The sequence below is a fragment of the Ochrovirga pacifica genome (assembly GCF_000220525.1).
In the GTDB taxonomy this organism is placed as follows: Bacteria; Bacteroidota; Bacteroidia; order Flavobacteriales; family Flavobacteriaceae; genus Ochrovirga; species Ochrovirga pacifica.
Genome location: NZ_AFPK01000014.1, coordinates 1 through 57,671, shown reverse-complemented (window position 1 = coordinate 57,671; position 57,671 = coordinate 1). Strand labels below are relative to the sequence as shown.

Here is a 57,671-nt window from a genome sequence, read left to right as displayed (position 1 = left end):
TGTAATTAGAAAACACAGATTGTGGGAAGTGTTTTTGGTTCGTCACTTAGGATTTCAATGGGACGAAGTTCACGAAGTAGCTGAACAGTTAGAGCATGTAAAGTCTGTGAAGTTGACCAATAGCTTGGATGCTTTTTTAGATTTTCCTAGATACGATCCGCATGGGGATCCCATTCCAGATAAAGAAGGGAATTTTGCCAAACGAGATGTCGCTGTACTGTCTTCCTTAAAAATTGGTCAGGAAAGTAAAATTGTGGGAATTAAAGATAGTTCTAGTGAGTTTTTAAAATATTTAGACAAAGTAGAAATCAAGCTTGGAGCGGCTATTAAAGTATTGCATAAAGAAAGTTTTGACAATTCTATGATGTTGTGGATAGATAAAAAACAAATTTCTATTTCTCAGCAAATAGCAAGCAATTTATATGTGAAACAACAAGATTAAAAAAAATGAAAAAAATAGTTCTATTAGGGTTGTTAAGTGTGATGTTTGTATCCTGTAATACTCCTAAAAAACAAAAACATAAAAAATTTACAATAGTTTGTACCACTACTATGATTACCGATTTGGTAAAAATATTAGGAGGTGATGCAGTGGAGGTACAAGGAATGATGGGGGCAGGAGTAGATCCTCATTTGTACAAAGCATCTGCAGGAGATTTAAAGAAATTGACAGATGCAGATGTAATTGTGTACAACGGATTGCATTTAGAAGGAAAGCTGGTAGATGTATTTGATAAAATGAATCAAATAGGTAAAAAAACGATTGCTGTTGGTAGCTTATTGCCTAAGGAAAAAATCATTCATTCTCAAATGTTTGCCAGTGCTCACGATCCGCATATTTGGTTTTCTATAGATAACTGGAAAATGATTGCAGAGCAATTGGTAAAAAAGTTAAGCGACATCAATCCTGAAAATTCAGACATCTATGAAAAAAATGGAAAGGAATATGTACAAGAGTTGCAGGCTTTAAAACAAGAAATTGCAAAAAGCATTGCAGTGTTGTCCAAAGAAAAAAGAATTTTAGTAACAGCTCATGATGCTTTTTCATATTTCGGTAAAGAATTTGATTTTGAAGTGGTAGGGTTGCAAGGTTTGTCAACAGCAACAGAGGCTGGAGTAAAAGATGTACAACGTATTTCTGATTTTATCATTAGGCATCAAATAAAAGCTGTTTTTATAGAAAGTTCGGTTCCTAAAAGAACGGTTAAAGCTTTGCAAGCAGCTGTCAAATCAAAAGGACAAGAAGTAAATATAGGAGGAGAGTTGTTTTCTGATGCTTTAGGAAATCCATCAGAAAAAACAGGAAGTTATGTGGGTATGTATCGCTACAATGTGGCTACTATCGTAAATGCTTTAAAATAAAAGCAAAATAGCAATAATATGAAACAGAAAATAGCTATAGCGGTAGATGATTTAACGGTAGCTTACAATTACAAACCTGTCTTGTGGGATATAGATTTACAGATTCCAGAAGGAGTGTTGATGGCTATTGTAGGGCCTAATGGTGCTGGTAAATCTACCTTGTTAAAATCTATATTAAACATAATAAAGCCTTTGGCTGGTTCGGTTTCTGTATACGGAAAGTCCTATAAAAAACAACGCTCTTTAGTGGCGTATGTGCCTCAAAAAGGAAGTGTAGATTGGGATTTTCCTACTACGGCTTTGGATGTGGTAATGATGGGAACGTATGGTGCTTTAGGATGGATGAAACGCCCAGGAATTAACGAAAAAAAACAAGCATTAGAAGCTTTAGAAAAAGTAGGAATGTTACCATTTCAAAACCGTCAAATTTCACAATTATCAGGTGGTCAACAACAACGTATTTTTTTAGCAAGAGCTTTGGTACAAAATGCTGCGATTTACTTTATGGATGAGCCTTTTCAAGGGGTAGATGCTACTACAGAAAAAGCGATTATTCAGATACTTAAAGAGTTAAGAAAAGCAGGAAAAACCGTAGTTGTAGTACATCACGATTTGCAAACAGTTCCTGAATATTTTGATTGGGTCACTTTTTTAAACGTTAAAAAAATTGCCACGGGTCCCGTTGCTGATATTTTTAATGACGATAACTTAACCAAGACTTACGGAATCAATTATAAAACCAGTATTGTTCAATAATTAAAAATAAAACAATGGAGCAATATTTAGAGTTGTTATTCAAAGACTATACTTTGCAAATTATTACAGTGGGTACAGCTGTACTAGGGGCACTGTGTGGTGTGTTAGGAAGTTTTGCTGTGTTGCGTAAGCAAAGCTTGTTAGGAGATGCTATTTCTCATGCTTCTTTGCCAGGAATTGCCTTGGTTTTTTTAATATTAGGAGTAAAAGACAACAATGGTTTGTTGTTAGGTGCTTTGGCTAGTGGTTTGATTAGTGCTGTATTTATTAAAGGAATTATATCTAAAACACATTTAAAATCAGATACCGCTTTGGGAATTGTTTTGTCTACTTTTTTTGGATTTGGAATGTTGTTGTTAACTTATATCCAAAAACTACCCAATGCCAATCAATCGGGACTAGAAAAATATCTTTTTGGACAAGCAGCTACACTCTTAGCTAGTGATGTTTGGTTGATGGTTGCAATTACCACAATATCTGTAGCCATAGTATTGTTGTTTTGGAAAGAATTTAAAATTGTATTGTTTGATGCCGATTATACACTAACGTTGGGTTTTAATGTAAAGTGGGTAGATACGCTAATTACATCGTTGATTGTAGTAGCCATTATTATGGGCTTGCAAACAGTAGGTGTAGTGTTAATGAGTGCCATGTTGTTAGCACCCGCTGCAGCTGCAAGACAGTGGACAAATAGTTTGGCTACAATGGTGTTTTTAGCAGGTCTTTTTGGAGCAATTTCTGGTGTGGTTGGAACCGCCATTAGTGCTAGTGCAAATCATCTAGCAACAGGTCCAGTAATTGTGTTAATTGCTACTGGCTTTGTGGTGTTTTCTTTTGTGTTTTCTCCTATTCGTGGTTTGTTGTTTAAGCAAATCAAACTATGGAAAAATAGAAATGACTTAAAGTTAATGAAAACGCTTTCTTTTATGTATGAAATTGTAAAGACACACGATAATATTTCACATCCGCATAAAATTCAATTGCTAAATAATTTTCAAGGATACACCAAAAAGAGTTTAAAAAAACTACAGTCAGAAGATTTAATTTTATTGAATAAAAGCAATTGGTCTTTAACAGAAAAGGGATATCAAGTTGCAAAAAATTTATACAGTCACCAAGAATCATGAATGCACAAATAGAAATACAAATTATTTTAAGTTTGGTGGCCATTGCTTGTGCTATTCCAGGTGTTTTTTTGGTACTTAGAAAAATGTCTTTAATTAGCGATGCTATCAGTCATTCTATTTTGCCAGGAATAGTTGTGGGGTTTTTTATAACCCAAGACTTAGCTTCCCCTTTACTAATTTTAATGGCTACTCTTACTGGGGTTGTTACTGTTGTTTTGGTGGAATATATACAAAAAACAGGTTTGGTAAAAGAGGATACTGCTATTGGTTTGGTTTTTCCATCATTGTTTAGTATTGGGGTAATTTTGATTTCTAGAAATGCAGGAGATGTGCATTTAGATGTAGATGCGGTTTTGTTAGGTGAAGTCGCTTTTGCACCTTTTGACCGATGGATGTGGAATGAGACAGACATGGGGCCTAAATCTTTATGGATGATGGGGACTGTACTCTTGCTAATCCTAACTCTATTGTTGCTATTTTACAAAGAACTAAAAGTAGCTACTTTTGATGCGGGTCTAGCAGCTTCTATGGGATTTGTCCCTATGGCAATCCACTATGGGTTAATGACGGTTGCATCCATAACCACAGTAGGAGCTTTTGATGCTATTGGTGCTGTTTTAGTTGTGGCTTTTATGATTGTACCTGCAGCTTGTATTTACTTGCTAACAGACAACTTAAAAAAACTATTGATATATTCATCCGTGCTTGCGGTTGTGTGTTCTTTGGTAGGGTATTGGTTTGCATCGGTTTGGGATACGTCTATTGCAGGAACCATTGCTAGTGTATTGGGTTTGGTATTTTTTATCATTTATTTAACAGCTCCAGGCAAAGGATATTTTTCTCAGTGGTACAAAGAAAAGCAACAAAAGACAGAAGTAGCTCTGTTGGTGTTTTTGTTACATTTAGCCAATCATGATGAAGAACAAGAGCGAAATATCAACCATTTGCAAGAGCATATTAATTGGGGTGCTCAGCGAGCAAAAAAGGTTTTAAAGCTAGCCAATCAAAATAATATGATTGCTATAGAAAACGATATCATCAGCCTAACAAATAAAGGATTAGATTTTACAAAACAAGCTATTGCGTATATTTCTGATAATAAAAATTCTGAGTTAGAAGGAGTAAAACAACGTTTCTTCTTGTTTAGGGGTTGATAATTTGGTATGTTTTTTGGGATTTATTTGCTAAAACCCTTATATTTAGGTAACATCTCAAAAAAATAACAGCTTATGTCAATCGTAAATCTTTTTTTGAGTGGTACTCAAAAGAAAAACAGAGGCCACTTAGCCAATATTGTTAAAATTGCTCGTTCTGATGGAAAATTGAATCGAGATGAAATAAGACTATTAAAAAAAATAAAAGCAGATTTAAATATTAACGACCTCGCTTTTAGAAAAATAATAAGAAATCCTGAATTATATCCTATCAATCCGCCCTCTAGCTACGAAGAGCGAATAGAGCGTTTGTATGCATTAACCTATATGTTGTTGGTAGATCAAGCTTCTTTTAACTTGTCTAAAAGACTGTTAAATAAATTGGCAGTTGGAATTGGTTTTCCGTTAGATACACATGAAAAAGTAGTAGATGTGGCAGTAGAGTTAGCTCAGCAAAAAGTGGATATGGATACGTTTGTAAAAGAGGTGAAAAAAGCAAATACCAAAGGTTAAATTAATTAGTTATTTGCAGTTAATAGTAGGAGAGAATGTTTAATTTAGACATTCTCTTTTTTTATGGTTTATGAATTCTGAAAGTTTTTTTAAAGTTTACAATGCATCTGCAGGAAGTGGAAAAACATACACTTTGGTAAAGGAATATTTAAAGGTTGCTTTGCTGCGTGGAGAGTTTGAATTTCAAAAAATATTAGCCATTACTTTTACCAATAAAGCGGCAGGAGAAATGAAAGAACGTGTCTTAAATACGTTAAAACAAGCTTCTAGAAATAAAGAGAATCTCATTATTAGCGATATTGCCAAAGAAGCAAAAATTCCAGTAGCAGAAATTCAAGAAAAATCAAAAAAAGTACTAACTGCCATTTTACAGAATTATGCAAGTTTTCATATTATTACCATAGACAGTTTTACACATAAGTTGATCCGGACTTTTTCTTTAGATTTAGGCCTTCCCTTAGATTTTGAAGTAGAAATGGATGTTGACCCTATGTTAAAAGAAACCATTGATTTATTGGTTTCTAGAATAGGAGAGGATAAAGAGTTAACAGAAGTCTTGGTAAGTTATGCATTGCATCAGGTAAATGACGATAAATCGTGGAACATTACCAATGCCTTAGTAGATGTAGCAAAATTGTTGCTAAACGAAGAAAATGAGCTAGAAGTATCTAAGTTGATTAACACTAGTTTGTCTGATTTTAAAGAGTTAGAAAAACGACTTAGAAACTACTTAGGAGAAATTGAAGAAGCTTTTAAAAGTGTAGGGAGTCAGGCTTTGGATTTGATAGCGATGCATAACATTGATCCTAAATCTTTTTCAGGAGGAGATTTACCTAACTATTTTAAAAAGTTTTTAGGTAGCTGCTTGGAAAAAGAAGAATGGCCTTTGGGAACACGTTTGAAAGCCAATATGGAAAAAGGAGTATTGTATGCAAAATCTAGAACACCAGAAGAAAAAGCAGCAATAGATGCCATACAGGATGAAATTTTTAGACTCTTTAACATGTCATTAGAGTTATGTCATCAACAATTTGGACAGTATTTATTAGTTAAGAAAATTTTAAAAACCTTAGTGCCATTAACGGTACTTAGCTATATTCATAAAGAATTTACTCATTACAAAGAAGACAACAATATTCGTCTTAATGCAGAGTTCAATCAAATTATAAGCAAACAAATTAGAAATGAACCAGTGCCTTTTATATACGAACGTTTGGGAGAACGTTTTCAGTATTTTTTTATTGATGAGATGCAAGATACATCAGAGTTGCAATGGGAAAATTTAATTCCGTTAATACATAATGCTCTATCGCAGAACACAGGAGGATTGATGTTGGTAGGAGATGCCAAACAGTCCATATATCGATGGAGAGGAGGAAAAGCATCACAGTTTGTTCATTTATCAGATTCACAAGCAACCAATCAATTTTTTGTAGAAAAAGAGGTTGTCACTTTAGGAACAAATTATAGAAGCTATAGTCATGTTGTTGATTTTAATAATGAATTTTTCTCTTTTGTAGCACAATACCTACAAAACCCTGCATACAAAGAAATTTATCTTGCAGAAAAAAATCAACAAAAAAACAGCAAAGAAGGAGGTTATGTGCGTGTAGAACTTTTTGAAAGAGATGAAGATTTTGAAATGTATGAGTTTTATGGAGCTAAGATTTACAATCAAATTCTGGAAATAGAAAAAAATGGATTTCAAAAAGGAGACATTTGTGTACTAACAAGAAAGAAAAAAGACGGTGTAGCTATTGCTGATTATTTAACATCTAAAGGAGTAGAAATTATTTCTCCAGACAGTTTAATGCTAAAAAACAATCAGACAGTGCAGTTTTTAGTGTATTTGTTAAGATGGATAGAAAACTCCGAAGACAAGGAAGTGTTGATTGAGGTGTTAACTTACTTGCACAAACACTTAAACGTGTCAAAAGAAAAGCACGATTTTTTTGCTATGGGTCTAAATTTAGCTCTAGAAGAAAAAGAATTGTTTAACTATTTACAAATTTCGTTTTCTAGAGAAATCTTCTTTTCGTTGTCTTTATATGATGGCTTAGAATACATTATCAGATCTTTTATGTTAACAAATATGGTAGATGTATTTGTGCAAACCTTCTTAGATCAGGTACTAAAATTTCAAACAAAAGAAGCCGAAACTTTACAACAGTTTTTTGAGTTCTGGGATTTGAAAAAAGACAAGTTAAAAGTGGAATTGGCAACTAGTGATAATGCTGTCCAAATTATGACCATTCACAAGTCTAAAGGATTAGAATTTCCTGTGGTTTTGTTTCCTTTTGATTTGAATACGGAAGATATTGTAAGAGAACAGATTTGGTACAAAACAGAGAATACGGCAATTTTTGGTGACTTTGAGAGCTTTAGAATCAATGCTTCAAAAAAACTGGAGTATTATGGAGAAACTGGTGTAAATGAGTTAGAAAAAGTAAGTCAGAATATTCAATTAGACAACTTTAACTTATTATATGTTGCTTTAACAAGAGCCGAAGAGCAATTGTATGTGTTTTCAGATTTTAAAAAGTCCAAAACAAGAACACTAAAAAATTATTCTGATTTTTTTAGAGAGTTTATTGAAAGTAAAGGGAGTGATTTGTTTTTTGAATTGGGAGATTCAGGAAGAAAATCAAAAAAGGAAGAAGAGGAATTGTCGCTGGTTTTAGAACATTATGAAAGTGTAGATAAATCGGAAAATAATATCAAAATTGTAGAGAATTATAACAAAGAAGATTTGTCTAGAACATTTGGAACCACAATTCATAAAGCTTTCGAAAGAATAACAACTCATGATGATTTGGCTTTGGCTTTTTCATATTTAGAAACTCAAATAGTCGATAACGAATTGAGGGATAGGGCGAAAAATATCCTAAAGAGTGTAGTTTATCATCCATTGTTAGAAAAGTTTTATCAAAAGGATTTAGAAGTTTTTAATGAACAAGCTTTTTTGTCTGAAAAAGGAGAAATGCTTGTCTTGGATCGTTTGATACTTAAAAATGATAAAGCAATTATTATAGATTATAAAACAGGTAAAGTTGAAGAAAAACATAAAGATCAAATAAAGAATTATGCAACACTTTTAGTGAAAATGGGCTACAAAGTGGCAGAAACAAAAATTGTGTACTGTAATGATGAAATTCAAATTGTAACCTTGTAGTTTGTTATACTGGTTTATGCATTAGAGTTGCTAGTAAAGGGACTTTTACATTTTTATAACATAAATTTTAATGCGATAGATGTTAATTTTATATATTTGTTGCTAAAAAGAGGTTAAAATTAAAATAATAAAATGATGAAAAAATTATTGCTTATTGCTTTTGCATTACTGTGTGTAAACACATATGCGCAAGACGAAACTAGGCCTTGGGCTTTTGGAGTAGGGATAAACACTACGGATGCTTCACAACATGGAGTTACAGATCCATGGGATCAATTTAAAGATTACATAGGGCCATTTGTAGATACAAACACAGTGCCTGTTTTGAGTAGAATTTCTGTAGCACGTTACTTAAATAGAAGTTTTACTGTTGATTTTGCATTTGCATACAATCAATTAGAAAAAAAATATGGAGAATCAGAAGTTTTAGATAACTTAAACTATTTCTCTACGGATTTAGGTTTAAGATATGACCTAAACAATGTAATTGGTGAAACTGGTTGGTTCGATCCTTACGCTAAGTTAGCAATGGGAATTGTTTCTGTAGATGGTGATTGGGGGGTTCCAGCATCAGCAGCATTTGGATTTAATACTTGGTTTAACGACAAATTTGGATTAAATTTTGAAACTAGTTATAAATCTACAGCTCACTTTGCAGGAAATAGTTTCTTAGGTTTGGATGATGCAGGAAACGTAGCAGGAATTGGAAACTACCATTTCCAACACTCTATTTCTTTTGTATACAAGTTTGGAGCTAAAGATACAGACAAAGATGGAGTGCCAGACAAAGAAGATTTATGTCCTGAAACACCAGGGAAAAAAGAATTATTTGGATGTGCTGACGAAGATGGAGATGGAATTGTTGATAAAGATGATGCTTGTCCTAAGTTAGCAGGTAGCGCTAGCACTAAAGGATGTCCTGATACAGATAAGGATGGAGTAGCAGATAAAGATGATGCTTGTCCTAACGTAAAAGGATTAAAAGCTTTACAAGGTTGTCCAGATGCAGACGGAGATGGAGTAGCAGATAAAGATGATGCTTGTCCTAATGTAGCAGGAACTATGGAGACCGGAGGTTGTCCAGATGCAGACGGAGATGGAATTGCTGATAAAGACGATAAGTGTCCTAACGAAGTTGGAGTGAAAGAAAACGGAGGATGTGCTGATCCAATAGTACCTGACTTTAACGACAGTAGATATGAAAGAACAAAAGGAGAGTTGATTAAAACAGTTGAATTCAACTTTGGATCATACTCTTTCAAATTAGGAGTAAAAGATAGATTAGACGATGTTGTAGCATTGTTAGATGAAAAGAAAGTAGCTGGATTGTATGTTGAAGGACATGCAGATAGTACTGGACCTGCAGCATACAACGTTAAACTTTCTAAAGAAAGAGCTGATGCAGTTGTAGATTACTTGGTTTCTAAAGGAATTGACAAATCTAGATTGATTGTTTTAGGATTGGGAGAAACAAAACCTAAAGCTTCTAACAGCACGGCAAAAGGTAGAGCAGATAACAGAAGAGTTGAAATCTCTATCGTTGAAATGAAGAAAAAATAAATCAATTTTTTTTAAAATAAGAAAACCCGCTCTGTAGAGCGGGTTTTTTGTTTTCTGTTCTTACTAAAAATAACCTAAGAAACTTTATATTGCTGTAAAAAATAGAAGTAGAAAGCAGGTTTAGAATCAGATAGTATGGAGACATTTTTAGAGAAAGTAGTAGATGATATTGTGAGTAATCAAACGGTTTTGAAAAAAGCTGTTTGTGTAATACCTAGTGAGCGTGCTGGTGTTAATCTAAGAAATGCATTCAAAAATAGATTGCATGGCAATCCTACCTTTTTACCTAGAATTATAAGTATTGAAAACTTTATCAATGAAATTTCTGGATTTGAAAGCATGAGCCAGGTTGCCTTGCTGTTTGAGTTCTATCATGTTTACAAATCAAACTGTAAAGATCAAAAGATAGATTCTTTCGAAAGGTTTATTGGTTGGGCTACTATTGCCATTCAAGATTTTAATGAAATAGACAGACATTTGGTAAATGCTACCGAAATTTTTAATTACCTATCAGATCTTCAAAATATAAAAGATTGGGCAGAAAATAAGGAAGAGGAAACAGCAACGGTGAAAAATTATCTGAATTTTATCAAAGATTTAGATGTGTATTACAAAGCATTTACTAAGGTTTTAACTAAAAAAAAAATAGCTTATCAAGGCTTGATCTATAGAGAAGCTTATCAAAAGGTTTCGTTATATCACCAAAAGAATAAAGATAAAATTTTTCACTTTATAGGTTTTAATGCTTTAAATAAGGCTGAAGAAGGTATTTTTAAAACTTTTTTAAACGATGTCAAGAATAAAATTTATTGGGATGTAGATTCGTATTATTTTCAAGGCAATCACGAAGCAGGTACATTTTTAAGAACTTTTTTTAATAATTGGGAATGTCTTAACATTCAGGAAAGAAAAAATTGGGTTCAGAGCTGTTTTCAAGAGAAAAAAAATATTCAAATTTTAGGAGCTCCACTAAATGTAACAGGAATAAAAACAGCTACATCTTTTTTAAAAAATGAAGTAAATCCGAATCAAACAGCAATGGTTTTGGCAGAAGAAAGCTTACTGCCAGTTGTTCTAAATTCCATCCCCAGTAACGTTCAAAATGTGAATATTACAATGGGATATCCATTAAATAATATTCCTATGTATGGGTTGTTCCAGTCGTTGTTTAAGATGCAGTTAAACAAACAAAAACTGGGTAAAAACGCATTGTACTACAAAGATATTTTGTCGTTGCTAAGACACCCTTATTTTGCCAAAATAGAGCATGATGCAAGTCAGAAATTAATCCGTTTTATTACCAAAAGCAATAAAGTATTTGTTTCGGACCAAGAATTAGTACAGTTATTAGAAGAACACAAATTTAACAAAGCATCCATTCAGCTTTTTAATTTTCAGGATGGAGTAATGGCATTTTTGTTTAATGTAATGAATTTTATTTCTTTTTTAGAGTCTTTTCTAAAAGGCATAGATATATTGTATTTAGAGAGTTTTAAAAAAGTGTTTCAGGAACTAATTCAGTTAAATAATCAATACCAATACATCCATAATTTTAAGGTATTAACAAAAGTGTTTTACAAGTTGATATCATTAGAAACGGTTGATTTTAAAGGAGATGCTTTAGAGGGACTTCAGCTAATGGGAGTTTTAGAATCTAGATGTTTGGATTTTAAAAATGTCATTATTACTTCGGTAAACGAAGGAGTACTGCCATCAGGAAAAACAGAAAGTTCGTTTATTTCTTTTGATGTAAAAAAACAGTTTGATATGCCCACGTATTTGGCTAAAGATGCGATTTTTTCATATCATTTTTACAGACTTTTACAAAGAGCGGAAAATATTTATTTGTTGTACAATACACAAATGGATGATTTTGGAGGGGGCGAAATGAGCCGTTTTTTAACACGCTTGTTAATTGATAAAGAAAGTGAAATTTTACACAAAAAAGTGACAACTAAAGTAATAAGCACTTTGGTTGAGCCTGTTGAGGTTAAAAAAACACAAGCTGTTCAAAAAATTTTATTAGACTACTTTCAAAAAGGAGTTTCACCAAGCAGAGTTAACGATTATATTAACGATCCGATTGAGTTTTACCAAAAAATGATTCTAAAAATCAGAGAAACGGAAAAGGTAGAAGAAGAAGTAGCCGAGAATACTTTAGGAACCATTGTACACGATTCTCTTGAATTTTTATACACTCCTTATTTAGGTAGAATTTTAACAAAAGAAGACATTCACCAAATGAAGATTCAAGCAGATGTTATGGTGAATGATAAATTTAAAGAGTACTTTAAATTAGGAGACATCAGCACAGGAAAAAATAAGTTGATAAGTGAAGTTGCTAAACAATTTGTGACTAACTTTTTAAATTTAGACTTAGAGCAAATCAACAGAGGAAAAAATATAGTGGTCAAAGAATTGGAAAGAGAATGTAAGGTAGATTTAACCACACCTAAAGGAAGCAAAATAAGACTAAAAGGAAAAATAGATCGTGTGGATGAGGTAGATGGAATCTTACGAATTGTTGATTATAAAACAGGAAAAGTTGAAGCTTCTGATTTAAAATTGGGAGATGTGTCTTTGGCAACCTCAGATTACAAATACCATAAAATTTTACAAGTACTGTTTTACGTAATTATTTATGCTTTCGAAGAACAAATAGACTGGACTAAATGTAATTTACAAACGGGAATTTATTCGTTTAAAAATCTAAAATCTGGTTTTTTGGCTATGAATTTTTCTGAAAATAATTACAAAAAAGAATATAAGGTAACAGAAGAAAATCTAAACCTATTTAAAGACAGTTTGTTGCAATTGATTGATGAGATTTTAGACAACAAGCTTAATTTTGTAGAAAATACAGACCGAAATTTTAAAAAAGAAGCTTAGATGATTTATAAAAATATTCAGCTGTCAGGAAAACATGGTAGACCCATTTTAACGGATGTAAACTTTACAAAAAACCAAACCAAGAAAGCTGTGGTAATTTTTGCTCATGGTTACAAAGGTTTTAAAGATTGGGGAGCGTGGAATTTAATGGCTACTGAATTTGCCAAACAAAATTTCTTTTTTGTAAAATTTAGTTTCTCTCATAACGGAGGAACTGCAGAACAGCCTATAGATTTTCCAGATTTAAAAGCCTTTGGAGAAAATACATTTACTAAAGAATTAGACGATTTAGAATCGGTTATAGACTATGTGTATACACATAAAGATTTTAAAAATGAAGTAGATTTAGACAATATTACCTTGATAGGACATTCTAGAGGAGGAGGAATTGTTACCCTAAAAGCAAGCGAAGATCATCGAGTTAAAAACATCGTGTCATGGGCAGGTTTGTCAGATTTAGAATCTAGATTTCCCAAAGGTTTTCAGTTGTTGTGGTGGAAATTAAGAGGTGTTGGATATATTAAAAACGCAAGGACTCAACAAAAAATGCCACATTATATTTCGTTCTACAAAGATTTTCTTGCCAATAAGGAGCGATTGAATATTCAAAATGCAGTGAAGAAACTAGAAGCAAATCATTTGTTAGTACATGGTACAGAAGATGTGGTTGTAAAACCTATAGAGTCTGAAAATGTACATCAATGGAATCCAAATAGTACCTTAATTTGGATAGAAAATATGAATCATGCTTTAGGAAATACACAACCATATGTTGCTAAAGAAATGCCAGAAGATTTGCAAAAAGTGGTGCAAAAAACCATAGCTTTTATTCATGAGCAATCCTAAATTTTCTTTTAAATACATTAACAGTATTGCTGTTCCTGCTATTGTTTCTGGAGTTGTAGAGCCTATTTTATCGTTAACCGATACTGCTGTTATTGGTAATGTATCAATAAACGCAAAAGAAGCTCTTGCTGCTGTAGGTATAGCAGGCTCTTTTATTGCTACACTAGGATGGATTTTTACCCAAAGCAAAGTAGCTATTGTTGCTTTGGTGGCAGAATACTTGGGTAAAAAACAACTGGATAAAATCATAGGTTTACCTGCACAGATGATTGCTATCAATGCCATTTTAGGTTGTATCGTATATGCTGTAACGTATTTGTTAACCATTCAGATTTTTAAATTATACAATGCAGAAAACATGGTGCTAGAATATACAGTTTCATATTATAGAATCCGTGCTTTAGGCTTTCCTCTTTTATTATTTATAGTTTCAGTATTTTCTATTTTTAGAGGTTTGCAAAATACTTTTTGGCCAATGGTGATTAGTGGTTGTGGGGCTTTATTAAACATAGGGCTAGACTTTGCTTTGGTTTATGGAGTAGAGGGTTGGATTCCTGCTATGCATGTTAAAGGAGCTGCTTGGGCAAGTGTTATTTCTCAAATAATGATGTTTGTTTTGGCCTTAATTTTAATGTTTGCAAAAACGCCATTTCGTCTAAAAATTATATGGAAAATTCACCCAGAGTTAAAAAGAACCCTTGCTATTAGTCTTAATATGTTGGTTAGAACAGTGGCTCTAAATACAAGTCTAATTTTATCCAATGCCTATGCAACAAAATACGGTTCGCAGTACATCGCTGCTTTTACTATTGCATTTCAAATATGGTTGTTTTTTGCGTTTTTTATTGATGGATATGCCAGTGTAACTGCAATTGTATCAGGAAAGCTTAAAGGAGAAAACAACTATATAGGTTTGCATCAGTTGGTGAAAACGGTTAGTAAATATGCAGTGGTAATTTCTGTAGTGCTTAGTGGTTTTTTCTTTTTGTTTTACGAAAAAGTAGGTGTCTTTTTTACCAAAGACCAAGAAGTTATAGGTACTTTTCAAACTTTTTTTTGGATGGTTTTGGTAATGCAACCACTCAATGCTATTGCCTTTGTGTACGATGATGTTTACAAAGGAATGGCTGAAGCCGTAACGCTAAGAAATACACAGCTAATTGCTACTTTTTGTGGGTTTGTACCTGCTTTGTTATTTTTTGATTATTTTCAGTTTCAAATATTTGCAATTTGGATTGCTTTTGTTGTTTGGATGTTGATAAGAGCCTTACTTTTGCATTTAAAATTTGTAAAGCTAATCAAACATAACACCTAAGTAGCAATTTATGAAAACAGCATATGTAACACTAAAAAAGCTTGGTAAAATTGCAGAAATTGAGTTTTATAATCCGGCAAGCAATTCGTTAACCAGTAATCAATTGCAAAAACTTACCACACTTATTTTGCAACAGAAAGAAAACAAACAGATTTCTATAATTCATTTAAAAAGTGACGGGGAAAAAGCTTTTTGTGCGGGTGCTTCTTTTGATGAATTGTTGCAGATTGAAGAAGTAAATAAAGGAACTCAATTTTTTATGGGTTTTGCCAATGTTATCAATGCCATAAGAACTTGTGGTAAAATTGTGGTAACAAGTATTCAGGGCAAGGTTGTAGGAGGAGGTGTAGGAATTGCTGCTGCCAGTGATTATGTATTAGCAGCAAAATCGGCAAGTATAAAATTATCAGAAATAAGTATAGGGATTGGCCCATTTGTTATAGAACCAGCGGTCTCAAAAGCCATTGGAAATCGTAAATTTGCAGAACTATCTTTAAACCCTACCTGCTGGAAATCTTCGGGATGGGCTTATGAAAACGGTTTGTATCAAGAAGTGTGTGATGATTTTGCAACATTAAACATACGAACAAAGAATTATCTGAACGAGTTGGCTAGTTATAGCGAAATAGCTTTGTCGGAAATGAAAAAAATCTTGTGGAAGCAAACGGAAAACTGGGAAGTTTTGTTAAAAGAAAGAGCAAGTGTTAGTGGGGAATTGGTACTGTCTGAGGCAACTAAAAAAGCACTGTTAAAATTTAAAAAGAAGTAAAAAATGAATACAATAAGAATTACCAAAAAATTCGACTTTGAAGCAGGACACGCTTTGCATGGTTATGATGGAAAATGTAAAAATTTACATGGACATAGTTATAAGTTGTTTGTTACGGTAATAGGAGAACCCATTGCAGATACCAATAATGTAAAACACGGAATGGTGATTGATTTTACAGATTTAAAAAGAATTGTAAAATCGGAAATAGAAGATGTGTTTGATCATGCAATGGTATTTAATAAAAATACTCCGCACCTAACTTTAGCCAAGGAGTTGATAGAAGCTGGGCATCATATTATTTTGGTAGATTACCAACCAACAAGCGAAATGATGATTATTGATTTTGCAGAGAGAATAAAAAATCAGTTACCAGAAAATGTTAAGTTACATTCTTTAAAACTGTATGAAACAGAAAGTTCCTACGCAGAATGGTTTGCTAGCGATCAGGTTTAGTTTTTAGAAGTATAAAGCTTTTACTCATTAGTTAGTAAAATGAGCAAAAGCTTTTTTAAAATTCTTCTATTTGCTTACCGTTATATGTATTCATAGTATTACCAATACCTGCAGTACCAAAGCTAAGTACTAGTTTAGCTCCTTTGTCTAAAAGTTCGGGTAAGTAACGTTCTTCTTCCTTATTCCATTCTCCAAGCACATAATTTACTTGTTTTCCTTTGCTAAACACAGCACTAATTCCAAAACGAAAACGAGCATAATTTTGATTTCCTAGTTTTTCGTTAATGTCTTTTAGTCCGTTATGACCACCTGCACTTCCTTTTGCTTTAAGCCTAAAAGTACCAAAGTCGATGTTTAAATCATCAGAAATAACTAAAATATTTTCTTGGGGAACTTTTTCTTGATCCATCCAGTATTTTACAGCTTTTCCACTTAAGTTCATGTAAGTAGAGGGTTTTAATAATATAAAAGTTCTTCCTTTAAATTTAAAGACAGCAACATCACCTAGTTTTTCTGTGCTAAAAGAAGTGTTTTGTTGTGTTGCCAGTTCATCTAAAACTTTAAAACCGATATTATGACGAGTATTAGTATAATCTGCACCGATGTTTCCTAGTCCAACAATTAAATATTTTTTCATGGAATCTGTTTCGTTAGTATGTTGTTTTGGGCGAAACCAGTTTTTAAATAGCATCTTTTGTGTTTTGGACACAAAGATAAAATGATGTGTATAAAAAAAGCGTTACTAATGTAACGCTTTTTAAAAACAATGTGTTTTTTCTTATGACTCTGCAGCAGCTTTAGCAGCATTACGAGACATTTTAACCTGAGCAACAACAGTATTATCGTTGTGCATAATTTGGTATTCATCGTTTCTTAATTTAGAAACGTATAATTTGTTACCAATTTGTAAATCTGTAATATCAGCCTCTACAAAATCTGGTAAATTTGCAGGAATAGCTTTTACTTTTAACTTACGTAAGTTTTGACGTAAAGCACCTCCCATAGCTACACCTTTAGATTTACCTACTACTTTTACAGGTACATTCATAGAAATTTCTTTATCAGCATTTAACTGGTAAAAATCTACGTGTAAAATTTCGTCGTTAATTGGGTGAAACTGGATGTCTTGTAAAATTGCATCGTAAGTGTTTCCATTCAATTCAATCTTAGCAGTATATACGTTTGGAGTGTACACTAAATTCTTGAATGCTTTTTCTTCAGCTGAAAAGTGTATGGTTTCATCCCCTCCGTAAATAACGCAAGGAACCTTTCCAGCATTACGTAAGGCTTTAGTCGCTGACTTACCCACGCTTTCTCTTTGAGATCCTTTGATTGTGATTGATTTCATAATATATATTAAATGATAAATTTATCCGTAATTGACTTAAAGTTTTGGACCTTATCCATAACCTCTGCAAATAAGGGAGCGCAAGATAGCACTTTTATTTTAGAATTTTCCTTTTTTAATGGAATTGTGTCTGAAGTAATAAACTCTGTTAATTTAGAGTCTTCTATTTTTTGATGAGCGTTTCCTGATAAGATAGAGTGTGTTACAATCGCTCTTACACTTAAAGCACCACGTTCCATCATCAAATCTGCAGCTTTGGTTAGTGTTCCTGCTGTGTCTGCCATGTCATCTACCAGTACAACGTTTTTGCCTTTTACATCTCCAATCAATTCCATATGAGAAACAACATTGGCTTTTTCTCTGTGTTTATAACAAATTACCACATCACTCTGCAAGTATTTTGCATAAGCATAAGCTCTTTTTGATCCTCCCATATCAGGAGATGCAATGGTTAAATTGTCTAGCTTAAGAGATTCTAAGTAAGGTAAAAAGATGGTAGAACCGTATAGATGGTCTACAGGTTTTTCAAAAAATCCTTGAATTTGACCTGCATGTAAGTCCATAGTCATAACACGAGTAGCTCCCGCAGCAGTTAGTAGGTTTGCGACCATTTTGGCCCCAATTGCTACACGTGGCTGATCTTTTCTGTCTTGCCTTGCCCAACCAAAATAGGGAATTACAGCAGTAACATGTTTGGCAGAGGCTCTTTTACAAGCGTCTAAAATTAGTAACAGCTCCATTAAGTTGTCAGAGTTCGGAAAAGTAGAACCTATGATAAAAACCCTTCTACCTCTAACGGTTTCATTAATTACGGGTTGAAATTCACCGTCGCTAAATCTTGCAACAGTCAAATCACCTAGTTCAGTTCCGTATTCTTTAGCAATAGCTTTTGCCAATTCTATACTTTGTGAACATGCAAAAACTTTAGGAGTTAATTGATTTACAGACATTTGTATGATTGTTGTTGTTGTTGAATTATTTTCGAGGCAAAAATAGAATTTTTTTTTCTTGATATGGTGTGATAAGTTAAATATTTTTTTACATTTGCACCACCGATTTCAGAAGCCTAGGTGGCGGAATTGGTAGACGCGCTGGATTCAAAATCCAGTTTCTTCGGAAGTGCGGGTTCGATTCCCGCCCTAGGTACAACAAGCCCTTAATCACATAGTGTTTAAGGGTTTTTTTATGGATTTTTCTTGTATTTTAAGATGTTCTTAAATAAAAAAAACTCTAAACAAACATTATATATTTAGAGTTTTTAAAACGATTAATAAATAGGATTTTACGATGGGAATTTGCTCATAAATTCCTCTACTTTTTCAACCATATTTACACTTCCACAAATAATAGGAACTCTTTGATGAAGTTCTGTAGGTTTTATGTCCATAATTCTTTTAAAACCATCTGTAGCTTTTCCCCCAGCTTGTTCTGCTAAAAAAGCAATAGGGTTGCATTCGTAAAGCAGACGTAGTTTTCCGTTAGGGTTTTTTGTGCTTTTAGGGTATAAATATACACCTCCCTTGATCATGTTTCTGTGAAAGTCCGAGACTAAAGAACCAATATATCTGCTGGTATAAGGCCTGTCTTCTGTTACTTCTTGACAATATTTGATGTATTTTTTAATTCCTTCAGGAAATTCTAAGTAATTACCCTCGTTAACAGAATAAATATTTCCGTCTTTAGGATATTGCATTTTAGGATGCGATAGGTAAAAAGTACCAATGGCTGGGTTAAGAGTAAAGCCGTTTACTCCGTGTCCTGTTGTGTACACCAACATGGTAGAGGTTCCGTAGATAATATATCCAGCAGCAACTTGTTTGTTACCTTCTTGTAAAAAATCTTCTTTGGTAACAGGAGATCCAACAGGGGTTACCCTTCTGTAAATAGAGAAAATAGTACCTACTGATACGTTTACATCAATATTAGAAGACCCATCTAAAGGGTCTATTAAAATTACATATTTGTTTTGATGGTTTTTGTCTTTACTGTTTATACAAACAAAGTCATCCTCTTCTTCGCTTGCAATTCCGCAAACAATGTTACGATTGGTTAATGTTTTTATAAAAATGTCATTTGCATAAACATCAAGTTTTTGTTGATCTTCTCCTTGAATATTGGTGTCTCCAGCAGCTCCAATAATATCTACCAGTCCTGCTTGGTTTACTTCATGATTAACGACTTTTGCGGCAAGTCTTAAAGAGTTGATAAGGTTAGATAATTCTCCTGTTGAATACTTAAAAGTGTGTTGGTTTTCGTTGATAAATTCTCCCAGGGTTTTGTTTTCAAATGACATAAAGCTTAGTTTTTATTTGGTAAATATCATACTTTTTTAGTTTACTACAACGATTTCGTAAAAATTTTAACAGTTTTACATTGAAATTTATCACAATAAAAAAATCCGTTTAAAAATAAACGGATTTTAAGAGATTAAAAATGTATTAGGAGTTAGATACTATAGCTATTTTCTTTAAAATAACTAAAGTCATCGCCTTCTTGTATTTGTTTAACGCTTTCAAAAATTAATTTGATTACATTTTCTACATCATTTCTGTGTACCATTTCTACGGTTGTGTGCATGTATCTTAAAGGAAGTGATATTAAAGCAGAAGGAACTCCTCCGTTGCTATATGCAAATGCATCTGTGTCAGTTCCTGTAGCTCTAGAAGAGGCATGTCTTTGAAAAGGAATTTCATTTTTTTCTGCAGTATCAATAATCAGTTCTCTAACATTGTGTTGAATTGCAGGAGCGTAAGAAATTACAGGACCTAATCCTATTTTGGTGTCACCTTCTTCGGCCTTTTTTATCATTGGTGTAGAAGTGTCATGACAAACATCTGTAATGATGGCTACATTAGGCTGGATTCTTTGAGTAATCATTTCAGCACCACGCAAACCAATTTCTTCTTGTACAGAGTTGGTAATGTACAAACCAAAAGGTAGGTCTATGTTGTTTTCTTTAATTAAACGAGCTACTTCTGCAATCATAAAACCACCCATGCGGTTGTCTAAAGCTCTACAAACAAACTTGTTTCCGTTTAGTATTTCAAACTTATCAGGGTACGTAATTACGCATCCTACATGCACTCCTAAAGCCAAGACTTGTTCTTTGGTTTCGCATCCTACATCAATAGTAATGTTTTCTATTTTAGGGGTGTCTTCCTCTTTTCCTTTTAAGCGAGTGTGAATTGCTGGCCAGCCAAAAACTCCTTTTACAATTCCTTTTTTGGTGTGTATGTTTACACGTTTAGATGGAGCAATAATGTGGTCACTTCCTCCATTTCTAATTACATGAATTAGTCCGTTGTCTGTAATGTAGTTTACGTACCAAGCAATTTCATCAGAATGACCTTCTATTACAACTTTGTATTTTGCTTGTGGATTAATAACTCCTACTGCAGTTCCATAAGCATCGGTAATAAACTCGTCTACATAAGGTTTTAGATAATCCATCCAAATTTGTTGTCCTTTACTTTCGTATCCTGTAGGAGAAGCATTGTTTAAATACTGCTCCAAAAACGCCATAGATTTGTCGTTTAAAATTGTATGTTCACTCATCATATATCTTTTTAAAAGAACTCAAAAATACAATTTTGATTTTAGATGTAATGTATATGATAAGTTGTTTTTTAGCAGTGGTTTTATGTATTTTTGAGGTGATGAAAAAAATGACCTTGTGCTTGGTTTTTACCCTTTTTTTGTTGGGGATAAAATGGAGTTTTGCTCAAGAAATAGATTTTGAAAAACTCAGAAAAAAATATGAAGGGTATTATGTAATTAGCCATCCTGATGAACAAATTATTCTAGACACGGTAGTGTTGTTTCCGCAGCCTACTTTTAAGACTTACTACGACAGGAGGTATTATTTGTGGTTTGCCAAAAAAACATACAAAGCTTACCCTTATGCGGTATTGGCAAAGCATAAAATCAATCAGTTAAACGATTCTATTCAGCTCATAACATCCAAAAGAAAACGAAAGAAGTTTATCAAAGAAAAACAAGATTTTTTTGAAGAGCAGTTTACGGAAGATATTAAAAAACTAACCCGAACAGAGGGGAGAATCTTAATTAAATTGATCCATAGATTAACAGGGGCAACGGTAAATGAACACATACAAGACAAACGAGGTAATTTTAGGGCGTTTTGGTATCGAGTTTCGGCAAGTTTGTTTAAAATTAAGTTAGATTTAGAATACCATCCAGAATCGGAATTGGAAGATTTTATGATAGAGGCAATTTTGCAAGAAGCGTTTCAAAAAGGGAGATTGGTTAGAGAACCTTCGGTGTTAAAGAGTGCCAATTATATTTATCCACAAAAAGAAATTCACATCGAAAAAAAGAAGTAACTTTTAAAAGACTTGTTTTTCTAAGTAAAAAAAAATACTTACTTTTCCGAGCACCTAAAATGAAGACGAATACCATGACAAAAGAAAAATATCAATTAGAATTCCCTATACATGCCTCTCCGGCAATGTTATATCAATATTTTGCAACCCCTTCGGGATTGGGAGAGTGGTTTGCAGACAATGTAAACTCTAGAGGAGAGTTGTTTACCTTTATTTGGGATGGAAGCGAAGAAGAAGCAAAGCTGATTAGTTCTAAGGTAGATGATAGAGCAAAATTTCAGTGGGCAGACGACGAAGGTGAAGAAGCATATTTTGAATTTAAAATTCAGGTAGATGCCTTAACCAAAGATGTTTCATTAATTATTACAGATTTTGCAGAAGAAGATGAAATGGATGAGGCCAAAATGTTATGGGAAAACCAAATTGCTGAACTTAAGCATTTGATAGGAGCGTAAACTAACCAAACTAACTCTATAAATATGAAAAGAGCTTTGATGAGAATCAAAGCTTTTTTTGTGTTAAATTTGCTCAAATTTTTGATGAATATGATAAACTTTAACGGAAACATAATAGCGGAAGATTTCAACAGAATTGATTATAATAACAGAGGTTTTAAATATGGTGATGCCTTATTCGAGACACTAAAGGTAAATAACGAGGCTGTGCTATTTTGCGAAGACCATTATTTTAGATTAATGGCTTCTATGCGTATGTTGCGTATGGAAATCCCCATGCATTTTACGTTAGAGTTTTTTGAATCAGAAATTTTAAAAACCATCAATGCTAATAAAGGAGATGAAAACAGAGTTCGTTTTACAGTCTACCGAGACTCTGAAGGTTTGTACGCCCCAACTACCAATAAAATTTCTTATATAATAGATGTAAAAAAAGTAGATATAACCCCTAAACAGATGTACAGGATAGATTTGTATAAAGATTTTACCATTCATCCTAATTTGTTGGCTACTATAAAAAGTAACAATAAGTTGGTAAATGTACTTTCTGGAATTTATGCCCAAGAAAACGATTTGGAAAATTGTGTATTGCTAAATGCTAATAAAAATGTGGTTGAATTTACGAATGGAAATATCTTTTTAATAAAAGGAACTACCGTAACAACTCCTCCTCTTGCTGATGGATGTGTAAAAGGAGTGATGAGAAAAAATACAATAGACCTGTTGTCTAAAAATAAAGAAATTCAACTGGTGGAAGAGTCTATTTCTCCTTTTGCAATACAAAAAGCAGATGAGGTTTTTATGACCAATGTAATAGTAGGATTGCAACCTGTTACCAACTACAGGAAAAAACAATTTTCTACCAACTTTGGTCTTAAAATCCGTGAAGACTTACTTAGTTTAGGCTAGGGTTTTTAGGAGCATTGATCCAAAACTGATATTTGCTTCCAAACTCCAAAAGGTGGTTTTTCCACAAATCTTTGTCATGAGTGTTAAAGATGTTTTGATGGTTGTTTTCCGTTACAAGCCAAGAATCTGTTTTCCATTCTTGGTAAAGTTGTCCCTTACTCCATCCAGAATATCCAAGAAAAAAACGAATGTCTTGACTTTGTACTTGGCCATTGTTTAGTAGCTCTATTAGCTTGTCAAAATCACCTCCCCAATAAATTCCTTTTGTAACCTCTATGCTATTGGGAAGGAGTTCTGGTATTTTATGAATAAAATAAAGGTTGTCTTGTTCAACAGGGCCTCCTTGATATACTTTAAAATCACAATTAATTTCAGGAATCAAATCTTGCAAGCTGTAGTCTAGAGGCTTGTTAATAATAAAACCAATAGAGCTGTTGCTATTGTGCTCAGTAAGAAGCACAATGGATCTGTTAAAAGATACATCACCTAAAATAGAGGGTTCTGCTATTAATAGTCTTCCTTTGGATGGTTTTAGACAAGCCATAGTATAAGGGTTTCCAATAAAGCTACTAAAAAAAATGAATAAAAAAAACTCTTTACAATTTGTAAAGAGTTTTATGTTCTTAAAAGCTTCTAGAAATTAGTTTACAGCATCTGATAAACTAGCTCCTGGCTTAAATTTTACGATGTTTTTTTCAGCAATTTGGATGGTAGCTCCAGTTTGTGGGTTTCTTCCTTCTCTTGCTGGTCTTTTAGAAACAGACCAAGTACCCCATCCTATTAGAGAAACTTTACCTCCATCTTTTAATGTAGAAGTTACGTTGTTTGTTACTGATTCTAATGCAGCTTTCGCAGCAGTTTTAGAAATTCCTGCATCAGCAGCAATTGCATCGATTAAATCTGATTTGTTCATGACTACTATGTTGTTAAATTATAATAAGTTTATCTAGAAACAAATATATAAGGAATAATAGGGTATACAAGCGATTAGCCCTTAAAAACACTACATTGTTAATAACTTTTAAATTATGTTAATAAAAATAGCTTTGGTTTCTTGATTTTTGATGATTATTTCATAAAAGACTGGTCTGGGATGTTGAACCCGTTTAGTAAACTTGCAGTGTTCATTAGCTTTTTTCCTGCAATCTTTAGGCTTTTTATGTTTATAAAACTGTCCTGCGTAGCTACTTTAATACTTTTTTTATCAATCAACAACGCTCCGGGGGGTAAAGAGTGTGTTTCGTTTTCTATATTACAGTCGTAAATTTTTACATTTATCTCCGAATCAGGACTTACAAGTGTAGTCCATGCTGCCGGATAAGGATTTAGGCCTCGTATATGATTGTATATTTTTTCACTTGTCCAACTCCAGTCAATTTTACAGGTTTCTGTGTGAATTTTATAGGCTAGCTTTTTGCTTTCAATAGCTTGTTGGGTTGTGGTTACATCACCTTTTTCTATTAATTTTAAGGTGTCAATCACCAAATCTGCACCTAAAAACATTAACTTGTCATGTAATTGCCCTACGGTTTCATCTTTTGCTATATAAGTTTTGTTTTGTAAAATAATTTCTCCAGTATCAATCTTATCGTCTAAGAAAAAAGTAGTGGTTCCTGTTTCAGTTTCTCCATTCATAATAGCCCAGTTGATAGGGGCAGCACCGCGATAATCGGGTAGCAATGATGCATGTAGATTAAACGTTCCTTGTTTTGGTAGGTTCCATACAGATTTTGGCAACATTCTAAAAGCAACAACCACTTGTAAATCTGGAGCAAGTGCTTCTAATTCTGACTGGAATTCTGGAGCTTTTAGATTGGTAGGCTGCAAAATAGTTAAGCCTTTTGCAATAGCGTATTGTTTAACGGCAGATTGATGTATTTTTCTTCCTCTACCAGCTTGCTTATCTGGGGCAGTAATAACACCAACAACTTGATAGTTTTCTCTTATAATACGGTCTAATATGGTTACAGCAAAATCTGGAGTTCCCATAAAAACAATTTTTAACTTACTCATGTTTTGTATTGATAATATTGAAAGTTTTGACTAATGATCGCTTCATTTATCAGGTAGTCTAATATTTTTTTAGTGGCCATATCATTGCTTTTTAAGGCAATCATTAGTTCGTTAAATGTATGTGGTTTGTTTTTTAACAGATTTATTACAAATTGAATTCTTTCTTCTGTAAAAAGATCTTTTTTGTTTTCAAGGCAAATATCGCAAATGCCACAGTTTTTTTGTGCTTGTTGATCAAAGTAATTTAAAAGCATGTTAGATCGGCAAACATTACGGTTTTTAAAATACTGAAAGGTTTTTTCAGACTTTTGATGTGCTATTTGGTTTAGTGTTTTTAAATCTCTTAAAACTTTATTTAGCGTAAATTTATCTTCTCTAGGTACAAGAAATGTAAGGGTTTGGTTGTTTTCTTTTTTTTGATATTCTAACAAGTCAATTTCTTGAAGATATTGCAATCTTTGCTCTATTTTGTTCGCCGAAAGTCCTGTTTTTGATGAAATTCTTGCAATGTTTAATTTTTTTGTTATTTCAAAGATACCCGTATAATTCCTTAAAATACATTCTACAAGATCTTGGTATTTTTGATGCGTTTCACAAAAATAAAGCAATTGTTTGCTACTACATATTACTCGAGCATAGGTACTACTTTTGCTAGTGTTGGTAAAATCAATAATTTGGTAAGTGTCTAGCTTTTGTAATACCTTGAGTGTATTTGCTGGCGGAAGTTGGTATTTGTTGCAAAATTGTTCCAGATCAAAATCAAACACTTCTTCGGTCAACTCCCCGTAAGCTATTTGGTAATACTGATTTAATTTAGAATAAACATCGCTTATAAAATTGGCAGTTAGCTGATTGTGCAGAATTCGTTCACTAAACTTTGGATAGTCGTTTTCCGTTAAAATAACACAGGAAAACGATTTTTCGCCATCTCTTCCTGCTCTTCCTGCTTCCTGAATATAGCTTTCTAGGTTGGGCGGAATTTCTAGGTGAATCACAAGTCGTACATTACTTTTGTCTATTCCCATCCCAAAAGCACTGGTGGCAACCATAATGTGTTGTTCTTCGGTTAACCATGCCTTAAAATTCTTTTCTTTTTCGGAGTTAGGCAGACCTGCATGAAAACAAGTACTATGAAAACCGATGGAAGTTAAACGGTTAGAGAGTTCTGTAACTGCTAGCCTATTTTGTAAATAAATAATGGTAGGCCATTTTTTCTTTGATAAAATTTTGCAGAGTAAATCAAACTTTTGAGGAGTTTTGTACAACTGAAAAGCTAAATTTTTTCTAGAAAAAGAACCGATAAATTGTTGCGGTTTTTGTAGGTGCAACAAATCGATTATTTGCTGTTGTGTGCTGGCTGTAGCTGTAGCAGTTACGGCAAGTATAGGTGTTTTAGCAAAGTTTTTTTTAATACGATGTAGCTCTAAATAGCTGGGTCTAAAATCGTGACCCCACTGAGAAATACAATGCGCTTCATCTACCGCAAAAAAAGAAATTTTTAACTGCTTTAGCTTTTCTTGTACCAAAGGTTGGGTAAACCTTTCGGGAGACATGTATAAAAGCTTGATGTTTTTAATTCGAACCTTATCAAACAATGAAACAATACTGTCTGTAGACGATTTGCTTGGAATGCTAACCGCTTCGATTTCTCTATTTTTTAAGTTTTGAATTTGATCGTTGATTAATGCTATCAATGGAGATATAACCACACATGTGCCTTCTAGAACCAAAGCAGGCAACTGGTAGCAGATAGATTTACCACCACCAGTGGGCAAAATAGCTAAAGTATCTTGCTCATGGCAAATGGAGTGAATAATTTCTTCCTGCAGAGGTCTAAAAGAACTATGCTTCCAAAATTTTTCTAGCGTTTCTTTAAGCATCTTAGAGCTTATGTGCATAACATTCTTTTAAGATAAAAGAAGCACGTTCTTTAGGGGTTCCAAAAGGAACATAAATAACTTTTGGGTGCTTTTTTTTATATTCATCCACAATGGATTGGTCAATCAAGATAGATTCTTCATAGGTTTCAAAACGCTCGTTGTCGTTGGTGTATATTGCTCTCCAAGGTGGAAACACAAAAACCAAATCGTAAATGTGCGTTTCTAATGCTTGGGTAAAATGCTCAGGAAACTCACAGTTAATATGATTTAAATAAGCAGTAACATCCGGAATTCCTCGGTCAAAAAAACAAAAATCTACATTGTTGTGCTGACTTTTTTGATATTGTGCAATTCTTTTGTCTAAAATAGCTTGACTAAATACTATAGGTTCGGATAAAAAGTAATTCTTTTTTCCTAATTCCTCGGCTTCCTTTATAATTTCTCTAGAGATTTCTTCCATGCAAAAAAAACCATCTTTTAAAAGTAAATTAATTACGGTAGATTTTCCTGTTCCTGGGGCACCAGTAAGAACTATTTTTAATGGCATATTGCAAAATAAAATTGAGTACTAAAGAAGTAAAAATAATAAATAATTATAGTTTTGTAGCTTGATATTGAATATGAAAGGTTAACCATGAGTAAAAAAGAAACATTCTATAAAGATTTAAAAGTAAAACTAGAGGAAAATACACGTTTTCCAAGTGATTATTTGTATAAGTTTATTGTGCCAACGACTAAAAATCAAGAGAAAGAGGTGGAAGAAGCCTTTCAGGGAAAAAAGATAACCTTGTCAAAAAAAGCTTCAAGAAACGGAAAGTACGTAAGCGTTTCTATCAAAATAAATGTCAAAAATGCCGATGAGGTTATTCAGAATTACCACGCTGTAGAAAATATTGAGGGATTGATATCATTATAATTAGTATAAAAGTCATATGAAAAAGTTTGTTGTTTTTTTTGTTTGTTTGTGTTTGTTAACAGCATGCTCTCTTTTAAAACCTAAACAACCACAAGTGTTGTTTACTTTAGATGCAGAACCTACTTACGTGTCAGAGTTTCAAGAATTGTTTCAGCAAGATAAAGCCACGCTTGTTCAGACTAGTTTTGATGAAAATCTAGACTTAATGGTAAATTACAAACTAAAGTTAAAGCAAGCTCGTTTAGAAGGTTTGGATACTTTAGAGAGTATTCAGAAAGAATTAAAAACATACAAAACAGATCTTGCTACTCCTTATTTAATAGATGAAAAAGTACTGGATAGTTTAACCAAAGAGGCATATGATCGAAGTTTGTGGCAGGTAAAGGCAAGTCATATTCTAATTGCAACTAAGGCAACAGACACGCTAAAAGCTTGGCAAAAAGTACAAGAACTAAAAAAACAGTTGACAAATGGAGCTGATTTTGAAACACTGGCTTTAGAACATTCTGATGATAAAAGTGTTGTGAAAAATAAAGGAGATTTAGGATACTTTTCTGTGTTTAGAATGGTGTATCCTTTTGAAACTGCTGCCTATACTACGGCTGTTAATTCTGTTTCGGAACCTGTAAAAACCAGTTATGGATATCATTTAATAAAGGTTGTTAACAAAAGAAAATCGGAAGGGAAAGTAAAAGTGGCACACATTATGATTTCTGGTTTAGGAATCGAAAAACAAAAAAGAATAGACAGTGTTTATCAAAAACTAAACAACGGAATTGCTTTTGAACAATTAGCCAAAACATATTCTGATGATAGAAGGAGTAAGCATCAAGGAGGTGCTCTAAAACCTTTTGCTAAAGGAGAGCTGCCTGTTTCTTTTGAAGAAGTTGCTTTTTCTCTGTCTAATAATCAGGCTGTTTCCAAACCCTTTACCACACCTTACGGATGGCACATTGTTAAATATCTAGGAAAAGAAGAAATTCCAGTCTATCAAAAAGTTAAAAAAGAGTTTAGAGAAAAAGTACTATCAGGAGACAGAGGTGCTCTTGCCAAAGAGGCTGCTTTTGCAAAAATAGAACGCAAACACAACGTAAAGTTTTATCCAAAAGCACAAGAGGTTTTTAAAAGTAAATATGTATTAACCTATCCTAAAGACAGTTTGCAACAGGTTTTTCTAAGCATCGATCATCAAAATTATTTGCAAGAAGATTATTTAAATCACATAAAATATAAAAGGCTAAAAAATCTATTGTCTGATGTAGAAAATTTTAAAAATGCAAAGTTAAAAGAGTTTGTAATAGAGCATTTAGAAGACGAAAGTGCAGCTTTTAGGAAAACCATAGATACTTACAAAAAAGGCTTGGTTATTTTTGAATTGATGAAGAATCATGTTTGGGACGTACCTAAAAATGAAACCGAAAAAGTAAAAGCTTATTATTTATCACATCCACAAAAATATGCACAAAAAGGGGCTAGTTTTGATGAAGTGAAAGGTTATGTAGAAAGTGACTATCAGGAAATGATAGAAAAAGAATGGTTGCAAGAGTTAAAAAAAAATAGCCACATAATATACAACAAAAGAGCTATTAAAAAGCTAAGAAAAACAGCAGAGTAATGAGGAGTATTCTAATTATAGGGATGTTTTTGTTTTTGCTAGTTGGATGCAAAAACAATAATGACAAAGCGACCAATAATATAGTGGCAAAGGTGTACAATTATACACTGACTAAAGAAGAGTTAAAAAAGCACATTCCTATAACCAACTCTATTGTAGATAGTTTAAAAGTAACACAACAATACATAGAAGCTTGGGCAAAACAAAAATTGCTTTACCAAAATGCATTGATCAATTTAGATAATACAGAAGAACTAGATCAAATGGTAGCAGATTACAAGCAAGATTTGTATGTATCTTATTACAAAAATGCTTTGGTCAATCAAAAATTAGATACCATGGTTGTGCAACAAGAAATAGATACTTTTTATGTAAGAAATAAAGCCAACTTTAGGTTAAACGAGACTTTAATTCAGTTTAAATACATACATTTAGAGCCAGATACTCGAAAAAAATATGCGTTAAAAAAGTTGTTTTTGTCCCAAGATCCCTTAGATAAAAATGAACTACTAAACGAATACGATGTGTTAGAAGATTATTATTTAAACGATTCAACTTGGGTGTCGTTAAAAAGTGTGTATGATGAAAGGCCAGAGTTTCCGTTGTTAACAGAATATCAATTAACAAAAGAAGATAGATTCATAGAAGTAAGTTTGGCAGATAAAAGCATCTATTACATATATTTGAACAAGATATTAAAAGATGGTGAGATAGCTCCGCTAGAGTATGTAAAACCAACCATAAAAAACATAGTATTACATAAAAACAAGTTAAAGTTCTTTAATCAAATGGAACAAATTTTGATTGAGGATGCAGTAAAACAAAAGAAGTATGAAGTTTATTAAAAAATGCCACGTAGTTGGGGTGCTTTTGTTGGGTTTAAACGGAATGTTTGCCCAAGAAAAAATTAAGATTGATGGAGTTGCTGCCGTGGTTGGAGATAAGATTATTCTAGACTCGGATATTGTAAAGTATAAGCAAGAAATAGAGAATAGTTCTGAAGGAAAAGCGAGCTTTGATGATTGCGAGATCATGGAGGATATTATGACTCAAAAATTATTGGCACATCAAGCCGTAATTGATAGTGTTTTGGTGTCTGATGCTGAAGTTGAAGCAGGTGTACAGCGAACTTTAGAACACTTTAAATCGCAAGTAGGTAGCATGGATAAAGTAGTGTCTCTTTACGGTTTTGATGATTTGGAAGATTTAAGAACTGAATTAACACGTATAGAAAGAGAAAATACACTTATACAAAGAGAACGCAATAGCGTAACGCAAGAAGTAGTGGTAACTCCTGAAGAGGTTAGGTATTTTTACAACGACTTAAAAGAAAAAGGAGATTTACCAAGCTTTGGAATAGAGGTAGAACTCTCACAAATTACTCTAAATGCCAACCCTACACAACAAGCTATAGACGAAGTGTTGGAAAAATTAAATCAAATAAAGTCCGATGTGGAAAATGGATACAGCATGCGATTAAAAGCCATTTTGTACTCGGAAGATCCAGGAGTTGCACAAAACGGAGGGAAATATACAATTACAAGAGAAAGCCCGTTTGTAAAAGAATTTAAAGAAGCAGCATTTAGCTTAGAAGAAGGTGAGGTTTCGGAACCTTTTAAATCCCAATTTGGATATCATATTTTGCAAGTCGAAAAAGTTAAAGGACAACAAAGAGATGTGAGACATATTTTATTGCAACCTAAAATTGAGGAAGCAAAACTAAATGCAGCAAAAGAAAAGTTAGAGTCTATCAGGGCTCAAATCTTAGCAGGTGAAATAACTTTTGAAAAAGCAGTTTCCGAATTTTCAGATGATAAAGCCACTAGGTTAAATCAAGGAAAGTTAGTAAATCCTTACACAAACGATGCAAAGTTTGAACTGAACAAGATGGATGCAAAGTTATTCTCTAAAGTAGATAAGTTAAAAGAAGGAGATTTGACCCAAGTTTTTTATGAAGAAAGTAGAGAAGGAGAAAAAATGTACAAGGTAATTAAGGTAACCAAAAGAACAGATGCACATGAAGCAGATTTGGTAAAAGATTATGTAAAAATACAAGAACTGGCACTTAAAAAAAAGGAACAAGAAACGCTAGATAAGTGGTACAAATCTAGAATAAAAGATACTTATGTAAAACTGAATAGTACTCATCAAAATTGTAATTACAAATACAATTGGAAACATTAAATTAGCAACAGCCTTGTAATCTCAAGGCTGTTTTTTTTAACTGCAAATTAACAACGTATGGCAACCAAGTTAAAAGATCCAGGAGTTGGGTACAAATCTAACAAAGGGGCACAAAGAATGATTGTTAATGGAGAGTCTAACGTAAAGCACATCAATAAACCTAAAAGTTTAGACGATTTATATACTTATTTAATAGGAGTCTCTTGGTGGTTGTTTTTGCTTTATGTTTTGGTGGGATATCTGCTAATCAACATACTATTTGCAGCTGTTTATATGACTATTGGTGTTCAGGACTTTATGTCTTCTACGGGCAATTTATGGGAAGATTTTTCGTACCTCTTTTTCTTTAGTGCTCAAACCATTACCACAGTGGGCTATGGAGCAATAGCACCTAATGGAATTTGGGCAGGGTATGTTTCTTCTCTAGAGGCTTTGGTGGGCTTAATGTCTTTTTCGTTTATTACAGGATTGTTGTACGGACGTTTTTCTAAGCCTAAGGCAAAAATTAGATTTTCAAAGCACTTGGTTGTTAGAGATTTTGAAGAAAGTAGAGCCTTAATGTTTAGGGTAATGAACAAAAGAACCAATTTGATGATAGAACCAGAATTAAATGCTGTAATTACCATCACTGAAAAAGAATCGGAAGGTCAATTTACACGACAGTTTTACGATTTACAATTGCAAAGAAATAAAGTAATGTATTTGCCTACCATGTGGACATTAGTTCATAAATTTGATGACAAAAGTCCACTAAAAAAATACACCAATCAAGAATTAAAAAATCTAGAGGTTGAAATTTACTTGCTTTTTAAATACCACGAGCAAGCTTTTAATCAGCAGTTATACCAACTACATTCGTACGATTTTAGTCAGTTGAAAATTAATTACAAGTTTGGTGAGTCATATCGATTTGATGATGATGGGTTTACGATTGTAAATCATCATGCTTTAAATCAAATAGAAAAAATGTAATTTAGTGCAGAGAAATTCGAATCAATATAAACGCAACGGTTACCGCAATACCTGCTATAAATACCTTAATAGCTGCATTTTTATAATGGATTTTATGAAGTTTTAAATCTTTACGATAGCTCCAAATCATAGCAGCAGTAAAGGCAACAACAAAAAATATGGCAAAGTAGATTTGTCCTGTTGAAAACATAAAGAATATTTTTTTCAAAATTACGAAACAAATGAAAAACAAAATCAAAGCTGTTCAAGAATTTCACACTGCATACAAGTTGGGATATAAAAAAGAACCCATTGCTGCAATAGGAAACGATAAAATAGACTTGCGATACAATTTAATGGACGAAGAAAACAAAGAATATTTAGAGGCTGCAAAAAAAGGAGATTTGGTAGAGGTTGCAGATGCTTTGGGAGATATGCTTTATATTTTGTGCGGAACCATTATAGAACATGGTATGCAAGACAAAATAGAAGAAGTATTTAATGAAATACAACGTAGCAATATGAGCAAGTTAGGAGAAGATGGAGAACCTATTTACAGAGAAGATGGTAAAGTGCTAAAAGGACCGAATTATTTTAAGCCTAATATTGCAGATATTCTGGAAAAATAAATTGATTTAAAACTCTGTTTTGAAAAAAATTACAGCCCCAAAAAAACAAAAAAAATGGGTGAGTTGGAACAAAAACGTTCAGCATCCATACGAAACTATTGTTAAAGTTACCAAAGAACAAGAGTTGATAAAAGCTGTTTCTAAACACGATTCTGTTCGAGTTTTTGGAAATAGATTTTCATCTTCAGACATCTGTGCAGGTACTCGTGCTTTGATTGATATTACAACTTATGATAAAATTGTAAGAATAAACATGCAAACCAAAGAGGTAACCATTCAGTCAGGAGCTACACTAGAAAAGCTACTAAATGTAGTAAGAGCAAGCGGATGGTGTATTCCCTGTTTGCCAGACATAGATAAAGTTACCGTAGGAGGAGCCCTTGCCACAGGAACCCATGGTACCAACGGATATATTCTTGCTAAATACGTGTCTAAATTTAGAATGATTCATGCAGATGGAACGGTGCACGAATATACCGAAGAAGATGATGAAATAGAAGCTGTTCGACTTTCGTTAGGAATGTTGGGGGTTATTTCAGAAGTTACTTTTAAGTGTGAATCGGATTACAAATTACATCTAAAAGAAGAACCCATGAAAGATAAAGATTGGGTTAATAACTTAGATTTGTATTTAGCTACCTACGATTTTGTTAGAGTGTTGTGGCTTCCACATACCAATCATGGGTATGTTATTTTAGGAATGAAAGTAGCAAACGATTTTAAACTAGAAGAAAAAGCGTATCCAAGTTATCTTAAACATAGAAGAAAAACGTCTCAAATGCTTTATAAAAAAGCCAGTAAAAAACCACGATTTACTGTTAGAGCCAACAAAATTTTGTACCATCTGTTTTTTACACCCAAAAAAGAGCACTTAGGTTCTTTGTACGATGCTACCGTAACAAAATCTAGAGCGGGAACTATGGAGTTGGCAGAATGGACTGTTGATTATACTAAGTTTAAAACTTTATTTGCTGAGTTAAAAGAAAAGTTAGATGATAAAGCTAACAATGCATATGCACATATTCCTATGGATGTACGTTTTTTAAAAAAGGACGGTGTTTGGCTAAGCAACGCATACAATGCTGATGTAGTAACTATGGGATGTGTGTGTAGAAATGCCGAAGCAGCCGATGCTTACGAAGCATTTGATTTGATAGAAGAGGTGTTTTTGAAATACGATGGAAAACCTCATTGGGCCAAAAGATTTAAAGCAAAAAACAAAGAGTTGTCCAAAATGTATCCTAAGTGGAATGAGTTTGAAGCTATAAGAAAACAACTCGATCCCAAAGGAAAGTTTTTAAATGAATACCTAAAACGATTGTTTGTAAAATAAAATAGACAGTCTAAAAGAACACTCTTTTAGGCTGTTTTTTTAAGTATAAATAACAAAATGAAAAAAATACCTTTTCCAAAAGCCGTCTTGTTCGATTTTGATGGTGTAATAGTCGATAGTTTTAAAAGTCATTATGGAGCTTGGTCTTCTGCTTTTCGTGAATTGTTTTCTAAAGAAATTTGTCCGTTTCCAGAAGCAACTCACGCAGGAAAAGCTCCGTACTTAATTGCACAATACTTTGCAGAGTATGGCGGAGATCCTTCTAAAGCCAAAGCCCTAAACGCATTAAAGCAAAAGCATGTGATAACATCTGCCTTACCTCCAGATTTATTGCCAGGAGTAAAAGAAATAAAATCTTTTTTAGAAACCAACAATATTCCTTTTGGTATTGCTAGTAATGCTTATACGGCTTTTGTAGAAAACTCCTTAAAACACGCTGGTCTTCCTTTTCCTGTTTGTATGGGAGTAGATCAGTTTGATGAGCCTAAACCTAGTCCTGTTCCTTATTGGACTTTAGCTGAGAGATTGGGAATAAAAGAAGAGGATTTTCAAGAAACGCTAATTTTTGAAGATAGTTTAACAGGGATTAAAGCTGCTGCTGCTACAGGGATGGTGGCTATTGGTTTGTTAACTCAGTATTCAGAAGAAGAACTAAAAGCAAACGGTGCAGTTAAAGTTTTTCCTACTTTATTAGAAGCGTATCAAGAATTAGTATCAGAGTAGATGAAGCAATACGATGTAATAATAGTAGGAGGTGGTGCAGCTGGATTTTTTACAGCGATTAACATCAAAGAGAAAAACGAGTCTCTTTCTGTGGCTATTTTAGAAAAAGGGAAAGAAGTACTCCAAAAAGTTAAGATTTCAGGAGGTGGACGTTGCAACGTTACTCACGCTTGTTTTGAACCTAAAGAACTTACCGAATTTTACCCAAGAGGGAAAAGAGAGCTGTTAGGGCCTTTCCATCAGTTTATGACAGGAGATACTATGGAATGGTTCGAAAATCATGGAGTGCCTTTAAAAATTGAAGCAGACAATAGAATTTTTCCTCAGTCCAATTCTTCTCAGTCTATTATAGATTGCTTTCTAAATGCAACCCATCAGTTGGGGATTGAGGTATTAAAAAATACTGGAGTGACTGCTATTGATAAAATAGAAGATGTTTGGAAAGTAAGTACGAAAGAATCAGAATTTGAGTGTAATAAATTGGTGATTACGGCAGGAAGTAGCAAACAAATGTGGAAGTTGTTAGCGAGTTTAGAACACAATGTTGTGGAACCAGTTCCGTCGTTGTTTACCTTCAACATCAAAGATCCTTTGTTGCAAGATTTACCAGGGGTTTCCGTTCAGAATGTTGAGGTTTCTATAAAAGATACCAAGTTAACAAGTACAGGTCCTTTGTTAATTACACATTGGGGAACTAGTGGGCCAGCAGTTTTAAAGTTGTCGGCTTTTGGAGCTATTTTGTTAGCAGAAAAAGACTATCAATACCAAGTAAAAGTAAATTGGTTGAATTGTAACGGGCAACATGCTTTAGATGTATTGTTTCAGATGAAAAAGAAACAAGCAAAATCTATTATAGAAAAGTATAGCCCTTTTGAAACTATCAGCAAACGTTTGTGGCATCGATTTTTAGAGGTTTGTGCTATAAATGGACAAACTAAGTGGGCAGATATTTCCAATAAAAAACTTGAAGCGCTAGCAGAAAAACTCACGAATACAGTGTTTCATGCACAAGGAAAAAGTACTTTTAAAGATGAGTTTGTAACTGCGGGAGGTGTTAAATTGAAAGAGGTGAACTTTAAACGTTTTGAAAGTAAACTACACCCAAATTTGTTTTTTGCAGGTGAAATCTTAAATATAGATGCAGTTACAGGAGGTTTCAATTTTCAGAATGCATGGACGGGTGGTTGGGTAATTTCTGAAACGATAGCGTATTCTTAAAACTATGGATGCATATTTTGATGAAATAACCATAAAAAGCAAAACCTACGTTAAGGGTGAGTTTGAACAAGGAGAGTACGAACAGTGTACGTTTATAAATGTAGATTTTACTCAGGATCGATTGTATAAAATTATTTTTGTAGATTGTGAGTTTGTGGATTGTAATCTATCTAACATTACTATAAAAGACACCTCTTTTCAGAACATTACTTTTAAAAACTGCAAACTATTAGGTTTGTCTTTTGAAGAATGTAATGATTTTGGATTTTCGGTCAATTTTGAAAACTGTCAGTTAGATCATTCTTCTTTTTACCAAGTAAGATTAAAGGGAGCTAGTTTTAAAGGTTCTAGTCTAATGAACTTAGATTTTACAGAAGCAGACTTAGAAAAGGCAAACTTTGCTGATTGTGATTTATCAAAAACTATTTTTGAAAATACTTTTTTAGAAAAAGCAGATTTTAGAACTGCAATTAATTACCAAATAGCACCGGAAAGAAATAAAATAAAGGGAGCTAAGTTTTCTTTAGAGCAGGTAAAGGGGTTGTTGGTTGATTATGAAATAGTTATAGGGTAACGGACATATGAAGCAATATGTGAACAAGAGGAGTTAGAAGAGTTGGAAGAATTGGAACAGGCGGATGCAGAAGATGAAATGAATGAATTATAAATAAAGATACTATATGAAAATAATTAAGATTATACTAGTGTTGGTTTTTGTTTTTAAACAAACAGCCCATTCTCAGTCATTTAAGATTAATGGTGTTGAGATAAAATCCTCACAAGGTACAGTTAAAGATGTACATTTTAAAATGAGTAATTCTCGTTTATACTCATACAATAAAGTCGATATTATTCTAAACTATATGCCTAAAAAAGATACAGTTTTAGCCAATGTTAAATGTTTCCATAATTTTCCGAATAAGAGTTATACAACAGATACTATCATTGGGGTTTCTAAAAAACAATTCTCTAAGGTTTGTACAAATTTATTTGAAATTCAAAGCGATTCTATAAAAAGGCATTTTTTTATGTTAGGTCACGGTAGACTGGTATCAATAAAATATGGTGATAGTAGGGTTTTTGTTTCTTATGGGCTTTCAAATCCCTCAAAAGAAAAGGAATATAATTTTTATGAAGCTTGTAGGCTTACTTTAGAGTTGGTGGGAATAAGACCTAGTTGGTTTTTGTCTTCTTCTAAGTCAAAAAAGACGAAGTAAGACATAACATAGCGTTTTTTTTAGCCTTTTAGTATCAGATACTCTGGTGCTTAGCTTTGCAGAGAGTCTTTATGATAAAATACGTTTCCAAACGCGAGTATATAATGGAAATACCAACTTTTTTAGGAGTTGGTATTTTTTTATCCGTCTATTTCTAGATAAGATTATGGAATTTAGACTCACGATTTTTCATAATCATCAACCATTAGCAATTTCCCCTCTATGAGGTCTTAAAGCATCTCTATAAATTTTCATATCGGCTTCATCAACAACAATAAAAGCGGTAGCCCACATTTGGTTTACTTCGGTATGGTCTATTTCGTGATAGATTAGTTGTTCCGCTTCAGCAAATTCTTTTAAGTGAATGCAGTGGTGTTTGGCAGTTCCTAAGCCTGTAGGACCTTTAAAATCCCAAATCAGTTTTATTTTTCTCATAGGGCAAAGATAAAAAGGAATGGACGGAATAAAATTTTTTATCCATCAATAGAGAAGTATATTTGCATTAAAATTAATAGGCAGTATGGAGCAGCAATTTATTCCGAATGGTTTAACAGCATCAACAGAAAAAGGAAAAGTAACATGGCAAACCCCAAGCAATATTGCTTTGGTAAAATATTGGGGAAAAAGAGAACCTCAGTTGCCAGAAAATACTTCTATCAGTTTTACGCTTTCCAACTGCCATACGACTACAAGTTTGAGTTTTGAAAAAAAACAAACTCCTAGTGACGATTTTGTTTTTGAAGTTATTTTTGAAGGAGAAAAAAAGGAAGCGTTTAAACCTAAAATTCAAACTTTTTTCAAAAGAGTAGCAACGTATTTACCCTTCTTAAAAGACTACGAGTTTGTAATTGAATCTTCCAATTCTTTTCCACACAGTAGTGGAATTGCTTCTTCTGCTAGTGGTATGAGTGCCATTGCTTTGTGTTTAATGAGTTTGGAAAAAGAGTTAAATCCAACCTTAACGGAGACTTATTTCTATCAAAAAGCTTCATTTTTGGCTCGTTTAGGTTCAGGAAGTGCTTGTAGAAGTGTAAAAGGTGAATTGGTGGTTTGGGGAAATCACCCTGAAATACAAGAAAGTTCAGATTTGTATGGAGTAGAATTTACCGATGTTGTAGATTCAGTTTTTAAAAATTACCAAGATACGATTTTGCTCATCGATAAAGGAGAAAAACAAGTAAGTAGTACCGTAGGACATGGATTAATGCACGGACATCCTTTTGCACCACAACGTTTTGCTCAGGCTCAAGAAAACATTACCAATATCAAACAAATTTTTGCTCAAGGAGCTATTGATGATTTTATTCAGCTTGTAGAAAGTGAGGCACTTACCTTACATGCCATGATGATGACCAGTCAACCTTACTTTATTTTGATGAAACCCAATACTTTGGAGGTGATAAACAAAATATGGGAGTTTAGAAATGGGACAGGAAGTAAAGTTTGTTTTACCTTGGATGCGGGTGCCAATGTACATGTGTTGTATCCGGAACATGAAAAAGAAAGCGTACAGCAATTTATTACCAATGAATTGGCAGTTTATTGTAAAAATGGTGAGTTTATCCATGATCAGGTGGGAATGGGAGCAAAAAAAATAGAAAAATAATCATGAGAATGGTTATATTTGCCCTATAATTAGACGGTTATGAAAGGACCATTATTTTACGCAAAGATTTTATTATTTGGAGAGTACGGTATTATCAAAGACTCCAAAGGTTTGGCGATTCCTTATAATTTTTACAAAGGAGCTTTTAAACAAGCAGCGGTCTTAGAAGGGGAAGCATGGCAGTCCAATCAATACTTACAAAAGTACTACGAATATTTGCGTGATTTAAAAACCGACTTGGTTCAGTTTGATTTACAGCAATTACAGCAAGATATTCAGAGCGGAATGTATTTTGAATCTAGCATACCACAAGGGTATGGAGTAGGAAGTTCAGGAGCAATTGTAGCCGCTATCTACGAAAAATACGCTCAGGATAAAATTACGGTATTAGAAAACCTAACCAAAGAAAAACTCTTAAAGCTTAAAGCTATTTTTGGTTTGATGGAATCGTATTTTCACGGTACGAGCTCTGGTTTGGATCCTCTTAATAGTTACTTAAGTTTACCAATTTTGATACAATCCAAAGACGATATAGAGTCGGTAGGGATTCCTTACCAGCAAAATGGAAAAGGAGCAGTGTTTTTGTTAGATTCAAAAATGATAGGTGAAACACAACCCATGGTAAATATTTTTATGGAGAAAATGAAAAATGAAGGTTTCCGTAAAATGTTAAGCGATGAGTTTGTAACCCATACCGATGCATGTATTGAAAATTTCTTAAAAGGAGATGCCAAATCTTTATTTGGGAATGTAAAAAAATTATCCAAAGTAGTGTTAGATCATTTCAAGCCAATGATTCCTGCACAGTTTCACGCGTTGTGGAAAAAAGGAATAGAGTCTAACGATTACTATTTAAAACTTTGTGGTTCTGGAGGCGGAGGCTATATTTTAGGATTTGCCCCCGATTTTGAAAAAGCAAAAAAATCTTTAGTTGGCCACGATTTAGAATTGGTGTATAGATTCTAAATCAGAGGATGGCAGCAATTAATAAACACAAATTTGTAGGGCTTTTTTCGGTTGTTCGAGGAAACAATATTATTTTGTTAACCATTGCCCAATATTTATCTGCCATTTTTGTGTTTGATGTTGGAGAAAGTTTGTACGAAACCCTTGTAAACTGGCATTTGCATTTTGTGGTGTTGGCAACAATTTGTGTGGTTTCCGCAGGTTATATCATCAATGATTTTTACGATGCTAAAATGGATGTGGTAAACAAGCCCATCAAAACACAAATGGGAAATTGGATTAGCCAAAAAACCAAACTACAAGTTTACTTTGCCTTTAATTTTATTGCTTTTTTCTTAGGTGTGTTGATTTCTTGGAAAGCAGCATTGTTTTTTTCTAGCTATATTTTTTTAATTTGGCTTTATTCTCATAAGCTTCAAAAAAACCCAGACATCCGTATATTTTTTGTGTCAATATTAGACATGTTTCCTTTTTTTGTTGTCTTTGTGTTTTACGAAAACTTATCGATGTTAATTTTAACACACGGTTTGTATCTGTACCTAGTTTTGCTGCTTAAAGAATTGATAAAGGATTTTGAAAGAGATAAGGGAGCGATTGTGATGAATAGAAAAACATTGGTTCTAAAATACGGAGAAAACAAAGTGAAAAATAGCATGTATCTTTTTTTAATCATGTTAGGTTTTCCTACATACTACCTGTTACAACTCCCCGAAGTAGGATGGATGCGTTATTACTTTTATGCAGGTTTTGTATGGATTCCTGTCTTTTGCTATTTATTAAGCAAAGCAACTAAGAACAAAGACTATTTTACCTTGCATAACTTTATTAGAATTGTGTTGGTTGTAGGGGTTTTTAGCCTAAGTTTGATAGATACTTCTGTCTTGTTAATCAAACTGTTAAAAGGTGTAAAAATCTAATCTATTATTGTTTTTTGTTTCGTAGTTTTGTGGTTCAAAATTTAAGATATGCCTAGAAATCAAAAATCGTCGGGAAGACGACCACAAAGCGGAGCGAAACAAAAACCGACTTCGGCCAATGGATCCAAACCATTTTCTAAAAAGAAATATCCAACCAGTGCTAATCCTGTTAAAAAAACAAGTGTGGCCAAAAGTACTGGAGGAGCAACCACAAGTCAGTCTGGTGTTCGTTTAAACAAATACATTTCTAATGCTGGAATTTGTTCTAGAAGAGATGCAGATATGTACATACAAACAGGTAGTGCCACAGTAAATGGAAAAGTAATTACCGAGATGGGGTACCGTGTACAGCCTACCGATGAGGTTCGTTTTGACGGTGTGCTTATCAACCCAGAAACCAAAAGATATGTATTGCTAAACAAACCCAAAAACTATATTACGACCATGGAGGATGAACGTGGAAGAAAAACGGTTATGGATATTGTAAGCAAAGCATGTAAAGAGCGTATTTACCCTGTAGGAAGATTAGATAGAGATACTACTGGATTGTTGCTTTTTACCAACGATGGAGAGTTGGCTAAGCAACTAACACATCCAAAGCATAACAAACGAAAATTGTACCATGCTACTTTGGATAAAAAGCTAACACTGAAAGATTTACAGGCCATTGCAGAAAATCCTGAAATTGAAGGAAAAAAAGTGTGGGTAGACGATGTATCTTATGTGCAAGGACAGTCTAAAAACGAAGTGGGAATAGAAATTCACTCTGGACGAAACAGAATTGTACGTAAAATATTTGCACATTTTGGATACAAAGTAGTTAAATTGGATCGAGTTGTATTTGCGGGCTTAACTAAAAAAGATTTGCCAAGAGGACACTACCGACATTTAACCAATCAAGAAGTTATCAATCTAAAGAATTTCAATTCATAAAAAAAAGCAACTCAACAAGTTGCTTTTTTGTTTAAAAAGAAAAAGTATTGCTATTGTTTTCAAAAAGTGGTGTTAATAGCTTTTTATTGTTTTTGGTTGCCAATTGTTTAATAATGGGCAAATGCCTTTCCTTATGAATGTCCGTTCCTACAAAAGTGTACATGTTCTTTTTTAAAAGTTGATGAGCTACTTTTCCAACATCTTTTCCGTAATGATTTGCTATAGAAAATAAGTTTAGCTGAAGCAAACAACCCGCTTGAATCAGTTTTTCATATTTAGAAAAATCTTGATGGTAAAACAAATAACGTTCAGGATGTGCCAACACAGGTCGATATCCTTTTAACTGGATTTCGAATAGAATTTCATCCAAATTAATAGGGGGATTTAAAAAAGACATTTCTACCAAAATATAATTATCTTTTAATGGTAAAATGTCATCATCTGCCAGTCGTTTGCTAAACAGAGAATCCATTAAGTATTCTGCAGCAGCATGTAGGTTTATGTGTTGCATTCCTCTAGCGTCTAATTCTTTTCTTAATAAAGCTTCTTTTTCTTTAATAATCTCCGAACTGTTTTCCCAAACCCCACCCAATACATGAGGAGTAACCCTAAAGTTGGTAATGCCAAACGAGCTTAGTTGTTCTATTAAAAGGATAGAATCATCTATAGTTTTTGCACCATCATCAATACCAGGAAGTATGTGTGAGTGCATGTCTACTGAATTTGCAGGAAAAAAATCTTTTGGTGAAATATTTTTATTGAAAAAAAGCATTGTAGCAACTTATTTAGGTGTTCCAAAAATACTTAAAAATAATCTAACTAAAATTCTAACTAAATATGCTTTTGATTAAAAACAATTCAAAACTAAGAGTTAATGAATTGAAGTTAGTATATTTGTCGTCAGCCAAAATTTATAACCATGGAATATTTAGATTTTGAATTACCAATTAAAGACCTAGAAGATCAGTTAGAAAAATGTGCTGCCATTGGTCAAGAAAGTGAAGTAGATGTTACCAATACTTGCAAAGAGATAGAGGATAAAATCATAAAATTAAAAAAAGAGATTTTTGAAAACTTGACACCTTGGCAAAGGGTTCAATTGTCTAGACATCCTAATAGACCTTATACCTTAGATTATATCAAAGCTTTAGCGGGAGATACCTTTATGGAGTTGCATGGGGATAGAACCGTAAAAGACGACAAAGCAATTGTTGGTGGATTGGGTAAAATAGGAAACCAAAGTTTTATGTTTATTGGTCAACAAAAAGGGATCAATACCAAAATGAGACAGTACAGAAACTTTGGAATGGCTAACCCAGAAGGATATAGAAAAGCTTTGCGTTTAATGCGTATGGCTGAAAAATTTGGACTTCCTGTGGTGACTTTTGTAGATACTCCAGGAGCTTATCCAGGTTTAGAAGCAGAAGAAAGAGGACAAGGAGAAGCAATTGCGCGTAACATTTTTGAAATGTGTGTGTTAAAAACCCCAATTATTACCATTATTATTGGAGAAGGTGCCTCTGGAGGTGCTTTAGGAATTGGTGTTGGAGACCGTGTATTGATGATGGAAAACTCTTGGTATTCTGTAATTTCTCCTGAAAACTGTTCTACCATTTTATGGAGATCTTGGGAGTTTAAAGAAAAAGCTGCTGCTGCTTTAAAATTAACCTCTAAAGATATGAGTGCTTTAAAGTTGGTAGATGGTGTAATTCCAGAACCTTTAGGTGGTGCTCATGCGGATAGAGAAACTACTTTTAATACGGTAAGAGAAACCATTTTAAAATCATTTGAAGAATTAAAGCAAAAAGAAGTAAGTAACATGGTAAATGAACGTATTGAGAAATACGCAAACATGGGAGTTTATGAAGAAAACTAAAAACACTATATAAATTAAAGTAAAAAAACCGAGATCAATCTCGGTTTTTTTGTGTCAATACATCTACTGCAAATCGATTTTGAGAATTGTACGCTATCAAAAAATAATAAAAGAGTGCATACAGCATTTGTGTAGATGCCCAATCCCATTTTTCTATCATGCAAGAGCCAAACAGCAAAAGCACAATTACAAAAGCACCAGTAATACTAGTTTTATAAGTCTGATAACCAATCAATAGTAAAAGACCAATAATAAGTTCTAAAAAAGGAAGAATTGATGCCCAAACAGAGACAGACCAATTAGGAAGTAAACTGTTTTTAAACTCAGAAAGCATCCAGGTTTTAAAACCTGTTAGCCTGGGGATTCTTACCAAACCATGTGCTAAAAAATTTACACCCATGCTAATTCTTAACAAAGCATAAGCGGTTTGTTTGTGTTGTATCATACTTTTAAGGGTTTATAATTTGTTGAATTCTTTTTTGAATAAAAGGAAGATTTTGCTTCTCAAACCAATCATTCCTTTTTAACCAAATATTGTTTCGGGGAGATGGATGAGGCAACACCAAAAAGTTTGGCCAGTAATTGTGAAAGTTTTTAACTGTGGCAGTTAGTGTTTTTTCTGGTTGTTTTAAATAGTAATTCTGAGCATAGGCTCCAATTAGTATCATAAGTTCTATTTGCTTTAGTTGATTGAATACTTGCGGATGCCAAGCAGGAGCACATTCTTTTCTTGGAGGCAAATCACCTGTTTTTCCTTTTCCAGGATAACAAAATCCCATAGGAACAATAGCAAATATTTCTTTGTTATAAAAGGTATTGTGGTCTACCCCAAGCCAAGACCTTAATCGCTCACCACTTTTATCGTTCCATGGAATTCCAGTACGATGAACAACAGTGCCTGGAGCTTGGCCGATAATGGCTATTTTACTTTGCGTACTTGCCTCAATTACAGGTCTAACTCGATGCTCTAAAAAAGGCTGACAAAGGGTGCAATTTTTAATTTGGTCTAAGAGTTGTTGCATAAGTGAATATACCTAATAATTATGATAAAAAGTTGTTGATTTATTTTACATAAGTAAAGTTGAATTATTTAAAGAAATCTTACATTTAAGTAGTCAACAAAAGTTAAGTGTATGCGTATTGAATATGATATAAAACTTGGGTTTAAGGACGTTATGATTCGCCCAAAAAGATCTACCCTAAAAAGCCGTTCCCAAGTAGATTTAGAAATAGAATATAAGTTTTTAAACAGCAAAGCTACCTGGAAAGGAGTGCCTATTATGGCTGCCAACATGGATACTGTAGGAACTTTTGAGATGGCTTTGGCTTTATCAAGTAAAAAGGTGTTTACGGCCATTCAGAAACATTATACTGTGGCACAATGGAGGGAGTTTTTAGAAAAAGCTCCCAAAGAAATCGTAGAATATGTTGCGGTAAGCACTGGAACAGGACCTAAGGATGCAGAAAAAATAAAAGAGATTTTAGACTTAAGTAAGCATCTAAAATTTATATGCATTGATGTTGCCAATGGCTATTCTGAACATTTTGTAGATTTTGTAAAACAAACTCGTCAAACTTATCCGGATAAGGTAATTATTGCTGGAAATGTGGTTACAGGAGAAATGGTAGAAGAATTGCTTTTGTCTGGAGCTGATATCATTAAAGTAGGGATTGGTCCAGGATCTGTATGTACCACACGTGTAAAAACAGGGGTTGGATATCCGCAATTGTCTGCTATAATAGAGTGTGCTGATGCAGCTCATGGTCTAAAAGGGCATATAATTAGTGATGGAGGATGTGCCATTCCTGGAGATGTTGCCAAAGCTTTTGGTGCAGCTGCTGATTTTGTAATGCTAGGAGGTATGTTGGCAGGACACGATGAAAGTGGCGGAGAAATTGTAGAAAAAGACGGAGAAAAATTCAAACAATTTTACGGAATGAGTTCTACTACTGCTATGGAAAAACATGTAGGAGGTGTGGCTGAGTATCGTGCAAGCGAAGGAAAAACTGTTGAAGTACCTTACAAAGGAAAAGTATTACAAACCATTCAAGACATTTTAGGAGGAATTAGAAGTACCTGTACTTATGTAGGAGCTCAAAGACTTAAGGAACTTACCAAAAGAACTACCTTTATTAGGGTAGCAGAACAAGAAAATAGAATATATACTAAATAAATTTTTAGACAACAAAATAGTGTATAAAGCTGTCTTGACTTAGAGGTTAAGGCAGCTTTTTTAGTTGATTCTTAGAAGTTTGTTAAAAGAATAAACATGTAAATGTATACAAAGATTACTGCTGATGTATAAAAAAATCAACTAAGAATACAGGGAATTTATACTAAATGCAAGGTAAAAATTAAGATAACACAAAATCATACCAGTACATACTGGTTTTTTATTATATTTGTTGTATGACTTTAGCACCCATAGAAAAAAAACTAGGAATTCCTAAATACAAGCAAATCATCAATGCTGTTATAGAAGCTATTGTAGAAAAAAAACTGAACAAAGGCGATAAACTACCTTCTATTAGTAAAATACAAAAAGAAAACAAAGTTTCTAGAGACACGGTTCTTACGGCTTTAAATGAGTTAAAGACTCGTGGTATTGTACAATCTATAGCCGGAAAAGGTTATTATGTACTTAGCGAAGATGTAGGAACCGAAAAAAAAGTGTTCTTATTGTTTGATGAATTGAACTCTTTTAAAGAAGATTTGTACAGTAATTTTTTAGAAGGATTGGACGAAAATACACAGGTAGATATTTATTTCCATCATTTTAATCCTGCTGTTTTTACCAAATTGATTTATGAAAACATAGGAAATTATAGTTCGTATGTTATCATGCCAGCAAACTTAAAAAATACGGTAGATATTATTGAAAAACTACCGCAAGATAAGGTGTATATTTTAGATCAATTACACGAAGACTTGCATGCTTATGCAGCAATCTATCAAAATTTTGAAAAGGACATTTTAAGCAACTTAACCAATAGTTTGTCCAAAATTCAAAAATATAGTTCTTTGGTGTTAATATTCAATCCGAAAGTGCAACCTGAGGGAATGAAAAAAGGATTTGAAATGTTCTGTAATCAATACCAAATGGATTACGATATTGTGCCTACAGCTGAAGATAGAGAGTTGTTGCCTGGAGAAATTTACATCATTCCTGATGATAAAAACTTAATCCGAGTAGTAAAAAAAATCAAAGAACAGGGCTTAGTGTTGTCTCAAAACATCGGAATTATTTCTTACAACGAAACTCTGCTAAAAGAAATTGTAGAAGGTGGAATCACAACTATTTCAACAGATTTTAAGGCTATGGGAAAACGTCTGGCTCAAATGATTAACAAAAATGAGCATTTGCAAATAGAGAATAGAAATCAACTTATTCTTAGAAACTCACTATAAGAAAAAAAAGAAAAACATTGTATACAATCACTCAAACACAAAAAGAGGGCTTAGATTATGTAGAGCTTACAGGAGCTACGTCTAAAGCCAGTATATGTTTGTCTAGAGGTGCCGCTCTAGAAACATTAACGTTAAATAACATTTCACTTTTGGCAGATTTACATCCGCTAAGTTATAAAGACACTTATGCATCGTCTATTTTGTTTCCTTTTGCCAACAGAATCAAAGATGGTAAGTACACTTATAACAACCAAACGTTTCAATTAGAATGTAACGAAGAAAACCTAAACAATGCCTTACACGGGTTGGTTTATAATCAGTTATTTCAAGTAGCAGATTCAAAAGTAGCTACAGAAAGTGCATCGGTAACGTTAACCTACGAAAACAACAAACCGTTTGCAGGTTTTCCTTATTTCTTTTTGTTAGTAGTAACTTACACTTTATCAGAAAAAGGACTAGAACTGCAATTAAAAGTTACAAACAAAGACCCAAAAGCATTTCCTTTTACATTAGGGTGGCATCCTTATTTTTTAAGTGATGATTTGTATAAAAGCAGTCTAACGTTTAAAAGCAACAAAACGATTGCTTTTGATGAGCGTATGATTACCAAACAGGTAGTAAATGGTGCGGTACCCATGCCTTTAGAAATTAAAGATCAACAATTAGATAATTGCTATGTTTTATCAGATAGTAAGGTGGTTTTTAAAACTCCAAAATACCAAATGATGATAGACAGTACTGCATCAGAAAATTTCTTTCAGATGTACACTCCTCCTGTAAAAAATGCCATAGCACTAGAGCCCGTAACAGGAGTTTCGGATAGTTTTAACAATCAAATGGGAGTGCAAGAATTACCTTCAGGAGCTAGTTATCAATTGGCTTGGAGTATAAAAATATAAGTGGAATCAAAAAAACAAAAAAAAATCAAAAGTAGATCATGGATAAGAGTTTAGTAAAAAAAGTTTCAGAAAACTTTGCCCAAAATTTTTCAGGAGAACCCGTGTTGATTTATTCACCAGGTAGAATCAACATTATTGGAGAACATACAGATTACAATGCAGGATTTGTTTTTCCTGCTGCTATAGATAAAGGAATTGTTGCTGCCATTCAAAAAGTAGATGCACAAAAAGGAAGTCCAAAAGACCGCTCTACTGCCACTGCTATTGATATGGATGAAACTATTTATTTTGACACCAACAATCTAAATACAGAAAACTTGTCTAGCTGGCATGCCTATGTTATTGGGGTCGTAGCAGAAACGCAAAAATTAGGAAAAGAAGTAGGGAACTTTAATATTGTTTTTGGAGGGAATATACCAGATGGTGCGGGGATGTCCTCGTCTGCAGCCCTAGAAAATAGTGTAGTGTTTGGAATTAACGAGTTGTTTGAGCTAGGTTTAACGAAATACGAAATGATTTTAATTTCTCAGGCAGCAGAACACAATTACGTAGGTGTAAAATGTGGAATTATGGATCAATATGCATCTATGTTCGGAATTGAAAACAGTGCCTTATTGTTAGATTGTAGAACGGCTAAAGCAGAACCTTTTGCTATTGATTTTGGAGACTACCAATTGTTGTTGTTCAATACCAATGTAAAACATAAATTATCGGACAGTGCCTACAACGACAGACGTGCTGTGTGCGAAAAAACAGCAGAGTTGTTAGGAATTGAAGCCCTAAGAGATGCTACAGAAGAAGATTTAGAAAAAGTAAAAGATCAATTGTCAGAAGAAGATTTCCAAAAAGTAGTATATGTAGTACAAGAAAACAACAGAGCTCAAGCTGCAGCAGTTGCGATGAAAGAAGGAAACCTAGAAGAGTTAGGAAAATTGATTTACGGTTCTCACAACGGATTGCAAAACCAGTACAAAGTAAGTTGTGATGAATTGGACTTTTTAGTGGATTTGGCCAAAGAAACCCCTGAAGTGTTAGGAGCTAGAATGATGGGTGGAGGTTTTGGTGGTTGTACCATCAACTTAATTAAAAAAACAGCGGTGGCAGACTTTAAAGAAAAAGCAGTAGCTGCTTATACAGAAAAATTCGGACATGCTTGTTCACCATACGAGGTTGCTTTGTCTGATGGAACTCATAAAATTTAATACAAAACCAAGAAAAATAAATTAAAATGAATCAATACTTAGAAGATTACTCACACAAGAGACTCAATATCTTAACAGGAGAATGGGTGTTAGTTTCGCCACACAGAGCCAAAAGACCATGGCAAGGACAAAACGAAGCTGTAAATAACGAAAAAAGACCTTCTTACGATGAATCTTGTTATTTATGTCCTGGAAACACTAGAGTAAACGGAGAAGTAAATCCAGACTACACAGGTACTTATGTGTTTACCAATGATTTTGCTGCTTTGCAAAGCGATTCTCCAGAGTTCGAGGTAAACGATGGTTTGTTGCAAGCACAAAGCGAAAAAGGAATTTGTAAAGTAATTTGTTTTAGCCCAGACCACTCTAAGAGTTTGGCTGATATGGATGTAGATAAAATTACAGAAGTAGTAGAAACTTGGCAAAGAGAATACAAAGAATTGGGTAGTAACGATATGATTAACTACGTACAAATTTTTGAAAACAAAGGAGCAGTAATGGGATGTAGCAACCCACATCCACATGGGCAAATTTGGTCACAATCTACCTTGCCAAACGAAGTACAAAAGAAAGACGATAAGCAACGTGCGTACTTTGCTGATAAAAAATCGAGTTTGTTAGGAACTTATTTAGCTCAGGAACTAAGCGGAGATAAAGAACGTATTATTTATGAAAACGATGCTTTTGTGGTGTTGATTCCTTTTTGGGCAGTTTGGCCTTTTGAAGCAATGATTGCTCCTAAAAGACATTTAAATTCTATTTTGGATATGACAACAGAAGAAGCAACTTTGTATGCCGATGCTATTTCTGTTTTAACCAAAACGTACGATAAATTATTCAACACTTCGTTCCCGTATTCTGCAGGAATTCATCAAGCTCCAACCAACGGAGAAGACAATTCTCATTGGCACTGGCACATGAGCTTCTATCCGCCATTGCTAAGAAGTGCTACTGTTAAAAAGTTTATGGTAGGTTACGAAATGTTTGGAACACCTCAACGTGATATTACTGCCGAAGGTGCAGCAAAAAGATTAAGAGACTTGTTGTAGTCTGTACTATTTTTTTACCAAACCCTCTTAAAAAATATTCAGCTTTTTAAGGGGGTTTTTATGTTTAGTTTTGTCTAGTTTGTAAAGTTGTATTGCTGTTTTGTTCTGTTCTTTTCAGAATCTGTGCCCCTTTGTAACAGTAAGCACTTTTAATTTTGAGATACATCTTAAAATTAGAAAATCATGTTCAAAAAAACACTCATCAAAAAAATAAGTCAACCCTTATTTTGCTTGTTAATTGTATTTATAAGTTGCGGCAACGACAATGCCGATGTATTTGTGCCTCCTACTGATGAAAATCCTATAGAAGATCCTAACAAAGACGAAGAGCCTACTGCTAAACTAATAGATGTAAATAAGGCCAACCCTACTAAACCTACATTTACTTCTTTTGACGATACCACACCAGAAGGAATGGTTTGGGAAAAAGTAACGGAATTGTCAGATGAATTTGATACTTGGGATAGTAACAAATGGACCAAAACCAATTGGAATTACGGAGATACGCCAGTGAACATGATCAATTCCAATTCTGGGGTTACCAATGGGAATTTGTGGATTAAAGCAACGTTAGATGCAGACAGTGAAGACCAGTGGTTTGAGACCTCTAGAGTGCGATCAAAAAACAAAATAAAGTTTCCGATGTACACCGAATGTCGTATTAAAACAGCACATATTTCTGCATTTAATACCTTTTGGTTAAATAATGGAGATAGTAAGAACAGAGATGAAATTGACATTATAGAAAACAACTCTAAACCCACTTTAGCACCCACAAATAGTTTTGCTTTGGATGAATATCCTTGGCAAATGAATTCTCAATACTTTATTGTAAAAAATGGAGTTACAGAAAGAGCAAAAGGAAACTCTAGTAATAAAAATTTGTCTGATGGGAATACCTTAAAAGGTGTGGCTTGGAACGAAGCTTACCATGTAGTAGGAGCTTGGTGGAAAGATGCTCACAATGTTCAGTTTTATTTAGATGGAGAACCATCTGGTAGTGTAACTACAGAGCAGTCTTTTACTTTGGAGCAATACTTAATTTGGGACTTGTGGACACAAGACTCCCCGTGGGTAGGAGGTTTGCCCAAAAAAGAAGAATTGTTAGACGATAGCATTAATACCATGCGAGTAGATTGGGTAAGAACTTGGCGATTGAAAGCGGAATAAAATGACAGCTAAACAATAAATAGAAAAAGCAGTGAGATTACTCACTGCTTTTTTTATGGTTACAAAATCACATTTTCTTTTATTTCTTCTACCACTTCGGGGTTTAACAGTGTAGAAATATCTCCTAAGTTTTCGGCATCGTTAGCAGCAATTTTTCTTAAAATACGTCTCATAATTTTACCCGAACGTGTTTTTGGCAATCCGCTTACGAACTGAATTTTATCCAACTTAGCAATCGCTCCAATGGTTTTAGAAATCAAAGCGTTAATTTCTTTTCTCAATACATCTTCATCAGTGGTAACATCGTTGTATTTGGTTACATAGGCGTACAAGGCATTTCCTTTAATGTCGTGCGGAAAGCCAACAATGGCACATTCTACAATATCTTCGTGTTCGTTAATTACATTTTCTATGGGTGCTGTTCCCAAATTATGTCCAGATACAATAATCACATCGTCCATACGTCCTGTAATTCTGTAGTTCCCCATAGCATCTCTATAAGCCCCATCACCAGAAAAATAATAGCCAGGAAAAGCAGAAAAATAGGTGTCTTTATAACGTTGATGATTTCCGTAAATGGTACGTGCCATACTAGGCCATGCTCCTTTAATGGCCAAACTCCCTTCTGCGGGTGACTCTGTTACTTCTTTTCCATTTTCATCTAACAAAACAGGTTGTACTCCTGGCAAAGGTTGTGTGGCAAAAGTAGGACGTAACGGAGTAATTCCTGCCATAGCAGCAATCATAATAGCTCCGGTTTCGGTTTGCCACCAAGTATCTACAATAGGGCAGGTTCCTTTTCCAATATGGTCGTTGTACCAGTGCCAGGCTTCTTCGTTGATGGGTTCGCCTACCGATCCTAAAACTTTTAAACTATTCAGTTTGTGTTTTTCTACCAAGTGCAAAGGCTGTTTTGCCAAGGCTCTTATGGCGGTAGGAGCGGTGTAAAAGTGGGTGACTTTTAGTTTGTCTACAATTTCCCAAAAACGTCCATAGTCTGGGTACGAAGGTACTCCTTCGAACATGACTGTGGTTGCTCCACTAGCCAAAGGACCGTAAATAATGTACGAGTGTCCTGTAATCCAACCAATGTCGGCAGTACACCAATATACATCGCCTTTTTTGGCTTGGAACACATTTTGGAACGTATACGTACTTCCTACCATATAGCCTCCACAAGTATGTACCATTCCTTTGGGAGTTCCTGTAGAGCCAGAAGTATATAAGATAAATAACAGATCCTCGCTATCCATATCTACAGCAGGGCAGTAATCATCTTCTATTTTTTGCAATTCGTCAAACCAGAACGTATCTCTACCTTCTTGCATTGCTGTAGGTTCTACTGTTCTGCGGTATACAATTACATTTTCTATACATGGAGTGCTTTTTAAGGCTTCATCACAAACAGCTTTTAGGTTGATGGGTTTGGTACCTCTGTAAACTTCGTTAGCAGTAATTAATAATTTACATTCAGAATCGTTGATTCTACTGGCTAAGGCAGATGCTGAAAAACCTGCAAAAACGATAGAGTGCACCGCTCCAATTCTTGCACAGGCCAACATAGCAATGGCTAGTTCTGGAATCATGGGCATGTACAAACACACGCGATCTCCTTTTTGAATTCCTTTGTTTTTAAGCACATTGGCAAATGCGGATACTTTGTAATACAATTGCCTGTACGTAATATGTCTAGATTCTTCCTTAGGGTTATTAGGCTCCCAAATAATGGCAGTTTTGTTTCCTTGTTTTTCTAAATGTCGATCCAAGCAGTTTTCGGTAATGTTCAGTTTACCTCCTAAAAACCATTTGACTTCGGGTTTGGAAAAATCTGCCTCTAACACCTTGTCCCATTTTTTTCTCCAAGTAAATTGATGGGCAATGTCGGCCCAAAAAACTTCGGGATTTTGAATGCTATTTTTATAATCTTCTTTGTATTGTCTGTAGGATTTTATTTTCATGGAAATTCATTTTTTTGAGGTTATGAATTTAGCAGAATATCAGTCAAATTCAAAAAAGATTTCAAATCAATTAGAAGAATTTGTTTTTTATTGTGAATGCACTAGGGATTGAATGGTTTGTTTGAGCTCTTTTGTTTTGTTTTTAGAATTTAAGAATATGAGTAGTTAAGAAGTCAAAGGAGTTTCTGAGATTCTTAACTACTCTACTCCTTAACTCCTGAATCCTAAAAACAAAACAAAAAGCGAGTAATGAAAGCCCGACCTTTGGAAGTGCCCTAATGGTACTATTTATTTGTTGATCTGTAGATTTGCTTATTGGTGAGAATGATGTTGCACTTGCGTTTTTACGATTCATAAAAAAATGGCTGAGCCACCGAAAAGGTTTTCAATGTTTAACCATCATTTAACCTATGTATATACAGTTGTCTGTTTATATTTGTAATTAAAATTAAAACGTATCTAATCATGAACAAAAAAGTCATCTTAATGATTCTTGATGGATGGGGAATTACCCAAGATCCAAAAGTATCGGCAGTTTATAACGCAAACACTTCTTACATAGATTCTTTGTATAACAAATATCCGAATGCACAATTGCGTACCGATGGAGAGTTTGTTGGCTTGCCTGATGGACAAATGGGAAACTCTGAAGTGGGACACATGAACTTAGGGGCTGGTAGAATTGTGTACCAAAACCTAACAAAAATTAACATGGCGGTTAGAGATAAAACTTTAGGACAAGAAAAAGTATTGGTAGATACGTACAAATATGCTAAAGAAAATAACAAAAAAGTACACTTATTAGGATTGGTTTCTAATGGGGGGATTCATGCACACATAGATCATATTAAAGGCTTGTTAGATGTAGCTAAGGAAAATGAAATAGAAGATTTATACTTACACGCTTTTACCGATGGTAGAGATACAGATCCTAAATCTGGAGCGTATTTTATCAACGAGATTCAAGAATACATGGCAGCTACAACTGGGGAGTTGGCAAGTATGACAGGACGTTACTACGCAATGGATAGAGATAACCGTTGGGAACGTGTAAAATTAGCGTATGATGCTGTCGTTAAAGCAGAAGGAACATTGTCTACAGATGCGGTTGCTACACTAAAAGAAAACTACGAAGCTGGAGTTACTGATGAGTTTATTAAGCCTGTAATTATGGCCGATGCTGATGGTAACCCAAAAGCGAAAATAGAAGAAGGAGATGCTGTAATTTTCTTTAACTACAGAACAGATAGAGGTAGAGAGTTGACAAACATGTTGTCTCAAAACGATTTCCCTGAGCAAGACACTAAAAAATTAGACTTGTACTTTACAACCATTACTTTATACGATGAAACGTTTAAGGGAATCAATGTGATTTACAACAACGACAATATTAAAAATACGATTGGTGAGGTTTTATCTAAGGCAGGTAAAAAACAAATCCGTATTGCAGAGACAGAAAAGTACCCTCACGTGACATTTTTCTTTTCTGGAGGACAAGAAGAGCCGTTTGAAGGAGAGTCTCGTATTTTAAGAAACTCGCCAAAAGTTGCTACTTATGATTTAAAGCCTGAGATGAGTGCTTACGAATTGAAAGATGCTTTGTGTGAAGATTTGGCCAAAGAAGAAGCAGACTTTGTGTGTTTGAACTTTGCCAATGGAGACATGGTAGGACACACAGGTGATATGGATGCAGCGATTAAAGCTTGTGAAGCTGTTGATGCTTGTGCTAAAGAAGTAATAGAAACAGGATTGAAGCATGGGTACTCTACTCTATTAATTGCCGATCACGGAAACTGTGAAACGATGATGAACCCTGATGGATCACCTCATACAGCGCACACAACCAATCCAGTGCCTATGATTTTGATAGATGAAGAAATCAAAGAAATTAAAGACGGAGTGTTAGGAGATGTAGCCCCAACTGTATTAAAATTGATTGGTGTAGAGCAACCAGAAGAGATGACAAGATTTCCTTTGGTGTAAATGAAAAATATACAATAAATAAAAAAGTTCAACTTAATTTTTAAGTTGAGCTTTTTTATTTAATAACAATCCGTTAAAATTTGTCCGTTGTTTTTATAAGTTTCAAAAGGTGGTAAACCATGTTTTATACAAATTTTTTCTAACTGAATAAAAACGGCATCACGCATATTTAAAGAACCACACAACATAAAATAACCACCATTTTTTAAGCTATTTGCAATGGTGTTTTCATCTCTAGCTAATAGGTTTTGAACGTAGTTGTACTCCGTAACTTCTTTAGAAAAAGCAATGTTATATTGTTGTAAAGTACCTTTTTGCTCAGCCTCTAAAATACTTGCTTTGTACAAATTAAAAGAGCTATGAGTTCTAGTTCCCCAATACAAATTAAGGTTTGCTTTTGTTGGTTGATGTATCATTCCTAAAAAAGGAGCAATTCCTGTTCCGTTGGCAATTAACGTAACGGTTTTGTTGGTTTTAGGCAAATGGAATTCTTTGTTTTGTTGAATGGTTCCATTAAATTTATTTCCAATTTTTAGCTGATGTAAGTAGTTAGAACAAATTCCGTGCGTGTGTTTTTTAATACTCAATAGCAAATCTCCTTTTGCATTTTTTCCAATAGAATACAATCTTTCAGAAGCTTCGTTAGGAGGAACAATTCCTAGCAAATCACCAGGTAAAAAACGCTTTCTTTTTTGCAAAGCCAAGGTCAACGTAAAAGTTTCATCGTAGTTGTCTTTTACTATTTCTTTGTCAATAATTTTAAAGGTCGTTTCCTTAGTTTTTTTAGCTGCTAATTCGGTTGGTAAATCTAATTGAATTCCTAAAGATTGAGACCAGTTTATAGCCCAGTTTTTAAATTGTTTGTAATTCTGATTATGAATTAACAATGGTGTTTCTGCAGGAACATTTATTTGTGGATGTGCTGAGGTTTGTTTAAAAATAGTCTTAGCAAACTCACAGAATTTAGGATAAGAAAAAGAGCCAAAACCAATCACATAACAATCAAAAGAGCGGTCTATTTTGGTGTGTTGCAATTTGTCTAAAAACAAGTGTGCATTGCTAGGCGGTTCTCCTTGTCCGTAGGTAGCGGTTAATATAATTAACTGCTCTATGTTTGGGTAGTTTTGATAATTGTTTAAATCATCTAAAAACACTTTTTTGTTCGCTTTTAATAAAGACTGTAATAGTGTTTTGGCCAATCTTTTAGTGCTTCCATTTTCAGAACCTATTAGAATTACAATGTTTGCTTGGTGGGCAGTAAACTTGTTCTTTATTTTAGAACGCAATCTCTGAATAGAAATAACAGTACCCGAGTACATAAAATACAAGATAGACAACGAACTTACAAACAGCACAAGAGACCAAAAAATACTACCGCTTCCTGTATGCAAATGAAAACTATATGCTTGTAGAATTTGAGTAAAAGGATAGTTTGTTTCTTCAACAATTGCTCCTGTTTTTTGATGAATTTTCAGAGCTCTATCTTTTAAGCTTAAAACAAAATAATCTTCTTCATCCGTTGAAAAAGGAAATTCTAATTTGCGAACTTCGTCTAGTTTTGTTTGTTGAAAAACAGGAAACTCAGCAAACGGAATTTCTTTTTGATTGGTTGCAGGTTTAGACTCAAGGTTTTGTTTTTGAATTTTAGGCAACAAGGAAAATCGATCCATAGAAAGATAAGTTCCAGATAGTGCTATAATCACAATAGGTAAAAGCATAAGTCTACCTAAGGCAACATGGTTGTATTGAATGGATTGATCTTTTACTATTTTAGAGAAAAATGCTACAATCCCCCCTTGCCTTTTTATGGCTAGTAAAAGTCCCGTAATGGCAATTAAGAAAAACAAAAAACAAACAATTCCTACAAAAACTCGTCCAGGAGTTTTTAAAAACAAGGAGCGATGAAAATTGGTAAGAAACTCAAAAAAAGCATTTTTTGGAGGAATAGCACCTAGCTTTTTGCCATTTTTTGGATTGATGTAAAACTGTCCATCAAGGTCAGACTCCATGCTAAACACGGTTGCTTTTACAAAGTGGTTGGCATCTACCT

Annotated in this window: 56 protein-coding genes and 1 tRNA gene (1 of these 57 running past the window's edge); 40 read left to right on the top strand and 17 right to left on the bottom strand. The window is 33.8% G+C overall.

Annotation, left to right across the window (positions count from 1 at the left end; all coding sequences use genetic code 11):
• The 13 genes from FS85_RS0101675 to FS85_RS0101615 form a co-directional block, all read left to right on the top strand.
• Nucleotides 1-442, top strand: the 3' portion of a protein-coding gene (locus FS85_RS0101675; RefSeq protein ID WP_010134239.1) for a metal-dependent transcriptional regulator. It extends 227 nt beyond the left edge of the window; the window shows 442 of its 669 coding nt (coding positions 228-669); the start codon falls outside the window, past its left edge; its stop codon occupies nt 440-442.
• Nucleotides 443-447: 5 nt separating this feature from the next.
• The gene (locus tag FS85_RS0101670) at nt 448-1,362 is read left to right on the top strand and encodes a metal ABC transporter solute-binding protein, Zn/Mn family (RefSeq protein ID WP_010134238.1); all 915 of its coding nucleotides are present in this window, start codon (nt 448-450) and stop codon (nt 1,360-1,362) included.
• An 18-nt stretch (nt 1,363-1,380) separates the two neighbouring features.
• A complete protein-coding gene (locus FS85_RS0101665; protein WP_010134236.1) occupies nt 1,381-2,118 on the top strand; it encodes a metal ABC transporter ATP-binding protein in 738 nt (245 codons plus the stop codon).
• A 14-nt stretch (nt 2,119-2,132) separates the two neighbouring features.
• On the top strand, nt 2,133-3,245 hold the full coding sequence (locus FS85_RS0101660) for a metal ABC transporter permease (RefSeq protein WP_010134233.1): 1,113 nt from the start codon (nt 2,133-2,135) through the stop codon (nt 3,243-3,245).
• Complete coding sequence (locus FS85_RS0101655; RefSeq protein WP_029489187.1) at nt 3,239-4,399, top strand: metal ABC transporter permease; 1,161 nt, start codon at nt 3,239-3,241, stop codon at nt 4,397-4,399. Before FS85_RS0101660 ends, FS85_RS0101655 begins: the two co-directional genes overlap by 7 nt.
• A 75-nt stretch (nt 4,400-4,474) precedes the next feature.
• Nucleotides 4,475-4,912: a hypothetical protein gene (locus FS85_RS0101650; protein ID WP_010134231.1), complete on the top strand. Its 438-nt coding sequence runs from the start codon at nt 4,475-4,477 to the stop codon at nt 4,910-4,912.
• Between the two features lie 70 nt (nt 4,913-4,982).
• Nucleotides 4,983-8,084: a UvrD-helicase domain-containing protein gene (locus FS85_RS0101645; RefSeq protein ID WP_010134230.1), complete on the top strand. Its 3,102-nt coding sequence runs from the start codon at nt 4,983-4,985 to the stop codon at nt 8,082-8,084.
• Between the two features lie 132 nt (nt 8,085-8,216).
• Nucleotides 8,217-9,644 (top strand): OmpA family protein, encoded by a 1,428-nt coding sequence (locus FS85_RS0101640; protein ID WP_050809597.1) that lies wholly within the window; start codon nt 8,217-8,219, stop codon nt 9,642-9,644.
• Between the two features lie 135 nt (nt 9,645-9,779).
• Nucleotides 9,780-12,533, top strand: coding sequence for a PD-(D/E)XK nuclease family protein (locus tag FS85_RS0101635; RefSeq protein WP_010134228.1), 2,754 nt, complete (start codon nt 9,780-9,782; stop codon nt 12,531-12,533).
• A complete protein-coding gene (locus FS85_RS0101630; RefSeq protein WP_010134227.1) occupies nt 12,534-13,379 on the top strand; it encodes an alpha/beta hydrolase family protein in 846 nt (281 codons plus the stop codon). It abuts the gene before it with no gap.
• Nucleotides 13,366-14,694 (top strand): MATE family efflux transporter, encoded by a 1,329-nt coding sequence (locus tag FS85_RS0101625; RefSeq protein WP_010134226.1) that lies wholly within the window; start codon nt 13,366-13,368, stop codon nt 14,692-14,694. Before FS85_RS0101630 ends, FS85_RS0101625 begins: the two co-directional genes overlap by 14 nt.
• 10 nt (nt 14,695-14,704) lie before the next feature.
• Nucleotides 14,705-15,463, top strand: a complete 759-nt coding sequence (locus tag FS85_RS0101620) for an enoyl-CoA hydratase/isomerase family protein (RefSeq protein WP_010134225.1) — start codon at nt 14,705-14,707, stop codon at nt 15,461-15,463.
• 3 nt (nt 15,464-15,466) lie between these two features.
• Entirely contained in the window at nt 15,467-15,919 is a 453-nt protein-coding gene (locus FS85_RS0101615) for a 6-pyruvoyl trahydropterin synthase family protein (protein ID WP_010134224.1), read from the top strand.
• Between the two features lie 55 nt (nt 15,920-15,974).
• Here FS85_RS0101615 and pth read toward each other — a convergent pair whose 3' ends face one another.
• The 3 genes from pth to FS85_RS0101600 form a co-directional block, all read right to left on the bottom strand.
• Nucleotides 15,975-16,610 (bottom strand): aminoacyl-tRNA hydrolase, encoded by a 636-nt coding sequence (gene pth / locus FS85_RS0101610; RefSeq protein ID WP_010134223.1) that lies wholly within the window; start codon nt 16,608-16,610, stop codon nt 15,975-15,977.
• Between the two features lie 87 nt (nt 16,611-16,697).
• Nucleotides 16,698-17,267 (bottom strand): 50S ribosomal protein L25/general stress protein Ctc, encoded by a 570-nt coding sequence (locus FS85_RS0101605; RefSeq protein WP_010134221.1) that lies wholly within the window; start codon nt 17,265-17,267, stop codon nt 16,698-16,700.
• A gap of 8 nt (nt 17,268-17,275) precedes the next feature.
• Nucleotides 17,276-18,217: a ribose-phosphate pyrophosphokinase gene (locus tag FS85_RS0101600; RefSeq protein ID WP_010134220.1), complete on the bottom strand. Its 942-nt coding sequence runs from the start codon at nt 18,215-18,217 to the stop codon at nt 17,276-17,278.
• A 114-nt stretch (nt 18,218-18,331) separates the two neighbouring features.
• Between FS85_RS0101600 and FS85_RS0101595 the strand changes: the two genes are divergently transcribed.
• Nucleotides 18,332-18,413 (top strand) — tRNA-Leu (locus tag FS85_RS0101595).
• Between the two features lie 136 nt (nt 18,414-18,549).
• Here the strand turns inward: FS85_RS0101595 and fbp are convergent.
• Together fbp and FS85_RS0101585 are read right to left on the bottom strand one after the other, a co-directional pair.
• Entirely contained in the window at nt 18,550-19,560 is a 1,011-nt protein-coding gene (gene fbp, locus FS85_RS0101590) for a class 1 fructose-bisphosphatase (RefSeq protein WP_010134219.1), read from the bottom strand.
• Nucleotides 19,561-19,712: 152 nt separating this feature from the next.
• Nucleotides 19,713-20,822 carry a M42 family metallopeptidase gene (locus tag FS85_RS0101585; RefSeq protein WP_010134218.1) on the bottom strand — a complete coding sequence of 370 codons (1,110 nt, stop codon included), beginning with the start codon at nt 20,820-20,822 and terminating at the stop codon, nt 19,713-19,715.
• Nucleotides 20,823-20,878: 56 nt separating this feature from the next.
• On the opposite strand from FS85_RS0101585, the gene FS85_RS14920 reads away from it, so the two are divergent.
• From FS85_RS14920 to FS85_RS0101570, 3 genes are all read left to right on the top strand, one after another.
• Nucleotides 20,879-21,610: a DUF4294 domain-containing protein gene (locus FS85_RS14920; protein WP_050809596.1), complete on the top strand. Its 732-nt coding sequence runs from the start codon at nt 20,879-20,881 to the stop codon at nt 21,608-21,610.
• A 74-nt stretch (nt 21,611-21,684) separates the two neighbouring features.
• Complete coding sequence (locus FS85_RS0101575; protein ID WP_010134216.1) at nt 21,685-22,065, top strand: START-like domain-containing protein; 381 nt, start codon at nt 21,685-21,687, stop codon at nt 22,063-22,065.
• 90 nt (nt 22,066-22,155) lie between these two features.
• Nucleotides 22,156-22,974 carry an aminotransferase class IV gene (locus FS85_RS0101570; RefSeq protein ID WP_029489185.1) on the top strand — a complete coding sequence of 273 codons (819 nt, stop codon included), beginning with the start codon at nt 22,156-22,158 and terminating at the stop codon, nt 22,972-22,974.
• Here the strand turns inward: FS85_RS0101570 and FS85_RS0101565 are convergent.
• From FS85_RS0101565 to FS85_RS0101545, 5 genes are all read right to left on the bottom strand, one after another.
• Complete coding sequence (locus tag FS85_RS0101565) at nt 22,961-23,518, bottom strand: YqgE/AlgH family protein (protein ID WP_010134214.1); 558 nt, start codon at nt 23,516-23,518, stop codon at nt 22,961-22,963. The two genes, FS85_RS0101570 and FS85_RS0101565, sit on opposite strands and share 14 nt — an antisense overlap.
• Nucleotides 23,519-23,614: 96 nt before the next feature.
• The gene (locus FS85_RS0101560) at nt 23,615-23,887 is read right to left on the bottom strand and encodes an HU family DNA-binding protein (protein ID WP_010134213.1); all 273 of its coding nucleotides are present in this window, start codon (nt 23,885-23,887) and stop codon (nt 23,615-23,617) included.
• Nucleotides 23,888-24,042: 155 nt separating this feature from the next.
• Nucleotides 24,043-24,987 carry a methionyl-tRNA formyltransferase gene (gene fmt, locus FS85_RS0101555; protein WP_010134212.1) on the bottom strand — a complete coding sequence of 315 codons (945 nt, stop codon included), beginning with the start codon at nt 24,985-24,987 and terminating at the stop codon, nt 24,043-24,045.
• Complete coding sequence (locus FS85_RS0101550) at nt 24,984-26,885, bottom strand: RecQ family ATP-dependent DNA helicase (RefSeq protein ID WP_010134211.1); 1,902 nt, start codon at nt 26,883-26,885, stop codon at nt 24,984-24,986. Before FS85_RS0101550 ends, fmt begins: the two co-directional genes overlap by 4 nt.
• Nucleotides 26,869-27,414 (bottom strand): AAA family ATPase, encoded by a 546-nt coding sequence (locus FS85_RS0101545; RefSeq protein ID WP_010134210.1) that lies wholly within the window; start codon nt 27,412-27,414, stop codon nt 26,869-26,871. The genes FS85_RS0101550 and FS85_RS0101545 overlap by 17 nt, the downstream gene beginning before the upstream one ends.
• An 87-nt stretch (nt 27,415-27,501) precedes the next feature.
• Between FS85_RS0101545 and FS85_RS0101540 the strand changes: the two genes are divergently transcribed.
• Genes FS85_RS0101540 through FS85_RS0101520 form a run of 5 tightly spaced genes read left to right on the top strand, consistent with a single transcriptional unit; the run spans nt 27,502 to nt 32,554 of the window.
• Nucleotides 27,502-27,783: a DUF493 family protein gene (locus FS85_RS0101540; RefSeq protein ID WP_010134209.1), complete on the top strand. Its 282-nt coding sequence runs from the start codon at nt 27,502-27,504 to the stop codon at nt 27,781-27,783.
• A 16-nt stretch (nt 27,784-27,799) separates the two neighbouring features.
• On the top strand, nt 27,800-29,398 hold the full coding sequence (locus FS85_RS0101535; RefSeq protein ID WP_010134208.1) for a peptidylprolyl isomerase: 1,599 nt from the start codon (nt 27,800-27,802) through the stop codon (nt 29,396-29,398).
• Nucleotides 29,398-30,243: a hypothetical protein gene (locus FS85_RS0101530; RefSeq protein ID WP_010134206.1), complete on the top strand. Its 846-nt coding sequence runs from the start codon at nt 29,398-29,400 to the stop codon at nt 30,241-30,243. The genes FS85_RS0101535 and FS85_RS0101530 overlap by 1 nt, the downstream gene beginning before the upstream one ends.
• On the top strand, nt 30,230-31,582 hold the full coding sequence (locus FS85_RS0101525) for a peptidylprolyl isomerase (RefSeq protein WP_010134205.1): 1,353 nt from the start codon (nt 30,230-30,232) through the stop codon (nt 31,580-31,582). Before FS85_RS0101530 ends, FS85_RS0101525 begins: the two co-directional genes overlap by 14 nt.
• A 57-nt stretch (nt 31,583-31,639) precedes the next feature.
• Nucleotides 31,640-32,554 (top strand): ion channel, encoded by a 915-nt coding sequence (locus FS85_RS0101520; RefSeq protein ID WP_010134204.1) that lies wholly within the window; start codon nt 31,640-31,642, stop codon nt 32,552-32,554.
• 1 nt (nt 32,555) lies between these two features.
• Here FS85_RS0101520 and FS85_RS0101515 read toward each other — a convergent pair whose 3' ends face one another.
• Entirely contained in the window at nt 32,556-32,744 is a 189-nt protein-coding gene (locus tag FS85_RS0101515) for a hypothetical protein (RefSeq protein ID WP_010134203.1), read from the bottom strand.
• A 31-nt stretch (nt 32,745-32,775) separates the two neighbouring features.
• On the opposite strand from FS85_RS0101515, the gene FS85_RS0101510 reads away from it, so the two are divergent.
• The 6 genes from FS85_RS0101510 to FS85_RS0101485 all read left to right on the top strand — a co-directional run bounded on the left by FS85_RS0101510 (nt 32,776) and on the right by FS85_RS0101485 (nt 37,653).
• Complete coding sequence (locus tag FS85_RS0101510) at nt 32,776-33,162, top strand: pyrophosphohydrolase domain-containing protein (protein WP_010134202.1); 387 nt, start codon at nt 32,776-32,778, stop codon at nt 33,160-33,162.
• Nucleotides 33,163-33,181: 19 nt separating this feature from the next.
• On the top strand, nt 33,182-34,495 hold the full coding sequence (locus FS85_RS0101505) for a D-arabinono-1,4-lactone oxidase (protein ID WP_010134201.1): 1,314 nt from the start codon (nt 33,182-33,184) through the stop codon (nt 34,493-34,495).
• Between the two features lie 57 nt (nt 34,496-34,552).
• A complete protein-coding gene (locus tag FS85_RS0101500; RefSeq protein WP_010134200.1) occupies nt 34,553-35,218 on the top strand; it encodes an HAD family hydrolase in 666 nt (221 codons plus the stop codon).
• Nucleotides 35,219-36,436 (top strand): BaiN/RdsA family NAD(P)/FAD-dependent oxidoreductase, encoded by a 1,218-nt coding sequence (locus tag FS85_RS0101495; protein WP_010134199.1) that lies wholly within the window; start codon nt 35,219-35,221, stop codon nt 36,434-36,436.
• Nucleotides 36,437-36,440: 4 nt separating this feature from the next.
• On the top strand, nt 36,441-37,010 hold the full coding sequence (locus tag FS85_RS0101490) for a pentapeptide repeat-containing protein (protein WP_010134198.1): 570 nt from the start codon (nt 36,441-36,443) through the stop codon (nt 37,008-37,010).
• 106 nt (nt 37,011-37,116) lie between these two features.
• Nucleotides 37,117-37,653: a hypothetical protein gene (locus FS85_RS0101485; RefSeq protein ID WP_010134197.1), complete on the top strand. Its 537-nt coding sequence runs from the start codon at nt 37,117-37,119 to the stop codon at nt 37,651-37,653.
• 198 nt (nt 37,654-37,851) lie between these two features.
• Here FS85_RS0101485 and FS85_RS0101480 read toward each other — a convergent pair whose 3' ends face one another.
• Nucleotides 37,852-38,088: a hypothetical protein gene (locus FS85_RS0101480; protein ID WP_010134196.1), complete on the bottom strand. Its 237-nt coding sequence runs from the start codon at nt 38,086-38,088 to the stop codon at nt 37,852-37,854.
• An 85-nt stretch (nt 38,089-38,173) separates the two neighbouring features.
• Here FS85_RS0101480 and FS85_RS0101475 point away from each other — a divergent pair, with 85 nt between their 5' ends.
• The 4 genes from FS85_RS0101475 to FS85_RS0101460 are packed head-to-tail and all read left to right on the top strand — an operon-like array spanning nt 38,174 to nt 42,075.
• Nucleotides 38,174-39,259: a diphosphomevalonate/mevalonate 3,5-bisphosphate decarboxylase family protein gene (locus tag FS85_RS0101475; RefSeq protein WP_010134194.1), complete on the top strand. Its 1,086-nt coding sequence runs from the start codon at nt 38,174-38,176 to the stop codon at nt 39,257-39,259.
• 39 nt (nt 39,260-39,298) lie between these two features.
• Nucleotides 39,299-40,225 carry a GHMP family kinase ATP-binding protein gene (locus tag FS85_RS0101470; RefSeq protein ID WP_010134191.1) on the top strand — a complete coding sequence of 309 codons (927 nt, stop codon included), beginning with the start codon at nt 39,299-39,301 and terminating at the stop codon, nt 40,223-40,225.
• An 8-nt stretch (nt 40,226-40,233) separates the two neighbouring features.
• A complete protein-coding gene (locus FS85_RS0101465) occupies nt 40,234-41,142 on the top strand; it encodes a UbiA family prenyltransferase (RefSeq protein ID WP_010134189.1) in 909 nt (302 codons plus the stop codon).
• A gap of 48 nt (nt 41,143-41,190) precedes the next feature.
• Nucleotides 41,191-42,075, top strand: a complete 885-nt coding sequence (locus FS85_RS0101460; RefSeq protein ID WP_010134188.1) for a pseudouridine synthase — start codon at nt 41,191-41,193, stop codon at nt 42,073-42,075.
• Nucleotides 42,076-42,106: 31 nt separating this feature from the next.
• Here the strand turns inward: FS85_RS0101460 and FS85_RS14915 are convergent, their stop codons facing one another.
• A complete protein-coding gene (locus tag FS85_RS14915; RefSeq protein WP_010134187.1) occupies nt 42,107-42,787 on the bottom strand; it encodes a tyrosine-protein phosphatase in 681 nt (226 codons plus the stop codon).
• A 207-nt stretch (nt 42,788-42,994) separates the two neighbouring features.
• Here FS85_RS14915 and FS85_RS0101450 point away from each other — a divergent pair, with 207 nt between their 5' ends.
• On the top strand, nt 42,995-43,951 hold the full coding sequence (locus FS85_RS0101450) for an acetyl-CoA carboxylase carboxyltransferase subunit alpha (RefSeq protein WP_010134186.1): 957 nt from the start codon (nt 42,995-42,997) through the stop codon (nt 43,949-43,951).
• 34 nt (nt 43,952-43,985) lie between these two features.
• Here the strand turns inward: FS85_RS0101450 and FS85_RS0101445 are convergent, their stop codons facing one another.
• On the bottom strand, nt 43,986-44,396 hold the full coding sequence (locus FS85_RS0101445; protein ID WP_010134185.1) for a DoxX family membrane protein: 411 nt from the start codon (nt 44,394-44,396) through the stop codon (nt 43,986-43,988).
• A 4-nt stretch (nt 44,397-44,400) separates the two neighbouring features.
• Nucleotides 44,401-44,973, bottom strand: coding sequence for a uracil-DNA glycosylase family protein (locus tag FS85_RS0101440; protein WP_010134184.1), 573 nt, complete (start codon nt 44,971-44,973; stop codon nt 44,401-44,403).
• 111 nt (nt 44,974-45,084) lie between these two features.
• Here FS85_RS0101440 and FS85_RS0101435 point away from each other — a divergent pair, with 111 nt between their 5' ends.
• The 6 genes from FS85_RS0101435 to FS85_RS0101405 all read left to right on the top strand — a co-directional run bounded on the left by FS85_RS0101435 (nt 45,085) and on the right by FS85_RS0101405 (nt 51,680).
• Nucleotides 45,085-46,125, top strand: coding sequence for a GMP reductase (locus tag FS85_RS0101435; protein WP_010134183.1), 1,041 nt, complete (start codon nt 45,085-45,087; stop codon nt 46,123-46,125).
• A gap of 236 nt (nt 46,126-46,361) precedes the next feature.
• Nucleotides 46,362-47,360: a GntR family transcriptional regulator gene (locus FS85_RS0101430; RefSeq protein ID WP_010134181.1), complete on the top strand. Its 999-nt coding sequence runs from the start codon at nt 46,362-46,364 to the stop codon at nt 47,358-47,360.
• Nucleotides 47,361-47,377: 17 nt separating this feature from the next.
• Entirely contained in the window at nt 47,378-48,259 is an 882-nt protein-coding gene (locus FS85_RS0101425; protein WP_010134180.1) for an aldose 1-epimerase, read from the top strand.
• A gap of 38 nt (nt 48,260-48,297) precedes the next feature.
• Nucleotides 48,298-49,461 (top strand): galactokinase, encoded by a 1,164-nt coding sequence (gene galK / locus FS85_RS0101420; protein WP_010134179.1) that lies wholly within the window; start codon nt 48,298-48,300, stop codon nt 49,459-49,461.
• Between the two features lie 26 nt (nt 49,462-49,487).
• A complete protein-coding gene (locus FS85_RS0101415) occupies nt 49,488-50,510 on the top strand; it encodes a UDP-glucose--hexose-1-phosphate uridylyltransferase (RefSeq protein ID WP_010134178.1) in 1,023 nt (340 codons plus the stop codon).
• 183 nt (nt 50,511-50,693) lie between these two features.
• On the top strand, nt 50,694-51,680 hold the full coding sequence (locus tag FS85_RS0101405) for a LamG domain-containing protein (protein WP_010134177.1): 987 nt from the start codon (nt 50,694-50,696) through the stop codon (nt 51,678-51,680).
• 59 nt (nt 51,681-51,739) lie between these two features.
• Here FS85_RS0101405 and acs read toward each other — a convergent pair whose 3' ends face one another.
• Nucleotides 51,740-53,638: an acetate--CoA ligase gene (acs, locus tag FS85_RS0101400; protein WP_010134176.1), complete on the bottom strand. Its 1,899-nt coding sequence runs from the start codon at nt 53,636-53,638 to the stop codon at nt 51,740-51,742.
• Between the two features lie 465 nt (nt 53,639-54,103).
• Between acs and gpmI the strand changes: the two genes are divergently transcribed.
• Nucleotides 54,104-55,621, top strand: coding sequence for a 2,3-bisphosphoglycerate-independent phosphoglycerate mutase (gene gpmI, locus FS85_RS0101390; protein WP_029489181.1), 1,518 nt, complete (start codon nt 54,104-54,106; stop codon nt 55,619-55,621).
• Between the two features lie 59 nt (nt 55,622-55,680).
• On the opposite strand, the gene FS85_RS0101385 is transcribed toward gpmI, so the two are convergent.
• Nucleotides 55,681-57,671: PepSY domain-containing protein (locus tag FS85_RS0101385; protein ID WP_010134174.1), on the bottom strand; the 1,991-nt coding region annotated here is incomplete at its 5' end.

Coding starts and splice junctions, on each gene's coding strand:
- FS85_RS0101460 (WP_010134188.1), top strand. CDS start 41,191: ATGCCTAGAAATCAAAAATCGTCGGGAAGACGACCACAAAGCGGAGCG.
- FS85_RS0101670 (WP_010134238.1), top strand. CDS start 448: ATGAAAAAAATAGTTCTATTAGGGTTGTTAAGTGTGATGTTTGTATCC.
- FS85_RS0101435 (WP_010134183.1), top strand. CDS start 45,085: ATGCGTATTGAATATGATATAAAACTTGGGTTTAAGGACGTTATGATT.
- acs (WP_010134176.1), bottom strand. CDS start 53,638: ATGAAAATAAAATCCTACAGACAATACAAAGAAGATTATAAAAATAGC.
- FS85_RS0101660 (WP_010134233.1), top strand. CDS start 2,133: ATGGAGCAATATTTAGAGTTGTTATTCAAAGACTATACTTTGCAAATT.
- FS85_RS0101430 (WP_010134181.1), top strand. CDS start 46,362: ATGACTTTAGCACCCATAGAAAAAAAACTAGGAATTCCTAAATACAAG.
- FS85_RS0101510 (WP_010134202.1), top strand. CDS start 32,776: ATGAAAAACAAAATCAAAGCTGTTCAAGAATTTCACACTGCATACAAG.
- fbp (WP_010134219.1), bottom strand. CDS start 19,560: ATGTCATTTGAAAACAAAACCCTGGGAGAATTTATCAACGAAAACCAA.
- FS85_RS0101450 (WP_010134186.1), top strand. CDS start 42,995: ATGGAATATTTAGATTTTGAATTACCAATTAAAGACCTAGAAGATCAG.
- FS85_RS0101500 (WP_010134200.1), top strand. CDS start 34,553: ATGAAAAAAATACCTTTTCCAAAAGCCGTCTTGTTCGATTTTGATGGT.
- FS85_RS0101635 (WP_010134228.1), top strand. CDS start 9,780: ATGGAGACATTTTTAGAGAAAGTAGTAGATGATATTGTGAGTAATCAA.
- FS85_RS0101480 (WP_010134196.1), bottom strand. CDS start 38,088: ATGAGAAAAATAAAACTGATTTGGGATTTTAAAGGTCCTACAGGCTTA.
- FS85_RS0101440 (WP_010134184.1), bottom strand. CDS start 44,973: ATGCAACAACTCTTAGACCAAATTAAAAATTGCACCCTTTGTCAGCCT.
- gpmI (WP_029489181.1), top strand. CDS start 54,104: ATGAACAAAAAAGTCATCTTAATGATTCTTGATGGATGGGGAATTACC.
- FS85_RS0101415 (WP_010134178.1), top strand. CDS start 49,488: ATGAATCAATACTTAGAAGATTACTCACACAAGAGACTCAATATCTTA.
- FS85_RS0101495 (WP_010134199.1), top strand. CDS start 35,219: ATGAAGCAATACGATGTAATAATAGTAGGAGGTGGTGCAGCTGGATTT.
- FS85_RS0101470 (WP_010134191.1), top strand. CDS start 39,299: ATGAAAGGACCATTATTTTACGCAAAGATTTTATTATTTGGAGAGTAC.
- FS85_RS0101525 (WP_010134205.1), top strand. CDS start 30,230: ATGAAGTTTATTAAAAAATGCCACGTAGTTGGGGTGCTTTTGTTGGGT.
- FS85_RS0101490 (WP_010134198.1), top strand. CDS start 36,441: ATGGATGCATATTTTGATGAAATAACCATAAAAAGCAAAACCTACGTT.
- FS85_RS0101625 (WP_010134226.1), top strand. CDS start 13,366: ATGAGCAATCCTAAATTTTCTTTTAAATACATTAACAGTATTGCTGTT.
- FS85_RS0101465 (WP_010134189.1), top strand. CDS start 40,234: ATGGCAGCAATTAATAAACACAAATTTGTAGGGCTTTTTTCGGTTGTT.
- FS85_RS0101535 (WP_010134208.1), top strand. CDS start 27,800: ATGAAAAAGTTTGTTGTTTTTTTTGTTTGTTTGTGTTTGTTAACAGCA.
- fmt (WP_010134212.1), bottom strand. CDS start 24,987: ATGAGTAAGTTAAAAATTGTTTTTATGGGAACTCCAGATTTTGCTGTA.
- FS85_RS0101615 (WP_010134224.1), top strand. CDS start 15,467: ATGAATACAATAAGAATTACCAAAAAATTCGACTTTGAAGCAGGACAC.
- FS85_RS0101515 (WP_010134203.1), bottom strand. CDS start 32,744: ATGTTTTCAACAGGACAAATCTACTTTGCCATATTTTTTGTTGTTGCC.
- FS85_RS0101570 (WP_029489185.1), top strand. CDS start 22,156: ATGATAAACTTTAACGGAAACATAATAGCGGAAGATTTCAACAGAATT.
- FS85_RS14920 (WP_050809596.1), top strand. CDS start 20,879: ATGATAAGTTGTTTTTTAGCAGTGGTTTTATGTATTTTTGAGGTGATG.
- FS85_RS0101665 (WP_010134236.1), top strand. CDS start 1,381: ATGAAACAGAAAATAGCTATAGCGGTAGATGATTTAACGGTAGCTTAC.
- FS85_RS0101645 (WP_010134230.1), top strand. CDS start 4,983: ATGAATTCTGAAAGTTTTTTTAAAGTTTACAATGCATCTGCAGGAAGT.
- FS85_RS0101640 (WP_050809597.1), top strand. CDS start 8,217: ATGATGAAAAAATTATTGCTTATTGCTTTTGCATTACTGTGTGTAAAC.
- FS85_RS0101530 (WP_010134206.1), top strand. CDS start 29,398: ATGAGGAGTATTCTAATTATAGGGATGTTTTTGTTTTTGCTAGTTGGA.
- FS85_RS0101575 (WP_010134216.1), top strand. CDS start 21,685: ATGACAAAAGAAAAATATCAATTAGAATTCCCTATACATGCCTCTCCG.
- FS85_RS0101560 (WP_010134213.1), bottom strand. CDS start 23,887: ATGAACAAATCAGATTTAATCGATGCAATTGCTGCTGATGCAGGAATT.
- FS85_RS0101630 (WP_010134227.1), top strand. CDS start 12,534: ATGATTTATAAAAATATTCAGCTGTCAGGAAAACATGGTAGACCCATT.
- FS85_RS14915 (WP_010134187.1), bottom strand. CDS start 42,787: ATGCACTCACACATACTTCCTGGTATTGATGATGGTGCAAAAACTATA.
- pth (WP_010134223.1), bottom strand. CDS start 16,610: ATGCTATTTAAAAACTGGTTTCGCCCAAAACAACATACTAACGAAACA.
- FS85_RS0101585 (WP_010134218.1), bottom strand. CDS start 20,822: ATGAGTGAACATACAATTTTAAACGACAAATCTATGGCGTTTTTGGAG.
- FS85_RS0101605 (WP_010134221.1), bottom strand. CDS start 17,267: ATGAAATCAATCACAATCAAAGGATCTCAAAGAGAAAGCGTGGGTAAG.
- FS85_RS0101540 (WP_010134209.1), top strand. CDS start 27,502: ATGAGTAAAAAAGAAACATTCTATAAAGATTTAAAAGTAAAACTAGAG.
- FS85_RS0101475 (WP_010134194.1), top strand. CDS start 38,174: ATGGAGCAGCAATTTATTCCGAATGGTTTAACAGCATCAACAGAAAAA.
- FS85_RS0101445 (WP_010134185.1), bottom strand. CDS start 44,396: ATGATACAACACAAACAAACCGCTTATGCTTTGTTAAGAATTAGCATG.
- FS85_RS0101565 (WP_010134214.1), bottom strand. CDS start 23,518: ATGGCTTGTCTAAAACCATCCAAAGGAAGACTATTAATAGCAGAACCC.
- FS85_RS0101485 (WP_010134197.1), top strand. CDS start 37,117: ATGAAAATAATTAAGATTATACTAGTGTTGGTTTTTGTTTTTAAACAA.
- FS85_RS0101405 (WP_010134177.1), top strand. CDS start 50,694: ATGTTCAAAAAAACACTCATCAAAAAAATAAGTCAACCCTTATTTTGC.
- FS85_RS0101520 (WP_010134204.1), top strand. CDS start 31,640: ATGGCAACCAAGTTAAAAGATCCAGGAGTTGGGTACAAATCTAACAAA.
- FS85_RS0101650 (WP_010134231.1), top strand. CDS start 4,475: ATGTCAATCGTAAATCTTTTTTTGAGTGGTACTCAAAAGAAAAACAGA.
- FS85_RS0101620 (WP_010134225.1), top strand. CDS start 14,705: ATGAAAACAGCATATGTAACACTAAAAAAGCTTGGTAAAATTGCAGAA.
- galK (WP_010134179.1), top strand. CDS start 48,298: ATGGATAAGAGTTTAGTAAAAAAAGTTTCAGAAAACTTTGCCCAAAAT.
- FS85_RS0101600 (WP_010134220.1), bottom strand. CDS start 18,217: ATGTCTGTAAATCAATTAACTCCTAAAGTTTTTGCATGTTCACAAAGT.
- FS85_RS0101550 (WP_010134211.1), bottom strand. CDS start 26,885: ATGCACATAAGCTCTAAGATGCTTAAAGAAACGCTAGAAAAATTTTGG.
- FS85_RS0101545 (WP_010134210.1), bottom strand. CDS start 27,414: ATGCCATTAAAAATAGTTCTTACTGGTGCCCCAGGAACAGGAAAATCT.